Genomic DNA, 56,985 nt, shown 5'->3' on the forward strand with positions numbered 1-56,985 from the left:
CAATGCGGACTGATCAGCCTGGTAGGAACCGTTGTCGCACCCAGGGCGGGCAAGCCCTGGCGGGAAAGACCGAATGCCGGTGGTGAACGGCGTCGGTAAGCCGTGTGCGGGAGAACCGCACGCACGGTTTAACGGGCGGGACCTGGAAACGAGACAACACGGGCCATGGCCACCGTAGTGGGACAGCCTCGCGGGAAACCGCAGGAACATAAGGCTACGGGTCCTTCCGTCAGTGGATGTCATCGCGCCAGCTCCCGACCCTCCTCCTGTCCGTGGTTCTGGTGGGCACCGGACGGCCCGGAGAGGAGCGCTGGGCTGCCTCGCCGGGCCGGCGGCCGGATCAGATCTCCGGCCCGCTGACGTAGGTGAACCCGGCGACCGCCGTGGCCGAGCCACCCGCCGTCGTGACGGTGACGTCCGCGGCGCCCGCCGTGCCGGGCGGGGTGCGGACACTGATTTCGGTATCGGAAATGACGCCGAAATTCGCGGGCGTGCCGCCGAAGGTGACCGACGTCGTGGTGGAAAGGCTGGTGCCGGTAATCGAGACGACCGTGCCGCCCGCCGTTGTTCCGCTCGTCGGGGAAATGGTGGCGACGGTCGGGCTGTCGACGTAGTTGTAGGTGAGTCCGTCGACCGTGCCGCCGGGCGTGGTGACGGTCACCGAGACCGGGCCGGCCACGGCGGCCGCGGGGACGGCGACATCGAGGGAACCGTCGTTGACGACGGTGGGGGTCGCCGAGTTTGCGCCGAACGCGACAGCGGTCGCGCCGGACAGGTTGACCCCGGACAAGGTGACCGTGTTGCCACCCGCCACCGGCCCCGCGCTGCTGCTGATGCCGGCCTTGTACGGCGGTTGGACATAGTAGAACCGCAACGGGTTGCTGGTCCCTCCGACGGTGGTCACGGTCGTGTCCACGACACCGCTGCCGGCCGGGCTGATGACGGTGACCTGAGTCGGCGTGTTGCCGGTGATCGTGCCCAGGTTGGGTCCGAAGTGGACCGCCGTCGCGCCACCGAGATTGGTACCGGTGATCGTCACCAGGGTGCCGCCTGAAGTGGCTCCCTGGTTCGGGGTGATAGGCATGCGCGGACCTCCGTCCGATTGAACGAAAAAGGGAAAAGAACTGTTCGGCCCGGGTGTGCCGGCCACCGGCGGGCGTTCCTTCACTATATACGCGGAATTTGGCGGATATGGTGGGACGGTCCGAATGCCACAACCGGCCACGCGGGTGGCCGGTGCGCCCGGGCCGGGCGCCTACCGGGAGTTGAGCGAATTCGGCCATTGGTATTAACGACGCCGGATTTCGTAACTCTTTTTCCGGTCGCCGAAATGCGAAAATGATCCGCGAAAATCCGGGTGGGCCGAGGTGGTGACGGCCGGCTGGTTGGGTGGAGCGGTCAGTGTGCGCCGCGGACCGGAAAGGGCAACCCTCATGTCGACCGACGCGCTGAGTTTGCTCACCTCGCTGGTTCCCTCGGGGACCCGGGCGCCGGCTGCCCGCCGGAGCGGGGAATCGGCCGAGGAGGGCGACGTGCGCGCATCACCGTCGCGTGGAGTCGCTGTGCTGGCAGTCGTGCCTGAATGGGTGCTGCAGAGCCTCGTCGGTCACCTGAAAGGGGCTGTCGCGCGCGCCGTGAGTGAGCTGGACCGGCTCGACATCCGGCTGTGCCTGGACGTTCGCCGGGCGCCCGTCGCGTCCTCCTCCGCCGGGGGCGAGTCGCTCGAGTCGCTCGAACGTCGCATGCTCGATCTCCTGGCCGAGGTCAACCGCCTGCGCCGCGCCTGACCGTCACCGCAGCGCGGCGAGCAGCCGGCTGATGTCGGCTTCGGTGGTGTACGGGGCGATGCCCGCACGGACCGCGCCGGTGTCCCCCAGGCCGAGATGCCGCGAGCATTCCACGGCGTAGAAACTGCTCGCCGGGGCGTTGACGCCGCGGGAGGCGAGGTGCCGGTAGGTGGTTTCCGGGCTGACGCCGTCGACCGAGAACAGCACGGTCGGTGTGCGATGGCGGGTGGGGGAGCCGTGGCGGACGATCCCGGGTAGCTCGGCCAAGCCCTCGTCGAGCTGCCGGAGCAGGGTGTTTTCGTGGTTCTCCAGCACCCGCATCGACGTCAGCAGCCGGGTCCGGCGGGGGCCGGTTCCGGGCACGAGGCCGGCGAGGAAGTCGATGGCCGCGGTCGTGCCGGCGAGCAGTTCGTAGGGCAGGGTGCCGAGCTCGAAGCGCTCGGGCACGGCGTTGGTGGAAGGTAGCAGTTTGTCCGGGTGCAGGGTTTCCAGGAGCGCGGGCGAAGCGGCGACGAGCCCGAGATGTGGGCCGAGGAACTTGTAGGGCGAGCAGGCGAAGAAGTCCGCGCCCAGCTCCGTGACGTCGACCGCCGCGTGCGGGGTCAGGTGCACACCGTCCACATAGCACAGTGCGCCCGCGTCGTGGGCCGCTTCGGTGATCGCGGGGATGTCGGGCCTGGTGCCGAGCAGGTTCGAGGCCGCGGTGACCGCGACCAACCTGGTCCGTTCCGACAGCAGGCTCGTCACCTCGTCCACCGGCAGCTCACCGCGGACAGGGTCGAAGTCCGCCCAGCGCACGATCGCGCCCCGGGACCGCGCGGCCTGCACCCACGGCCGGATGTTGGCGTCGTGGTCGAGGCGGGTCACCACGATCTCGTCGCCGGGTCCCCAGTTCTTGGCCAGCGTCCGCGAGAAGTCATAGGTCAGCTGAGTCATGCTGCGGCCGAAGACGATCCCCGCCGGTTCGGCGCCCAGCAGGTCCGCCGCCGCCCGCCGGGCCCCGGCCACCACCGTGTCGGCCCGGCGCTCGGCCGCGGTGACGCTGCCCCGGTTCGCGATCGCGACCAGCAGGGTGGCGGCGACCGCCTCGCCCACCACGTCCGGGACCTGCGACCCACCGGGGCCGTCGAAATGCGCGGCGCCCTCCTCGAGTGCCGGGAAATGCTCGCGTACCGCGCTCACGTCATAGGCCACAAAGCCTTACTAGCACAGGGCGACCCGGTCTTCGCCCCGGGTCGGCGCGATCGCGGTCTGGACCACAAATCATCGGTAGTAACCAGCGCCTGCCCTCGATACGTTGAGCGGACCGCCGCCGCCTCTCGATCGGTTCAACTTGGGAGCTGGACATGTTCGGTCGGATATTCAGCCTGGCCGCCGCGTCCGCCGGGTCCGTGGCCCCGGCACCGGCGGACGCGGCGGTGCGAATCGGCACGGGCGCCGTGAAGTCGAAGCCGGTGGGCAAGGTGTTGCCGGGCTACTGGGAGAACTGGGACGGTGCCGGCGTTCGTCCGGGGCTGGGCCGGCTTCCGATCACCGACAGCCGCGTTCCGGCGCACGGACACAACGTGATCAACGTGATCAACGTGATCAACGCGGCCTTCCCGGTCATCCGCTCCGAGGGCACCGCCCGGTGGGAGAACGGGATGGACTCGGGCGTGAAGGTCGCCACGCCGGCCGAGACGCGCCAGGCCGAGGCCGCCGGCGTAACCATCCTGATGTCCATCGGTGGCGCGGCGGCGGGCATCGATCTCAGCCACCATGCGTGTTCCCTTCGACAAGCAGGTTCCCGGCCTGCCCGCGCATGCGGTACCGGGGGTGGCGGCGCCGACTCGCCCGCCATGGAAGTGGTGAACGAGTTCCTGCCCGCCGAGCTGGAAGCCGAAGACGAAGACGGCGAAGACGGCGAGGACGGGTTCGAGGACCAGGCTCCCCGGTGGCAGCCACCTCCGCCACGGCCGGTCCAGCCGCCACCTCGGTCGCGGCTTTCACGAGTCGTGCCGGGCGAAGCTCGAGCAGTTCGCCGGGCTCACCAGGAGTGAAAGCAGCGCGACACACGACATTTCGCTGAACACTCGTCCGCCCACGCCGACGGGAAACCCGGGCGCGCACGCCGGCAGCCGAAACCAACGGTCCTCCGGCACGCGACGTCCGGACGTAAGCGTGGTCAGGGGAGCAGACCTGCCGAAGCTGCCCGACTGGCCGTAGCACTCCGGAACGAAATGGACTAACTTCGCGATGTGACGATCTCGGCCGCCCAGGGAATTCGCTCGCCTTCCCCGCCGGGAACCGTCACGGTCGTCGCGTACGTGCTGCTGACCGGCAACCAGTGGGTGTCACGCTGGCTTGTCAGTGGCGACCTGCCCGAAGGGGGCCGGTGGCTGGTCGCTTCGCTGACCACCGTGCGGTGGCGGCTGACGCCGGAGCGTGGCAACGAGTGGGGCTTCTGGGCGGCGAACCTTCGCACCCTCTTCTTCGTCGGCCTGCTGATCTTCGGGCTGGCCCGGCTGGCGCGGTCGGCACGGGGCGGCGGGGTGCTCGCCCCCGTCGTCGGCACGTCGGTGCTCGGGGCGTGCGCGGCCACCCTGCTCGGCAACCTCGTGGCCGCCGTCTTCCTGGGCTGGCCGAGCTACGAGACCAGCTGGGAGTACTCCACCCCGCAGGGCGACGAATTCTCCGACCTCGTCCTGGCGCCGATGACCACCGCCGCGTTCTTCGGGCTGTTGTTCGGGCTGGTGCTGACTCCCGTCGTCGCACGGACGCGACCGCGGCGGGTGGCCCGCCGCGACCATGAACCGATGTCGTTCTGGTGAGGGGTGGGGTGGAAATGACATCCGGCGCCGCGGGCGCGACTTCCGATCAGGTCACGCGCTACCTGTGCGGGGCGGCGCGGATGGACGAGCGGTTCGCCGACCGGGTTCTGCACGGCCTGCTGGCCGGGGACCTGCGCGCGGTGGCCCCGTCCGTGGGCTTCGATCTGCGCCCGGTTCTGCTGCACTGCCTCGCGGCGCGCCGGCAGCGCTTTCTGCGTGACGTCGTGCTCACCGGTGCCGGCCTCGTCGCGCTCTTCGTCGCTCCCTTGTGGACTGTGCTGTCCCTGGGCCTGATCGCCGTGTTCGGCGGCACGATCACCCGCGCCGACCGGGGCACGCGGCCGCGGGCCGCCGCGATCGGGGCCGCCGTGGTGATGGTACTGATTCCCGTGCTGTTCGCGGTGTTCATCACTTCGGCCGCCTCGGCCGCCGACGAGGAGGCGGCGGGGTCGCCGGGCTGGCTGACCGGCCTGCCCTGGCTCGGTTTGCCGATCATCCTGCTGATGTACGGCGTGGTGGCGTGGGACCTGCTGAGCAACCGTCGGGTGCTGGTCCGGGACCTGGCGCGAACCAGGTTCCGGCCGGAAGCCGCACCCTCGCCGCGCGAGGAGTGGCTGACCCACGTACTGGCCACAATCGACCAAACCCAGCACGGGAACGCCACCGTGTACAGCGGGTTCAACCCGTTCCTCGGGCACGGCACGCCGCAGAAGGGCTGGGCGTTCGCGCTGCCGATGTGGCGCCGAGGGCGAGAGAACCCCGACGACACCGTCGACGTGGACGTGCCGGAACTGATCGAGCACGTGCGAAACCGGCTCCGCGCGATCGGACCGGCGGGAACGGAGGGCGAACTCAGCGACCGGCTCGACGATCTCCGGCTCTCCGACCGGGTGTTCGTCAACGGTGAGGCACTGGGTCTCCAGCCGCGTTTCCTGCCGTGCCGTGACCTGCCGCCGCGCCAGAACCTCGCGCCGGAGGAGATCCGGGAGATCGCCACCCAGCCGAGCGGGATCGCCCGCCACTACCTTTGCGCGGAAGTGCCGTCCTGGGGTGGGGAGGTGGTGGCGAGCACGTTCCTCCACTTCTCCACCGACGGCCGGTTGCTGTACCTGCAGTGCGACCGCGCGGTGCTCGGCCCGGTCTGGCGCCAGTACCACGACGTGGATCGCCTCACCGAGACCGCGGCGGCCGGGCAGATCGGCCGGTTGCTGATCAGGGCGGCCGGCAAGCTGGTCGGCACGGCGCTTCGCGCGCCGGCGGGCGTGTTCCGCACCGATCTGTGGGCCTGGAGTTATGGTCGGCGGCTGAGCCGGAACCGTCTGCTCGCCCAGGACGACCTCGGCTACGACTACGGCGCGCGGTTCAGTGTGCGGCAGGTCGCCGTGGACGCCCGGCCGCACAACTACTTCCAGGAAACCGACGCCGGCAAGCACCTGAAGATCGTCGAACGCCATGTGCTGAGCGCGGTGCTGGACTTCCTCGGCGAGCACGACGTGGACACCGCCGAGTTCGCCACCCGGCAGATGATGATCCTCAACCAGGGCATCATCCAGACCGGCGGCGTCAGCAACGTCGGCAACCAGGCGGTCGGCTCGGGCGCTACCGCGACCCAGCAGGGCGTGGTTCCGCCGCGACCCGGATCTCAGGAGACAGCGAATGCGTGACAACGCGGCGAACTACGGTATCCAGCAGTCGGGCGGCCAGAGCACGGTCGGCAACCAGGCCGTCGGGCCGGGTGCGAAGGCGGTCAGCGGCGACATCCAGCTCACCACGGGAACCGGTGACACCGAGGGCCGGGCCGAGCGGTTGCTCGCCCGGCTGGAGGAACTGCTGGATCACCACGACGCCGAACTTCCGGGTACCACCAAGGCGACCGCGGAGATCCTGCGGGAGGAGCTGACCCGGCCGGAGCCCGACCGTGGGGTGCTCGGCCGCCTGCTGGAACGGCTCACCACCCTGGTGAAGCCCATTCCGCCGCTGGTCACCACGGTCACCGAGCTGGCCAAGGCGATCAACGGCGCGATCAACTGAGCCGCCGCGGCTTTCGGGTTCGCGTAACACGGCGACCCGCCAGGCCGGAGAATCCGCCCGGGAAGACCCAGTCCGGTTAGGACGGTGGCGGCGTTCCACCCACTCCGCCATCGAAGCAAGCCGGCGGGCGTGATCCGTAGCGGTTGACCCCGGCCGGCCGATACTTACGGGGTAACTCCAGCAGAGGGGGAAGGACACCCGCGGATGGCCGGTAGTTTTCGGGGTACCCGCGCAGCCGGGTGGAACCTCACGGTGACTGTGCTTGTCCTGATCAGCCTGGTGGGCTGCACCCGGACGGCCGCGCCGACCGCGGCGAGCAAGGCGACGGCCCCGGATTCGGCGGTGAACGCTCCGGCGGTGCTCGTGTTCCGCCCCGTGCTGCAGTCCGTGCCCGCCACGCCCGGGACCCCTCCGAGCGCGGGACCGGCGGACGCCAAGGTTCTCCGGCAGAGTACCGACCCCGCGACCCAGCGGCAGGCACTGTCCATACTGGACTGCTCGACGAACGGTGCCGACCCGCTCGCCGCCCAGGACGATCCGGCGCTGCCGCTGGTCACCTGCGATCAGGCCGGCGAGACCAAGTACCTGCTGGGGCCGGCCTTCCTGACCGGCTCCGGCATCCGGTCGGCGTCGGCCTCGCCCGGCCAGGGCATGCCGGCGTGGCTGGTCAATGTGGAGTTCGACAGCGCGGGCGCCCGGACGTGGGCGAACTACACCACCCAGCACGTCGGGGAACAGGTGGCCTTCGTGCTCAACACCACCGTGCTGTCGGCGCCCTCCATCCAGGAAGCGATCACCGGTGGCAGCACGCAGATCAGTGGCAACTTCACCCAGCAGCAGGCGCGGGACCTGGCCGCCCGGCTCGTCGTGGCCGCACGGAACACCGCGGCGCCGACCACGACGGCAACCACACCGGCCGGCGGCGACGACCTCCACACCTGGCTGCGTCAGGCCGGTTTCCGCCTCGCCACGGCCACCCGCTACACCGACTCCCGCCTCGGCCGCCAGGTCACCGGCGAGGACTGGATCAAGGACGACCTGAGCCTGCCCGTCGTGCGGCTGACCGACGCTCCGCCCGGCGAGCCCGGCTACTTCGTCGTCGCTGACCTGGCCTTCGACCCCTTCCGGCCCTCCGCGGTCACGGTCACGTGCCGGCTGAACCGTCAGAACCGCGATCTGCCGGGCCTGCTGGACCAAGCCCGCATGCTGCGTGATTCGCTGACCGGCGGGTCCACGAGCGTGACCAGCCGTGACGGCGTTCTGACCTGTAGCACGGGCTGAATTCGACCGTTACAGGTCCGGTTCGGTGCCGTCGGGAAGTACGTTGGCACCGGCCGCCTGGACCTCGGCCGAGGCGTCGGAATTCCCGTCCAGCAGCGGATTGGTGTGGTCGAGGTGGGTGTGGATCCACCGGATGCCGGGGTGACGGCGGATCGCCGCGAGGCTGCCCGACGCCCGGCCACCGGCAGGTGACCCATCCTCGCCTGGGCCGCGTCGGCGTTCCCGCCCCCCGTGGCGCCCGACATTTCCTTACTCGGACAGAAGGTGCCGTCGGCGAGCACACAGTGCGCGCCGGTGACGAACTCGTCGAAACCGGCGGGCCAGGTTGCCAGGGCACGGCGCGTACACCAGTACGCCACCTGTCGAGGGGTCTTCGACCCGGAGGGCGAACGCCGAGTGCTGATCGCTCGACCGTTCGGCCGTCGCGTATTTGGGCTGTTCGCCGTGCACCGGCAGCAAAGCATGCCGTCCGGACCACCGAGTCGGAAAGCGCTTCCAGCAGGGTGCCATCGCCACTCCTGGTACTGGGAAACCATGGTACGCAACGGAAACTCCTCGCCGAGCGTCCTGCCGATCGCGCCGGGCGCCCACACCTGGAACCCGGCGCCCTCGCGGAGCAACAATCCGATCGTGTGGTCCAGTTCGGCGTCGGTCAGCACCGCGCCCCGCAGCGGGCTTTCCCGCAACCCGGGTCCCGGAGCCAGCCGCAGGCACCCGAGAACCTGGCGCCGGACGTTCGGCGAGACATTCAGCGGGTACCAGGTGTGACCGTCGGCACTGATCGCGGCCGCGGGCCGCCGGTCCTCGATTGTCCACAATCGAGGACCGCTGTTGCCGGTGGACTGAGTCGGACCATCGCCGAGGCCGTGGGCAGGGACTGGGCAGGGACCTCGGTGTGTCTGGCACCACGATCGACTCTCGTGCACTTCGGCGAGCCCGTCGGCCGGGAACAGTCGCGTCGCGGAAGGGAGGACTCGCGTGTCACGGGAGCCCGACTCGCGTGTCGCGGGGGCCCGACTCGCGTGTCGCGGGAGCCGGACTCGCGTGTCGCGGGGGCCCGACTCGCGTCGGTCGGCCCCCGGTTTCGGGCCGTCGACCGGCGATGACTCGCCTGCGGACGACCTGCCCGACCAGGACGAAGACGAGTGACGTCACCTCCTGACCGGCCTGGCGGATCGGCGCTTGGACCGCGCGATTCGGGGGAAGCCAGAGGGCAGCCCGGCAGCGACGGAGGTGAAGAAGATGGACACCAGGGAAGACAAGAACGTCGTGGATCTGTTGCTCGAGCAGCACACCCAGGTCAAGAACCTGTTCCGGGAGATTCCCCAGGCAACGGGAGACCGTAAGGAGGAACTGTTCGAGGACTTGGTGCGCTTGCTGGCGGTGCACGAAACCGCCGAAGAGATCGTCGTGCATCCCACGGCGCGCAGCAACATCGACGACGGCGAGCGTGTCGTCGAAAGCCGGTTGAACGAGGAACGCGAGGCCAAGGAGGTGCTCGCCGAACTGCACGACACGGGCGTGCGCAACCCCGATTTCGACCGCAAGCTGGCGGAATTCGAGGAGAGCGTCGTCGCCCACGCGAACCACGAGGAGCAGGAGGAGTTTTCGCAGTTGCGGGCGAAGCTGCCGGAGGACCGCCTGCGCCGGATGGCGGGAGCGGTCAAGGCTGCGGAGGCCACCGCGCCGACGCGCCCGCACCCACGGGCGACGGGAGAGTCGGCGATGGCGAACCTGCTCGCCGGGCCGCCCATCGCGGTCTTCGACCGGGTTCGCGACGCGGTACGTGACTGGACGAAGTCCAACAAGTGAGTGTCCGGCCCAGCGTGACTCCTGGCCGAAGGACTGCCGCGGTGAAAAACAGTCCCGCTGGGCCGTAACCCGTGCGGGGGTCAGGCGGCCTTGGGGGACTCCAGGCCGAGCAGGCCGAGCAGGCCGAGTAGCTCGCCGGCATGCAGTTCCGCGACCGGAGCCAGCAGGTCGGGGTGCCGCAGCAGGGCGGCGGCCTGCCGGTCGCGGTCGTCCGGCCGGGTCAGCCGGCGGAAGTCGAACGGCAGGCCGAAAGTGTGCTCCGAGGCCGCGAGCGCCGCTACCGCCGCGACGGCGAGGTCGGCGTCGGCGAGCAGGCACGCCGCCCAGCTCGCCACCACCTCGTCCACCCAGGTGCGCCACGCGGCCTCGTCTTCAGGCCGGCCGGCGATTTCCACGCTCGCCAGCCAGTCCAGGCGCGCGGAACCTCCCGGGCCCACGAGGGTGAGCAGGGACGCGTCGAGCGCGGTGGGGTAGCGGAGCCAGGCGGCGACCGTCGTGGCCTGCCGGACCTGGGCCTCGGCCAGAGTCGCGCTCAGCACCCCGCCGGACGGAGGGTAGGCGCGGAGCAGCCATTGCGCGGTGGCCGCGATGACGGCCGAAAGGTCGACGGGCACGGGACAACCTCACCGGATGTGGGACGGGCCTGCCCGGCTCTCCCCAGGGCAGTCCACCAAAGCTATCAGCCCGGACGTGCTCCGCCGTGGTGCCCTTGGTCACTTGCCGCCGCGTCGGCGAACGCGCGGGTCACCGGAGTGACGCCGTTCGGCATGCCCGTCGCCGCCCGGATTCCTACGCTGGGGATATGGGAGTGATCCGGGTGGGCACGGCGTCGTGGACCGACCGGACGCTGCTCGGGTCCGGCTGGTATCCCTCCGATGTGGACACACCCGAGAAGCGGCTGCGGTACTACGCGGAGCGGTTCCGGATCGTGGAAGTGGATTCCACCTACTACGGGCTGCCCGTCGAGCGGACAGCCGCGTTGTGGACGGGACGCACCCCGTCCGCGTTCACCTTCGACATCAAGGCGTTCAGCCTGTTCACCCAGCATCCCACCCGGGTCACCGCGTTGCCGGCGGAGCTGCGGCCGGACCGGGACAAGCTCGGCAAGGACACCGTCTACCTTCGCGAGGTGCCGCCCCCGGTGGTCGACCAGCTGTGGCGACGGTTCCTCACCGCGCTCGATCCGCTGTACTCCGTGGGCAAGCTGGGCTCGATCCTGCTGCAGTTCCCGCCGTGGTTCACGATCTCCCGCCGGAACAGGCAATACATCCTCGACTGCGCAAACCGGCTGCGGCCGCGGTACCGGCCGTGCGTGGAGTTCCGTCACAGCTCGTGGTTGAGCGAGGACAACCGGGAGGAGACACTGTCCTTCCTCGCCGGGCACGACCTGCCCCTGGTGTGCGTGGACATGCCGCAGGGCTTCCGTTCGTCGGTCCCGCCGGTGGTGACGGCGACCGCCGGGCTGTCCGTCCTGCGGTTCCACGGCCATTCCACGAAATGGGACAGCAAGAACATCCACGACCGGTTCGGCTATCTGTACCAGCCAGGGGAATTGCGCGAATGGGTGCCGCGCATTCAGTCCCTGGCCGAGAAGACCGAAGAGGTGCACGTTCTTCTCAACAACTGTTTCCGCGACTACGCCCAAACCAACGCGCAGCAGTTGGCGGGCCTGCTCGGCCTCTGACACAGACTGTGCAGGTTTTAAAGCCAGTACGCCGTCAACGGCGGCGTACCCGCCCAGCTTCACGCATCCGCGGGTGTCACGTCAGGGACATGGAATCTCTAACGCGAGTAGGCGGCCAGGAACTTGTCGCGGAAGGTGTTCATCGGCCAGACCGGGGCTTGCGGGCTGGGCCGGAGCCCTTCCGTCCAGCCCCAGGTGGAGATCCGGTCGAGCACGGCGGGATCGCGCGCGACGATCGTGATCGGCACGTCCTTGCTCGCGTTCTCGCCGGTGACGGCCTGGTTGGGCTGATGGTCGCCGAGGAAGACGAGCACGAGATTGTCGTCGCCGTAGTTCTCCACATAGGAGATCAGGGTGTTCAGCGAGTATTGGATGGATTCGCCGTACGCGGCGCGCACCGAGGCCGAGTCCTTCCACACTTCGTCGATCGACTTGCTTTGCGCGCGTATCGGGCCGTATACCGAGCCGTCCCCGAGGTCGTTCCAGCCGATCATCCTGGGCAGGGGCGCCCAGGGCCAGTGGCTGGAGACCAGGTCGACTTCCGCCATCATCGGGGCATGCGGTGCCGCGCGTTCGGCCTGCTGGAACTTGGACAGGATGAACTGGTCGGGCATGGGGGCGTAGGAAAAGAACGGGCCCTTGTAGCCCAGCGACGGGGCGTCGTAGTACCGGTCGAAGCCGTAGAACTTCTTGCCCTCCGGCCAGGGCGTGAAGTGGGCGGGCACGTCGTGGACGGTCTGCCAGCCGGCACGGTGGAAGGCGCTGCTGAGGGTGAGCCGGTCGCGGGTCATGAGGTTGTCGTAGCGCTGCTGGCTGTTCACCCACAGGCCGGACTGCAGCGTGGAGTGGGCCAGCCAGCTACCGCCGCCGGCCGTCGAGGAGGTGAGGAAGCCGCTGCGGGCGGAGTATCCGGCCGCGCGGAGGCGGCTCGTGCCGTCGTCCAGCAGCTTGTCGATCGCCGGTGCGATGTCCGAATCCTGGACGGCGACGCGCCCGTAACTTTCGACGAAGGTGAGGAGGACGTCCTTGCCGCGCAGGGCGGTCAGCAGCTGGTTCCCGGGCGTGTCGCGGTAGGCGTCGACGGCGGCCTCGGCCGCGAACGCCTGGTGATCCCGCAGCTCCGCGACCACCTGGCGGGTGTCGTTGTAGGCCTGGGCGCCGGCGCTGCGGGCGGCGATCGGCTGGCCGGGCGCAATCTCCACGCCGACCACCGCGCACACGAGCCAGACGACCCCGAGCACCGCCACCGCCCGGGTCGAGGCGGTCCGGTGCCCGGCCACGACCCGGGTCACGCGCAGGGCCGACAGCACCATGAGGACCACCACGCCGACGGCCAGGATCCCGATCCCGATCACCGCGGCGATCGCACCCGCCCGGCCCAGCTGACCGGCGAGCAGGTCGATCCCGGAGCTCAGGAAGGTCCAGTCGGACAGCAGGTCGAAGGGCCGCTCGAAGGCCTTGTAGAAGCCCATGTCGGCGACCTTCAGGATGGTCACCAGGCCGACGAGCACCCCACCGGCCACGGCCCCCCACCGGCTCACCCGGCGCGGGGCAACGAGGATGAGGACCATGGCGATCAGCGCCTCCACCGGGATGCGCAGGAACGCCACCGGCGTCAGGCGGTTGAGGTCGTTCGGCAGGATGAGGGCGGCCAGCAGGAGCAGCCACGCCAGAACCGTGATCGTCGGCCTGGTGAACCGGCGTATCCGGCTTGCGGTGCCTCCGGTCTCCTCCTCCGGCTGTTCAGTGGCCGGCGTGCGTTTCAAGCGCGTCAAGAACGAGACCACGAAAGGCCCTCCCGTGCGAAGCATGGCTGGTATGCCTGCAAGTCTCCGGCCCGTGCGGGGCGCACGGGCCGACGCCCACTCTGTACACGGGGGAAAGGCGCGGGAAGTTCAGTCGTGGGCCCCTGACCCCATATCGTCGAGCGACTCGTCGAGGGAGTCGGAGAGACGGTACAGCGCGTCCCGCAGCCGGGCGGCCTCGGCCTCGTCCAGCCCGGTCGCGCTGACCAACCGGCAGGGCACCTCCTCGGCCTGGTCCCGCAGGGCGGCACCCTTGCCGGTAAGGCGCACGAGCACGGAACGTTCGTCGTCGGTGCTGCGCTCGCGGCGGACCAGCCCGGCCGCGTCGAGCCGTTTCAGCAGTGGCGAGAGAGTGCCCGAGTCGAGCCGCAGCAGCTCACCGATCCGCTTCACCGAAAGCTCGCCGTGCTCCCACAGGGCCAGCAGTACCAGGTACTGGGGATAGGTCACGCCGAGGTCGGCGAGGAGCTTGCGGTAGACGCCGCCCATGGCGCGGCCGGCCGTCTGGATGGCGAGGCACAGCTGGTAGTCCAGGCGGAGGAGGTCGGGGCCGGTGGCGCTGGAGGCGGCCGTGGGGGAAGCGGACATATGACCAGTGTACGTCATTAGTTGTACACAACTCAGTTGTGCGCTATCGTTCGTGGTGTGAAGCCGGAACCCCCCGGCGAACGAGCAGAAGGAAGTGGACCGGAAAACATGGACGCCATCTACACCGCAGCCGCCACCGCCAACGGCCGTGAGGGCCGCACTGTCAGCTCGGACGGGCGGCTCGACCTTCGTCTCGCCTTCCCGCCCGCGCTCGGTGGCGACGGCAACGGCACCAACCCGGAGCAGCTGTTCGCCGCCGGCTACGCGGCCTGCTTCGCCAGCGCGCTCGGACTGGTCGGCCGCGAGTCGCGAGTGGACACCAAGGAGGTCTCGGTGACGGCCGAGGTGGGCATCGGCAAGGACGGGGAGGACGGGGGTTTCGCGCTCGCCGTGGTCCTTCGCGTCGAACTGCCCGATGCCCTGCGGGGCGAGACGGGCCGCACGCTCGTCGAAAAGGCGCACGCGGTCTGCCCGTACTCCAAGGCGACGCACGGGAACATTCCCGTCGAGCTCGTGGTGGAGTGACAGGGGAGTGACAGTAGTGAGAGGGGAGTGACAGTGGCGAGCCGGCGCGCGGGAGGTGCCGCAGGGCCGAGGCGCACCCGGCGGTGAGAACCGACATCTCTCGCGCGGCGGTTCTGCGGCGGCCGTTCACGTCGTAGTCGCCCGCTGGTCAGTCACCGATGGCAGGCTCTGCCGCACCTCAAGATCCTCCACCAGACAAGGAGCATCCTCATGCGGAGATGGCATCGTAGGGCGCTGGCCGTGGTCGCGGCCGGCGCACTGACCGGCGCCGCCGTGGAGGTCGGCCCGGCCGCGGCGTCGGCGCCGACCGGAGAAGACGGCTACACGTTCGCGGTCATCGGCGACATCCCCTACGGCGACGCGCAAATCGCCGCGTTCCCGAAGGTCGTCGCCCAGATCAACGCCGACCCGGCCGTCCAGTGGGTCGATCACCTCGGCGACATCAAAAGCGGCTCGACTGTTTGCAGTGACGAGTACTTCCAGCTGATCAAGGCCGACTTCGACCAGTTCGCCGACCCGCTGGTCTACACGGTCGGTGACAACGAGTGGACCGACTGCCACCGCCCCAACAACGGCGGCTACAACCCGCTGGAGCGGCTGGCGAAAATCCGGCAGGTGTTCTTCCCGCAGCCGGGACACACGCTGGGGCGGCAAGGCGCGCGGGTACTCTCGCAAGCCGGCCAGGGAATCCCCGAGGACGTCCGCTGGGAACGCGCCGGCGTCGCGTTCGCGGCCCTGCACATCGTCGGCAGCGACAACAGTCTCGCGCCGTGGACCGGCAACACCGCGCCGACCCCGGAGCAGACCGCCGAAGTACTCGGCCGCACCGCCGCGGTCATCCAGGAAATCCACGAGACGTTCGCCGGCGCCCGCGCCCGCCACGCCAAGGCCGTCGCCCTGCTGACGCAGGCCGACATGTTCGACCCGACGGTCCCCAGCCCGAAGTTCGCCGACTACTACGGGTTCCAGCCGATCGTCGCCGCGATCGCCCGGGAGTCGGCCGACTTCGGCGGCCCGGTCTATTTGTTCAACGGCGACAGCCACGTGTACAACAGCGACAACCCGCTGGCCGCCGGGTCGAAATGGCTGTCCCTCTACGGCATCGGCCAGCCGGTGCCGAACCTGTCCCGGATCACCGTCGACGGATCCACCACCGTGAACAACTATCTGCGGGTCACCGTCCACCAGCACGGTCCCCAGGTGCTGACCTGGACTCGCGTTCCCTTCACCTCGTGAACGCGGCGCCGGCCACCCCTTTCCGGGTGGCCGGCGCCTGCCGGGGTCAGCGACGTGCGGCCAGGACTTCCCAGGTCACGTTGTCCCCGTGCTGCTGGGTCCAGAACAGGCGCCACCCACCGAAGAACGGGGTGGGCACCTGCGCTCCGAGGATGCCCTGCGGCGTCGGATCGCCGTCGGACATGTGGATGCCGGTGGTCTCGTTGTCGCCGTCGTTCTGGAATCCACTGTAGACGGACAACGCGGAGTCGACCGTGGCCGAGGAGTCCCGTCCTTCCGCGAGGAACCGCACCGGCTGAGCGCCGTGCGCGTAGTCGGCCTCGAGGTCGAACAGGTACCCGGAGTCCAGCAGCCCGCGCTGGGTGTGCAGGGTGTCTCCGGCGTCCTCGACGAACGCGACGTGGTCGGCGTCGACGAAGGTGACGTTGTCGAGCCCGGTGTGTTCCTTGTCTCCGTTGTAGACCAGCGACAGGGTGCCGGTGTCGGCCCTGGGATCGGTCTGGGTCAGTTTGAGGACGCTGCCCCAGCCGCCGTAGCCGTTGTTGGCGGTGCTGGCGGCGTTGGTGTCGCCGGTCTCGTCGAAGTAGAACTCACGGAAGCCCGTGCCGGGCCGGAACTGGCCGTTCTCCGGGCGCTTGAACGGCGTGGCCTTCGCCGCCTTGGCCAGCGCGTTGGCGTCGAACGGTTTGCCGGACGCGTCGGTGGCGGTGTCGTGGAGGGTGACCCAGCGCGTGGTGAACGACAGGCCGTAGGTGTGCAGGTCCTTCTCGTCGTCGGTGAACGCGCCGCCGGTGGGGTGGGCGGCGTCGATCGGCTGGAAGACGATCGGCTGGCCGGTCCGGTGTGAGACCACCTGCAGCGCCTGCAGCTTGCCGTGCCGGAGATCGCCCTTGTCGGCGGGCACGAACCGGTAGACGAAGCTGTTCGGCAGTTTGGCCTTGTCTCCGCCGACGGTGGCGCCGCCGATGTCCTCGACCACCATGAGGTTTCCCGCCGAGTCGTTCTGAATGCCTTCGTAGCTCCCGCGGCCCAGCGCCGACGAGATGTCCTCGACCTGGGCGTTCGGGCCGGTGGTGGACTGCCACACGCCGCCGTCGGCGCCGTTTTCCGCGGTGAACAGCAACCGCTGCGCCCACGGATCCCAGGTCGAGCCGTCGAAGGTCGGTAACGGTGTGCCGTCGGTGGTGGCCGTGGCCAGGAGCGTGATCCGGTGCGCGGCGTCCGCGTCGAGGTTGATCCGGGTCAGGTAACCGGTTTTCCCGGCTTCGTGCCCCTGGAACAGGAAATGCGTCCCGTAGTCGTAGTTCGGGTCCGCGCCATGCTGCCCGTGCAGGACCAGATAGGTGTTCTTGTCCGGTTCTGTCTTGGACGCCTCGACCAGATGACCGGAACTCGGCAGGTCCCCGGGAGCGGGCAGCATGGGCCCGTCGCCGCGATAACCGTAGTACGGGATGTCCGCGGTCGGGTTCTCCAGCTTGACCGCGCCCTGGGCCACCGCCTGCTCGGCCAGCTCCGGGGACAACACGGTGGGGCTGCTGAAACCGGCGGCCTTGGCGTTGGCCGGCACATTCGTCAGCCGCGGGCCGCCCACGGGCCCGCCGTGCCCGTTCTCGCCCTGCGCCAGCGCGCTCACGGCGACCACGCCGGCCAGGGTCAGCGATCCCACCGTGCCCGCGATCGTCGCCGCGACGACCATTCGTCTCATGTTCCGCCAGCCTCTCGGAAAGTTGAAGTGACAAAGCAGGCAGATTCAAGGCCGGAAAGGACAACGGAGACCACGCCGGACGGTGACGGCCACGGGTACACAAACCCAACAAGGGATGTCGCTCAGCCCGGAACGGTGTTCTCGGAAGAATGCGCTCATTGGGGGCGAATCGGTCATTTCCCTCCAATGAGCCCGTTTCAGCGGCGGTGGACCTCCAGGGCGGTACGGACAGCGCTTTCCAGCGAGCCCTCGATCCAGGCGGGTTTCAGGCTGGTGTGCTCGCCGGCGAAGTGCACCCGGCCTTCGGCCGTGCGGATGACCGGGTGGTACTCGTGCAGCTGGCCCGGGGTGACGATGGCGGCCTCGCCGAGGGCGTAGCGGTTGCGGGTCCAGGACTGGGTGGCGCCGTGACCGGTGAACTCGTGGTGGACCTGCGGCCCGAACATGGCGGCCATGTTGTTCAGCGCGAAGGCGTAGCGTTCGTCGTCGGTCAGCGAGTCCCACCGCATGGCCTCGTCGGACCACGTGTAGGAGGCCAGCACCACTCCGCCCCGTGACCCCGGCACGTGCGAGGGGAAGTAGGTGAACCGGTTGGGGGTGTCGGAGACGCAGCCGCCGCCGGTGAACCCTTGCGGGCCCCGCTCCCAGAACCGGGTCCTGAATTCCAGCAGCACCTTGGTCGCCGAATCGTAGTGGAGCGCCATGACGGCGCGCCGTTTCGGATACGACAGCAGCGGCCGGAAATCACAGAACCGCAGGGCGGACGCGGGAATGGTGACAATCGCGTAGTCCGCGGCGAAGGTTTCCACGGGCTCGCCCGGACCGCCGGCACAGCCGTCTTCGGTGCCGGATTCGGCGGTGGTCTCGATCATCACCCCCTGGCCGGTCTGGGTCAGCGAAGTCATCCGCCGATTCCGCCGGATCAGGGGTTCGAGCGAACCGGTCAAGGCGTCGGTCAGCGACGCGGTTCCGCTTTCCAGTTCCCAGTACCGGGCGTTCGGCGTGATGATCGCGTGGTCCATCAAGGTGGGGAACAGCGAGTAGTGCAGCCGCGAGGTCAGGTTCTGCAGGGTGCCGGCCGCCTCGATGTCGGCCAGGCTCCAGCCGGCGGCCTCCACCAGGTACCGGTGCGTGGAATAGTCGTCGTAGGCGGTGATCAGCCTGGCCCACGCGGAGACCTGCTCTTCGATCGGCGCGGTCGTCGGGACGGTCACCGGGGCGAGGGCCTTGTCCTCGGCTTCGGTGGTCGTGATCGCCAGGTCGGAGGAGAACGTGGCGTTGACGGCGGCGGGGTCCGCGGCGTACTGCGCGCGGGTCAGCAGGCGGCCGTTCACCTGGATGAGGCTGCGCCCGGCCGCCGGGGGAGCGGTGAACGTGACCGGCTCCCCATTGGTCCAGACCTCACCGGAGAACGATCGGTACACCACGGGCGGCACCGGTCCGGCCGGCTCCGCGCCGGGCGCCACGTCGGCGTTGTAGAACAAGCGGCGCCGGAGGCCGAGTTTGTCGGCCAGTGCCAGCACCATCGGATGGAAGTCGGGCAGCCGCATCGCGCCCGCCTCGGCATGCAGGCTCTTGTCCGCGAAGATCCCCCGGAAGGTCTTGATCCGCCCGCCGGTGCGGTTCGCGTTCGCTTCCAGGATGGTCACGGTGTGCCCGGCGTCGGAGAGCAACCGGGCCGCGACCAGGCCGGCGATGCCGGCACCGACGACGAGGATCTTCTTCGGTGCCGGGGTTTTCGGCAGGCCGCTATCGATGAGGATGCGCAGGTACTCCAGTTTGAGATCGGTGTTCTGCTCGCCCACGAGCAGCAGTTCACGCGCGAGTTCCTGGCTGATGTCCGTAGTGGACGTGGCGGACGCCGCGGCGGGACTCGATCCCGTGAAAGCGGTTCCCGCGGCCAGCGCCGCGACACCGAGAAACCCGCGCCGGCCGAACGAATGTGTGCCCATGGCTGCCACAAGTACCAATGGGACCGTCCGGCCAACAACGGCGGTAAACCGTTTGCCCATGATTTAACTCGATCAGTGCGAATACCGCGCACGCAAAGTGGGGTTGCGCCGCCATTCGTGCGATGGTGGCCCCGATCGGTGCGGAGGGGCCGCGTGGCCTCCTCAGGTGTCTTGGGCTCGACCCGCTGGGCCGCCGCGCGGGCCGGGGTCGTGGATAGGATCGGTGTTGCGGGACGAGACGAGGTGGGCGGTCGCGGAGGCATGGCCCGGCTGCCTGCCGCGCCGTGGCACACGCGGGAACATCACCGGCGTGGGACGGTGTTCGCAGTCTTTCGCAGTCTGGAGAGTGCGGGCGCGGGCACAGAGCGCGTCCATGACGAGCAGGAGCAGGTATGAGCTTGACCATCGGCTACAAGGCGTCGGCGGAGCAGTTCGCGCCGCGGCAGTTGGTGGAGTACGCGGTGCGGGCGGAGGAGGTCGGCCTGGACAGTGTGGTCGTGTCGGATCACTTCCTGCCGTGGCGCCACCAGGGTGGGCATGCGCCGTTCGCGCTGTCGTGGATGGCGGCGGTGGGCGAGCGTACCAGCCGGGTGCGGATCGGCACCAGCGTGCTGACGCCGACGTTCCGGTACAACCCGGCGGTGATCGCGCAGGCCTTCGCCACCATGGCGCTGCTGTATGACAACCGCATCATGCTCGGGGTCGGCACCGGGGAGAACCTCAACGAGGTCGCGGTCTCGGGCCGGGAGTGGCCCGAGTTCAAGGAACGCTTCGCCCGCCTGCGGGAGGCCATCACGCTGATGCGCCGGTTGTGGACCGGTGAGGAGGTCAGCTTCGACGGGGAGTACTACAAGCTGGTCAACGCGGTGATCTACGACCGGCCGGAGCAGCCGGTGCCGATCTACGTCGCCGCGGGCGGCCCGCAGATGGCCAGGTACGCGGGCCGGGTGGGCGAGGGCATGATCTGCACCTCGGGCAAGGGCATGGATCTCTACACCGGGAAACTGCTGCCCGCCGTCACCGAAGGCGCCACGGCCGCCGAGCGTGACCCGGCCGGGGTGGACCGCATGATCGAGATCAAGTTGTCCTACGACAGGGACCCGGAGGCCGCGCTGGAGAACACCCGCTTCTGGGCACCACTGTCGCTGACCCCGGAGCAGAAGCACAGCGTCGGCTCCTCGGTGGAAATGGAACGGCTCGCCGACGAGTTGCCCATCGACCAGGTCGCCAAACGCTGGATCGTCGCCTCCGACCCCGAACAGGCGCTGGCCGGCATCACCCCCTACGTCGACGCCGGATTCACCCATTTCGTCTTCCACGGACCCGGCCAGGACCAGGAACGATTCCTCACCCAGTTCGCCGAAGACGTTCTGCCTTTGCTGCGCAAACTGGGCTGAGGTGCCGTGCCACCCCGGCGGCGTGTGGTCCCTGGTTCCGCCAGGAGTTCTGCGAGGGGCCGCCGACGACGGTGGCCTGTGACGCCGTGGTGGCGACGGTGATCGCCGTGACAGCGGCCAGACCTTGGTGGGGAGCGAGATTTTCAGGTCCCTAACGGTTCCGCCGGCCTCGTCCAGCGCGCGTGCCGGGGAGGGGCATGCCCGCGCACGCGGCCGCGTCGATGGCGCGGAGGCCCGCATCTCCGGCGGCGACCGGCCGCCGGAGATCGCGGACCACGGCGATCTTCCGCCGCACCTGGGGGCCGGTCAGCGGACGGTGGGCGAGCCCGGCGAACTCGATCAGCGACAACACGAGCCCCGGTACCGCGGAGACGCCGAGCCCGGCGGCGACGAGCCCGGCCACGGCGGCGATGTCGCGGGCCTGCACGACCCGGCCCGAGCCGTGCAGGGCGGCGTCCACCTGGGCGCGGATACTGCTCGCCGGATCGAAGGCGATGAACGGTTCCGTGCGAAGTTGTTCCCAGGCAAAGGTTTTCTCGGCGGCGAAGCGGTGTTCGCGCGGGAAGACGGCACAGAATTCGTCCGTGGCCAGCGGTTGTGTGTCGAGCCCGCGCGGGGGAGTGCGGACCACGGTCACCGCCAGGTCGGCTTCGCCGGCCCGGACCCGCCGCAGCACCTCGTCGGACAGAGCGTCTTCGATGGACATTCGACTTCGGGAAAGCGTGCCCGGTGGACCGCCGCCACCGGCGGGAGCAGGATCGCGGCCAGCGAAGGGAGCGTGGCGACCCGGACGTGACCACGGGTTCCGGCCAGCAACCCGGAGAAATGGTTCAGCCCGCCGCCGAAGGCCCCGACGATGTCCTGGGCGACGCGGACGAACTCGGCCCCTTCCGGGGCAGTACCAGCCGCCGCGTGGTCCGTTCGAGCAGGTTGACCCCGAGCATCCGTTCGGCCGTGCCCACCGTCCGGCTCAACGAGGTCCCCGGCGTCGGTCATGGCTGGCAGGCCTTTCCGGACTGGCCGCCCACCGACGCGCGGCAGGTCCGGCTGTCCCTGACCACGGACGGCCGCCTTTCGCCGGCGCCGGATGCGCCGGGCACGCGGGTCTTCGCCGTCAACACGGATCCGGCGCCCGCGCGGGCCGGCGAGAACCTGTCCTTCGACTCCGGCGTTCTGCCGCGTGAGCTCGTGCTGGCCGGGGGTCTCGAGGCGAACGTGCGGGTGTCGACCACCGCGAGCGACGGCAATGTGGCGGTCGTCGTGCAGGATGTCGCGGCGGACGGTACCGCGAGCCGGATCACCGCGGGCTGGCTGAAGACCAGCCACCGGTGCGGCCACGAGGCGCTCGCGCCGGTGCGGCCCGGCGTGGTCTACCCGGTGCCGGTGCACGGGTGGCCGACGCACTACCGCCTCGCCGCGGGGCACCGCCTCCGGATCGTGGGTCCGGCGACGACTACCCCGAGATCGACTCGGACGCGCCCGCGGGCACGGTGACCGTGCACACAGGCGCCTTCGGTTCCTCCCTTCAGCTCACCGTGTGCTGGGTCATCCGGCCGTCGCGGCTCTACGCCACCTGACCGCTTGACCAGGGTCACCGACGATGCCCGGAATCGGTCGCCGGGCGATGACCGCGACAGCCGGAAGGAGCCTATCTGTCTACTGTGGACACGAAGTTCGGGTGTCGGGATCCGCACCCCGCGGACCGCCCTCGTCCTCTCCGCGGCACCCGCCTCGTGCCCCTCCTGGTTCGCCTACCTGCACTTCTACCTGTCAACCCCGTCACGACGACCCACGAACTCGTCACGCGACTGTGACGCCTGACGCGGCCGCGTCACGGGCCTTCTGCTGCCCGGGAAGCGTTGCCGCGAAGGCTTTCTCGCTGAGCACGTGCTTTCCCGGGGCGTGCTGGGCGTTGGGCAGCGGGTTGCAGGTCAGTCCATGCGTCAGGGCGGCCTTCCGGGCTTATTGAATGTCCATAAAGGATCGTTTACCGAGGGGGGACTTGTGCGCCGCCGGGTGACCGTTCATGATCGTCAGGCCAGCGAAACAGGCGGAAAGGCCGAATATGTCCTCTACCCTCGATCCCGGCGTCGAGTACGTCGTACTCTGCGGACCCGGTCACGAGCGCGTCGGCTACGCGCCCAAGGCCGAGGTCCACCACGAGAAGACCCCGCTTCACCTGGCCTTTTCCTGCTATCTGTTCGACTCCGCCGGCCGCTTCCTGGTGACCAGGCGGGCTCGGACGAAGCTGACCTGGCCGGGTGTGCGCACGAATTCCTGCTGTGGCCACCCCGGCCCAGCGGAACCGATGGCGGAGGCGGTGGCGCGCCGGTTGGCCGACGAACTCGGCGTGTTCGCGGACCGGATCGACCTGACGCTCCCTGCTTTTCAATACCGCGCCACAATGGCCGACGGAACCCAGGAAAACGAGGTCTGCCCGGTTTACCGCGCGTTAATCGACGGTGACGTTACGCCCCGGCGGAATCCCGTAGAGGTCGACGAAGTTTCCTGGGTGGAGTGGCCGCGGTTCGTCGCCGAGGTCCTCGCCGACCCGGAGTCGGTCTCGCCGTGGTGCGCCCTCCAGGTTTCCGCGCTCGACCGGCTCGGCCACGACCCGTTGGCGTGGCCGGTCGCCGTTGACGCCGAACTGCCCCCGGCGGCCCGTGAACCGCTCGAGGTGGGCGGCGTTTGCGCCGGTCCGGTCGGTTCGCGTGGTGCGTCCGAACTGGAGGATGGGGGGTTGCCAAAACCACCGGAGGGGCATACGACATGATTTCCCCCGGCAAAAGCACCCGATTGGCGGGCGGTGGAGCGTTGTGACGAAAAAGACCAACCCGGGCGAAGGGCACCACAAGTCCATCAGGAAACGGTTGACCGGGACCGTTCTGATTCCCAGTATCGCGCTCCTCGTGATGTGGATCGGCGTTTCCGGCTACTTCGTTATCAACGGGGTGTATGTCCGGACGGTGGGCTCCAGCGTGCAGCAGGTGTCCATTCCCGCGGTGACCGCGCTGGGTTCCATCCAGCAGGAACGGCAGCTCAGCCTGATCTACCTGGAACGTCCCTCGGTGGGGTTGCGCGATCTGCAACTCCAGCAGCAGTCCATCGACCGGCCGCTGGGCGAGCTGCGGTCGGCCATCCAGCCGGTGCTCAAGCTGGTGCCGGACGAGATCGCGGCGAAGATGACCCAGCTGGGGAACAGCCTCGACCAGTTGCCGGTCATCCGCGCCGAGATCAACCTCAGAACCATTTCGAAGGCCCAGGTCAACGACTTCTACAACCATCTGATCGACACCGCGGCCGGCTTGTTCGACGCCCAGGCCCGGTTGGTCCCGGACGTCGCGGCCACCCAGGGCGCGATCGGGGCGACGGACATCTTCCGCTCCGCCGACCAGATGTCGAGGGCGGCGTCCATCGTCTCCAGCGCGTTCGCCGCGGGTTCGCTGACCCCGGCGGACCATCTCCAGTTCGCGCAGCTCGTCGGCTCGTACCGGGCCACCCTGGTCAAGCTGGCACCCTTCATGGAACCCGACGTCGCGGCCCATTACCAGAGCGTGGTGAACGGCGACGCGTGGAAACGGCTCAGCACCGCGGAAGACGCGCTCGTCTCGCACGGGTCGGGCACCTTCCGCGGGCAGGCCGACATCGGGGTCAGCGAGACCGACTGGCGCGCGCTGAGCGGACAGGTCTCCACCGCGTTGAACCAGTTGACCATCGAGCAGGCCGACCGGATTTCCGCGCTGGCGGTGTCCGACGGCAACGACAACCTGCGGAACGCGATCTTGGGCAGTGTGCTCGCCCTGATCGCCGCGATCGCGTCGATCATCGTCGCGGTCCGGGTTTCGCGGACCCTGGTCGACCGCGCCCTGGTGACCCGGCTCGAACGGCTGCGCAACGACTCGATCGAGCTGGCCCAGACCCGCCTGCCGAGCATCGTGCGGCGCCTGAAGGACGGCGAATCGGTCGACGTCACCGCGGAACTGCCCAGGCTGGACCATGGCAAGGACGAGATCGGCCAGGTCGCCGAGGCGTTCAACATAGCCCAGCTGACCGCGGTCAACGCGGCTGTCAGCGAGGCGAAGGCCCGCAACGGTGTGCACAACGTGTTCCTCGGCATCGCGCACCGCAACCAGGGCCTGGTGCACCGCCAGATCCAGATCCTCGACCGGATGGAAAGCCGCGAGGAGAACCCCACCCAGCTGAAGGGGCTGTTCCAGCTCGACCACCTGGCCACCCGGGCCCGGCGCACCACCGAGAATCTGATCATCCTGGGCGGCCGGCAACCCGGGCGGAGGTGGCGCAAGCCGGTCTGGCTGATGGACGTCCTGCGGGCCGCGATCTCCGAGACCGAGCACTACGCGCGGGTCGAGGTGGAGACCGTGCCGCAGGTCGCGATCGTCGGTTCGGCGGTCGCCGACACCATCCACCTGGTCGCCGAACTGGTGGACAACGCCACGTCGTTCTCCCCGCCCGGGTCCCCGGTGCACATGACGAGCACGATGGTGGCGCGCGGGGTCGTGGTCGACGTGGCCGACCAGGGTCTCGGCATGAAGGACGACGTCCGCGAGTGGGCCAACCGGATGATGTCCGAGCCACCGGAGTTCGACGCCATGGCGCTCAAGGCGGACACCAGCCTGGGCCTGTTCGTGGTGTCCCGGCTGGCCGCGCGGCTGGGCGTCCAGGTCATGTTCGACTCGTCCCGCTACGGCGGCACGCGCGCCACGATCCTGATCCCGACCGCGATCCTGGCGTCGGACGACTCGGTCCCCGATAATGCGGAACCGGAGTTCGGCGAACTCTCCCGGGGGCTTGCCGATGACCCCGCGAATGGTGCAGACGGGCGGGGGGAATCCGCGTCCGCCATCGACGGCAGTGGTGTCGTTGGTGCCGGGCAGTGCGAAACCAGTCCAGCGAAGCCGATCACAACGGGAATCGTGATGAGCCGCGAACCGGAGATATCGCGGGACGCCGAACCGTCCCGCGCAGACCCAACCGTGCAGACGTTTCCCGTGGCGCCGCCCCGACCGGGCGAGCCCGGGACGAAGCGCCCCAAACGCGCACTGCCCCAGCGTGAGCCCCAGCAGCACATCGTGGCCCGGCTCCGCGACGATCCGGACGCGGATCTCCGCCCCGAGGACTTCGCCGGCCGGACACGGAGCACGCTGTCGGCCTTCCACAAGGGCACGCGCCGGGGGCGGGACATGAACGGTCCTGAAGACATCACGAGCCACCACTGATTTCACAGGGGAGTCGAATCTCAGATGAACGAGCACGGGAATTCCACGATCGACCTGAACTGGCTGCTCGACGACATGGTGGACCGTGTCGTCGGGGCGCAGCACGCGGTCGTGCTCTCCTCCGACGGCCTGCTCATGGGCAAGTCCGGCTTGTTGGCCAAGGACGACTCCGACCAGCTGTCGGCGCTCGCGTCCAGCCTGCAGAGCCTGGCGAAGGGCGTCAGCCGCCACTTCAACCGCGGGCCGGTGCTGCAGAACCTGGTCGAGATGGCGGAGGGCTACCTGTTCGTGTCCGCCGCGGGCCAGGGTGCGTGCCTCGCGGTGCTCGCCGAGGAAACCGTGGATGTCGAACTGATCGCCTACGAGATGAGCCGGCTGGTGAAAAGAGTGGGTGACTACATGTCCTCGGCACCGCGTAGTGCCGCCAATATTCTCCCGACAAGGAACTGATCGTGCATCCAGACGAGTGGTATGACGAGGCGGCCGGGCCGTTGGTCCGGCCCTACGCGATCACTCGCGGACGGATCCCGTCGTCCGACGTGGCCCTTGACGTGGCGACCCAGGTGATGGCCCTGCGGGACACGCAGGATCCGATCGGGCTCACCCCGGAACACCGGACGATACTCCAGCTGTGCCAGCGGCCGCTTTCGGTCGCCGAGCTGGCGGCATATGTCAAGGTTCCGCTCGCCGTGGTCAAGGTCCTCTGTGGCGATCTCATCGAACGGGGGGATGTCATCGTCCGGTCGCCCACCCAGGCGACGCAGGCTCCGGATCGCGAACTACTTCAGGCGGTGCTCGATGGTCTCAACAAACTCTGACCCCAGGGGCGTGATCCCGACCCCGGTCAAGATCGTGGTGGCGGGCGGGTTCGGCGCCGGCAAGACCACCATGGTCGGCTCGGTGAGTGAGATTCCGCCACTGTCGACGGAGGAGGTGATGACGCAGGCGAGTGACGGCATCGACGACATCACCGGGGTCGAAAGCAAGACGACGACCACGGTCGCGCTGGATTTCGGCCGCATCACCATCTCCCCGCACACGGTGCTGTACCTGTTCGGCACGCCGGGCCAGGACCGGTTCTGGTTCATGTGGGACGAACTCGCCCGGGGCGCGATCGGCACCGTGGTCCTCGTCGACACCCGGCGGCTCGACAGCAGTTTCGCGGCGATCGACTTCTTCGAGCGCCGGAGAATCCCGTTCATCATCGCGGTCAACTGTTTCGAGGACGCGGACGACTACACCGAGGAAGAGGTGCGCAAGGCGCTGGCGCTCTCCGACGCGGTACCGTTGATGTTCTTCGACGCGCGGCAGCGGGAGGCCAGCAAGCTCGCGTTGATCAAGCTGGTCCGCTACGCCATGAGCAAACTGCCGGTACCCGAACCTGCCGCCGCCGGGTGACGCCGAACCCGCGACGACGTTGTCGCGGGTTTTCTAGATCTTCGCCAAACGCAGGTTGAAGTGGCGGAGGACCGGGGGAGCGTCGACGACGCGGTATCCCGGGACCTGCTCGGGGTTCTTGGCGATCGAAGCGAGCACGTCGGCGACGTACTCCAGATGGGCCTTGGTGTAGCCGCGGCGCGGCAGGGCCACCCGGACCAGTTCGAACGGGGCCGGCGTGACCAGGTTGTGGGCGGCGTCGAATTCGCCGAGGTAGAGGGAACCCAGTTCGACACAACGGATGCCGCCGGCCAGGTACAACTCGCAGGCCAGCGCGTGGCCCGGGAACCGGTGCGGCGGGATGTGCGGCAGGAGCCGGCCCGCGTTGAGGTAGAGCGCGTGAATGCCCGGTGGCTGCACGATGTCCACGCCCGCCTCGCCGACCATGCGGGCGAAGTCCGCGGCCTCGGCCTCGCGGGCACGCAGGTAGTGCGGGTTCAGGACCTCGTCCAGTCCCTGCGCGACCCTCTCCAGATCGTGTCCGGCCAAGCCGCCGTAGGTCCGGAAACCCTCGGTGGCGATGAGATTGACCTCGCAGCGCCGGGCGAGTTCCTGGTCGCGGAGCCCGATGAAGGCGCCCATCGGGGAAATCGCGTCCTTTTTCAAACTCGCCACGCAGCCGTCGGCGAGCGCGAACGCCCGCCGGGCGACTTCGGCCGGGCTGTGGTGCTGGTATCCGGGCTCACGTTGGACGACCAGCCAGGCGTTTTCGGCGAAGCGTGCGGCGTCGAGGAAGAACGGGACGCCGTGCCGCCGGCAGGTGTCGCGCACCGCGGTGAGGTTGGCCATGGACACCGGCTGCCCGCCACCGCCGTTGTTGGTGATCGTCATCAACACCATGCCGACCCGGTCGCCGTCCGGGCCCGACAAGGTCTTCTCCAGCGCGTCCAGGTCGATGTTGCCCTTGAACGGCTTCAGGCTGTCCAGGTCGGCGGCCTCGGGGCAGGGCAGGTCGCGGGCTTCGCAGCCGATGATTTCGACATTGGCCCGTGTCGTGTCGAAATGCGTGTTGGACAGGGAAATCTGACCCGGTTTCAGCAGAGTGGAAAAGAGAATCCGCTCAGCGGCACGGCCCTGATGCGCCGGAAGGGTGTGCGGATAGCCGGTCAGCCCGTCCACGGCGGCGCGAAAACGGTGGTATGAGTCGGATCCGGCATAGGAGCGGTCGGCCGCGGTGGCGGCGGCTTCCTGGGCCGCGGAAACCGCGCCCGTGCCCGAATCGGTCAGCAGATCGATGGTGACCATGTTGGCGGGCACGTCGAACATGTTGTAGGCGGCGAGTTCGAGCGCCCGTTCGCGCTCCGGTCTGGTGGTGATGGGAATTTCTCGCACGACCTGGATCCGGTACGGGGGAAAGGAACGCATGATGGTCTCTTTCGAGTGGGTTAGGTTGCCAACGGCACCGGTGTGACGGCGAAAGCCTCGGAGGAGAGGTAGACCGTGATCCCGGAGTCGAACCGGCCCGCCCGGAGTGAGACGTGGGGGATGAGCCCCACGTTGTCGGCCAGTTGACGCCGCGAGACGGCACGGATCGCGGCATCGAGGTCGGCTTCGTCGAGGCCACGGCTTCGCATGAGTTCCAGCACGCGGGTCCGCGCGACCTTGTCGTCGGACGTGTAGGAACGGATCGGCAGATAGAGGCTGTAGTTTCCTGGACTTCCCCCGCCGTCTTCCACGAATGAATAACTGGAAACCAGGGGGCGGCCGGTGAACGGGCCACTTCCGCCGATGACGGAACAGAATTCGGAGACCAGTGCGGGGTCGACGCCGGAAACCGCGCGAGCCGCGTGTTCCACGTCTTCCGGCATCGCCGAAAAATGCGATACGTATAGTTTCAGCCGGGCGGCCGGGCCGTCGTCGAGATCGAATGCGAAAAAGGAAAAACGGTCGAGTTCCCCACGGCGGAGCGCATGTTTTTCGACGGTATCGTACGCGTGCGCGATACCTAGTCTCCGTAACCCGCTCGCGACCAGTTCCCGCGCCCGGCCGACGCCTTGCACCTCGGGGTTGAAATACACTTTGACCCGCGGTGGGGAGTGCGGTCGGAATATCAGGGAGAACCAGAGCGAGAACTTTCCCTGTGGCTGTTGTGGAAGGAACAGATCCGCGACGGCGTGGTAGCGGTCCAGGGGCAGCCGGAACCGTTCGGCCAGGGTGGCGAGGAGTTGCTTCGCCGCCTCGGCGTTGGCTTCCGGGCTGGGTTTTCCGTTGATCGTCTCGCCGAGCACGCGGATCGCCCGGCCGCCGCTCGAGTCGAAGGCCAGGGAGAATTCGACCGGAGTGGCGTCGTCGGCGACATCGGACGGCCATAACGGACCGTCCGACAGTGGACGCGTTCCGGCCGGGCCGAGTAGTTCCTTCAGCAGCTGAAGTGGGGTATTGTCCGATTTTTCGAAGCCGGCGACTTCGCAGAGGTTTCGTAACTGTTCGCTGGTGTATCGATAAAGTGTCACATCGGCGACGTTCACACTCGCTCCGGCGGTCATTCGGGCTGTCGGCCGTTCACAGCGGGGGTTCGTTGGCAGACTGCCAACCAATCTAACGTGGTGCGCTCAGGGTAAGGTACCACTAACAGGGTGATGTTGATCACTATTCCCATCACGCTCCGAACTGAAATCGATTTAATTTGCCCAAACGGGCTTCCACTGTGATTTTCGACGCCCGCCCGCCCAATGGGTTTTGCGGTCGCGGCGGCGATCGCCGGGACGATTTTCACCGCGATCAGCCGCTTCCGTGTCGCGCACCGTCCGGATCCCGGGATCGTCGCTTCGGGGTCGCTGACGGTAATGGCGGTTTTGCGACGGAAGCCATCAATGTGTCCAGGTTGTCCGAAGTGTGCGTCCGGACTGGCGCACGCCGCCCCGGCACGAAGGGATCGACCGCGGCGCTCTGCGCGAGACCCCTGCGCCGGGCCACTTCCGCGCTCGCGTCCGGGCGGCGGGACGTGAGCGCGGAATACATCCGATGACTCACGCGTCTCGTGGTTGAACCTGTTCGGCACTTCCGGTAAATTTCGCGCGAAATGCCGCGAGTCGGGGCCGTGGTCTCCGAAATACATCGTATGTCTATCGGAAACACTGGGCGAAAGGAGGTCGAGGGATGGACGTGACATGCCGGACGGTGCTGGGTGGTGGGTTGGCCGGGCTGGCATGGGCGGCCGCGGCCACACCGCCCGGAGGGGACGACTTCCCCTGGCCGAGTTTCCTCGGCAGCGCCGACGCCAGGTGGCGAAGGATGCCGGCGACCTGGTACGAGGGCCCGTTACCCGGAAACGGGTACCTCGGCTCCGGGATCTACGCCGAGCCCGGCCGGAACGCGATCCGGTTCAACGTCCAGCACAGCCAGGTGCGGGACCACCGGCCCGAGTTCGGCTCGCTGTTCGGCCTCGCGAGGTTGCCGATCGGGTACTTCACCCTGGAGCCCGCCGGCGCGATCACCGGGATCGACTGGCGGCTGGACCTCTTCAACGCCGAACTGACCGGCACGATCACCACCGCGTCAGGCAGCCTCGTGTGCCGAAGTCGTCGCTGAGCCGGCCGCCCTGCCGAACCCGATGTGCTCGTAGGACGCCAACCGCTCGGGCACGGAACGCACGGCGAGATCGAGCCGTACGAGGTCCGGGCGCAGGAGCGGCATCACCGAAGTCTCGTTGCGGCCGCCGTGCACGCCCATGCTCAGCTCGCCGGCCGGTGAGGCGCCACCCTGGCCGGCCGGCATCCCGGGATGCGTCAGGAAGGTCCGTAGCCCGAACCGCTGTCGGAGTTCCCGGCTGGCCACCTGCAGCAGCGCGCTGTTGCCGCCGTGGTCGTTGAGGAACACCAGCCGCCGGACCGGGCTCGCCGCCAGCGAGTTACCGATGTCCGTCAGCGTCCGCATCACCGTGTCCCAGGACAGCCGTAGCGTGCCGGACGACCAGGCGTGTTCGTCGGATTTCGGGGTAGGCGGCGCGGGCAGCAGCCCGAAGCCCCCACCCGCTTCCGTCACCGTGGCGTCGGCGGCGGAAGCGATCGTGAAGTCGGTGGACAGCGGCAGACGCGGACCGTGCTCTTCGATCGCGCCCAAGGGCGGCACCGCGACCGAGTCCGCCGGCAGCCGCTCCGACCCTGGCCCGGTCAGCTCGATGAAGTTCGGCATGCGTTCCTCACGATGGCGGTAACTTCCCCGGGTTGAGCAGGCCGCGCGGGTCGTTGTCCTCGAGCACCGCGCGGACTCGGTCGATCCGGCGTTCCAGGATCCAGGTGTGCGGGCTGTGGATGGACACCCCCATCGCCTCCAGCCGCTCCATCCCGTCATGGACCTGCTCGGGCGACGAGTAGGACGCCATCAGCATGCCCACCACCTCGGTGCGCATCAGTTCGAGATGCAGTATGGTGCCCGGGTACACGGCCCGCACGGCATCGGGGTCGGACCACAACTTCTCGCCCGCCACCTCGAGGTGGAAGATGCCGGGATACTTCCTCTGCAGGTGGAAGGTCGAGTGGTTGAACGACAGCGCGCTCACCCGCTCGGAGTCCGCGCGCACGTCGAGCACCTCGCCGCCCTGGTCCGCGACGAGTCTTCGGACCTCGTCGACGGTCTCCGTACGCACGATCGCCCGCACGCTGAGCCGGTTCGGGTCCAGCGCGGGGTCCTCCGGCAGCGCGCCCACGATCACCGCCTCGTCCAGCGAAACGAGTCGGGGCGAGGGATCCACCGCACCCAGCGAGCGCAGGAAGCCGGTCGCCGAGTCGAAGTCGTCCCAGGCGGTGAACACGCCGGCCCAGTCGTAGGCCGGCGTCACCACGACGGTGGCTCGCGCGATGATTCCCGTTGTGCCGTAAGCGTGAATGTAGGGTACCGTCGCGTCGCCCTCGACATGCCGGAGTTCGCCGCTGCCGTCGCAGGCCACGATGTCGAGCGCGCGTACGAACCCGTCGGCGTTCGTCCCGTAAATCAGCGAACCGGTCCCGCCACTGCCCCCGGCCAGGAAGCCGCCGAGGGTGGATCCCTTGGTGGACGGGAAGATGGGCAGCTCCTGGCCGGTCCGGCGCAGTTCGTTGTCCAGGTCCCGCATCCGGGCCCCCGCTTCGGCGGTGACCGTGCCCTCGTCGACCGCCACGATCCGCTGGCACCTCGAGGTGTCCAGCACTATGCCGCCGTGCAACGGGATGGCCTGGCCGTAGTTGCCCAGGCCCGTCCCCCGGGGGGTGATCGGCACGCCCAGGTCGTAGGCGTGCTTCACGGCCACGGGGATCTGCTCGGCCGACCGCGGGGTCACCAGGAGGTCGGCCCGGCCCGCCGGCAGCTTCTCCTTGAGGATCGGCGACATGTGGGCCCAGTCCACCGACGCCCGAGCGAGCTTCACGGGGTCGGTGGAGACGGCGTCGGCCCCCAGATCGGCGCTGATCTTCTCGGCCAGCTCCGCGATGGGCAGGCTCGTGCTCCGGGTCATTGCGTTCGCACTGTCTTGTCGATGAATTCGCCGGTCGCGATGTCGGCCGCCTTCAGGCCGTCCTTCACCTTCGCGCCGGTCGAGGTCAGGATCGGCGCGAAGGTGTCGATGGCCGACTGCACCCGGGCGGGGTCCATCCCGCCGATCGGCCCGGTGGTGTCGTTCGCGACGATCTTGAGGTCTTTCATGGCCTTCACGGCGAAATCGGCGACGTCCGCGGAATAGGTCCAGCTGTCGTTGTACTTCCGGACGGTTTCCACGATGAGCTTGTTCGCCGCGGCCGGGTCGGCGATGTAGTTCGCCTGGGCCTTCTGCAGGATCGGAACCAGCTTCTTCAGGCAGGGCGAGAGCGTCGTCAGATCGGCGGTCCGCACGGAAAGCGCTTCCGGATAGACGTCGTAGCCGACGTCGACGAGCAGCTGGTACTTCACCGGCTTCTGCCAGGCCTGCACCTCGTGCTGGTAGATGTAGGGCTCGGCGGTGGCGAAGCCCTGCTGCGCGATGCCGGGGTTGGCCACGAACCGGGCCGGCGCGCCGTCGTAGCTCGTGTCGATCTGGCTCTGCTTGACCAGTCCCTTCTCGACCAGCATGGACGGATAGGGCGAGCCGGTCGACACGACGACCTTGGCGTCGGTCCTGCCGATGTCGCCGATGGTGTTCCAGTCGTGATGGGTCGCGGGATCCCACATCAGCATCTGCGGGCTCCTGTTCAGCGGCGACACGACCGCGGTGACCGGCTGCGTGGTGGACGCCGAGATAGCGCTGTCCGTGGTGATCGCACCCAGCGTGATTTCCTTGTCCACGTACATCTGGGAAGACACGTTCTGAAAGCCGATCGCCGACCCGCCCGCGCGGACCTCGATCTTCACGCCGGTGTTCATCCCGTCGATCACCAGCGGCCCGCTGACGCGCTTCTTGTCCGAGTCGATGGTGTAACCGGCGCCGACCAGCTCGTAGGCCCCGGCGTGCTCGGCCTCCGGCTCCCAGTCCATCTGGACCACCACGGTGGCCGGGCAGATCCCGGCGAGGTTCACCGTGTTCGTCGGCGGCGCCAGTGTGGTACTCGCGGGCGAAGTGGATTCCCCCGAATTACCGCAGGCCGCCAGTGAAACGGCTAACGTGGGCACGAGCAATCCCGCGTAGAGACGACCTTTGCGCATGGCTGCTCCCTGTCGTGCGGCCCCGCGCGGGCCGCGATAAGTCCTAAGACCGCTTCCCGACGACGAACTTGCCGAGCACGGTGAAGAACGCGAACACGACGATGCCGAACAGTGAGGCCAGGATGATAGCGGCGAACAGGTCGGTGGACTGCAACCGGGCGCGGTAGACGTCCAGCAGCGTCCCGATGCCGGGTTCGCCCTGTTTGAAGAAGAAGTCGCCGACGATCGCCCCGATCACCGACAGCCCGGACGAGGTCCGCAGCCCGGTGAAGATCGACGGCAGCGCGGCCGGCAGTTGCAGCTTGGTCAGCCGCTGCCATCGGGACGCGTTGTTCAGGGTGAACAACTCGTGCGCGCCCTGGGTCGCCGAATGCAGCCCGAAGAGCGTGTTGGCGATCATCGGGAACAACGCGATGATGACGCACACGATCACCCGGCTGGTGAAGCCGTAGTCGAACCACAGGCCGATCAGCGGCACGATCGCCAGGATCGGCACCGTCTGCAGCACGACGGCATAGGGGTAGATTGCGCGCTCGACCCAGCTCGCCTGGCTCATCAGGATCGCGGTCACGATGCCGAGCACCGAGGCGATCCCGAGGCCGGCGAGCGCGACCTCGGCGGTGAGCCCGAGCGCCGCCAGCATCGGTCGCAGGTGCGTCCAGTCGCCGAACGAGTCGGTGAGCACCTGCCCCGGCGGCGGCACCAGGAACCGGCGGTTCGGCGAAAGCAGCAGGTAGCTGACGGCGAGCCACAGAACGATGGCGACGACCATCGCCGCGAGTACGGGCACGACGGTCCGCAGGACCGGCCACAGTGGACCGTGCCGTCGCCGCCTCGGTGCGCCCGCGGCGCTGATCCGGAACAGCTCGCGCCTTGCCGGCGCGCTCACGACGAAGCCTCCTTCAGCGCGGCGGACACTTCACCGGCGATGCGCGCGAAATCGGCGTGGTAGCGGATTTCGGGGGAGCGCGGGAAGGGAAAGGGCACGTCGACCTCCCGCACGATCCGGCCGGGCCGGGCGGACATGACCGCGACCCGCGTGGACAGGTACACCGCTTCGGTCACCGAGTGCGTGATGAACAGCCCGGTGAAGCCCTGGGTGCGGAACAACCGCTGCAACTCGTCCTGCATGCGCAGCCGCGTGATCTCGTCGAGCGCGCCGAAGGGCTCGTCGAACAGGAAGATCTCCGGGTCGAGGGTGAGTGCCCTGGCCAGGGAAACCCGCATCCGCATGCCACCGGACAGCTGGCCCGGCAGCTGTTTTTCGAACCCGGCGAGCCCGACCAGTTCCAGTGCCTCGGCCGCCCGTTTCCGCCGCTCGGCCCTGGCCATGCCGTGCAGCTCCCCGGCCAGCTCGACGTTTTTCGCCGCGCTGCGCCATTCCAGCAGGGTCGGGTCCTGGAAGACGTACCCGATCTTGCCGGTGTCCGCGAAAATTTCCCCGCCGGTCGGCGCGGTCAGCCCGGAGGCCAGCCGCAGCAGCGTGCTCTTGCCGCAGCCGGAAGGCCCGACCACGCTGACGAAATCTCCCGGCGCGAGGTCGAGGTCCACTTCGGACAGTGCTATGGTGCCGTTGTCGAACGTCTTGGCGACAGCGGCGAAACGGAGGGTTCCGGTACCGACGGATGCCGTCACAGCGGCCTCGCGGCGAACGCGGACAGCGCGGTCTTCCGGTCGACAACGGTCCGGCTCACCAGGCGGCCCCCGTGGATGACCACCCGCGCGTCGCCCGGACCCGCCAGCACGTCGGCGAGCGAGTCCGCCCGCACCGCGACGAAGTTCGCAACCGAGCCGACGGCCGGACCGGACGGCGGCAGCCCGAGCACGGTCCGGCCGCCGGCGGTGACGGCGGCCAGTGCGGAGGCTTCGTCGAGGTGCCCGGCCGTGACCAGCAGGGAGGTCGTCTCGAACGGGTCGGCCCGGCCCATCGGGTTGAACGGGTCGCGCAGGTTGTCACCCCCGGCGGCCACGTCGATACCGGCGTCCAGCAACGCCCGCAGGGCGGGTATGCCGCGCGGTCTCGACCAGGAATGGTCCCGTCCCTGCAGGTAGAGGTTGGTGATCGGGAGGCTGACGATGCCCAGCCCGGCCGCGCGCACCTCGGCGATCACCTCGGCCAGCAACTCGGGTTCGAGCGAGCCGAGGCTGACGCAGTGGCTTGCCGTCACGCGCTGCTGGAGGCCACGGGCCCGCACCTGGCGGCAGAGTTCGCGGATGGACAGCACGTCGGCGCCCAGCTGTTCGTCGGTGTGCAGGTCCAGGGGGAGGCCGAACCGTTCGGCCAGATCGAGCAGCCGGCGCGTCTCCGCGGTCGGATCGGGGCACAGGTGCGGGCAGCCGCCGAGGACGTCCACGCCGAGCGCGACCGCGTCGGCGACCACCGAGTCCGGGGAATCCTCGCGGGTGAGCAGCACGACCTGCACATCCATCAGGTCGCGCACCTCGTCGCGCAGTCTGAGCAGGGCCGCGACACCGCGCAACGGTTCCTCGCCCGGTAGGACGTCCGCGTGGGTTCGGATGGTCGTGATGCCATGGGCCAGATAGTGTTCAAGCGCGCGTCCGGAGCGGGTGTAGACCTCTTTGCCGGTCATGGTGACGGCGTAGGCGAGCCAGCTGTCGATCGCCGTTTGCAGGTCGCCGTAGGCCTGCTGGACGCGGGACCAGCTCAACGCCTTGTCCAGATGTGCGTGTGGCTCGGTCGCCGCGCTGAGCAGCAGCCAGCCCGGCAGATGGAGGTCGCCGGGCGCGCCCGCGGGATCCACCGCGGTAACAATGCCGTTTTCGACCGTAATGTCGGCTGCCGTGCCGTCGGCGAGCGACATTCCGGTGATCCGGTGCAGGAGTTCCGGGATCATCACGCTCCCGAAAGTATCGCGAATGGCGTCGAAGCCGTGCCGCAGCACCGGGTTCGGCGAGCGGGACCGGCGTCGTGCGCCCGCCACGACCGCGGATCTTCCCGGCTTCGGTCAGTGGAAAAACGTTTCATAGTCGAACCGAGCGAGCCGGCGGAACCGTTCGTCACTATGACGGGCGAGGACCCCGTAGTCCGCCCGCCACCTCTCCGGTGCCGGTTCGTGCGCATCCGCGCCCGCCCGGTGGACCGCGATGTCCACTGTGTACAGTGCGGGCCCGGCATCGCCGCTGCGATGGTCGTGGTGGCGGTGTGCGTTCACGGCCACGAGCGGTAGGGTGGTGATCCGCCTTACCCCGGAAAGGATGGAGCCGATGCCCATGCCGGTGTCGAAGATGACTGCGAGGTCGTCACCGAGCATCAGGAGGCTGCTGACGTGGCCCGGTTCCGCGAAGACATGAACGTCGTCCCCCACTGTTCCGGTCGCGAACCACAGGGGGTGGATCCGGTAATGTCGACAACATCAACATCGACCCTGACGGCCGATTATTTCAGGGATGTGAACAGATGGACCAGGCGGCGGGGGAGCTCACTCCCCGGGAGCGCATGGGCCGGACGATCCGGACGATCCGACACCGGCGCAAGCTGACGCTGGTCCAGCTCGCCGCCAGCACCGGCCTGTCGCACTCGTTTCTCAGCCAGGTGGAGCGCGGGCTCGCGCAGCCGAGCATGACCTCGCTGCACCGGATCGCCGAGGCGTTGAACGCCACCCAGGACCTGCTGATCGCGGGCGCCAACGACGCCTTCGACGGCCCGGAGGTCGCGGTCCTGCGCGCCGGCGAAGGCGTGCCGATCCCGATGGTGGACACCAGCAAGGGCTCCGCCCGGCAACTGCCGTCCTCGCCCGGCTTCTTCCCGACCGAGTACACGTGGATCGACAAGGAGTTCGGCCAGTTCTTCGCCCACGCCGGCAACGAGTTCCTCTACCTTGCCGAAGGGATGATCGAGGTCGACCTCGGCAAGGCCACCTACGTGCTCGAGCCGGGTGACTGTGTGCGCTACCCCGGCCGGCTCCCGCACCGCTTCCGCGGGCTGGGACGGGACCGCACCCGGGTCCTGATGGTGCACACCGGTGTCAGCGCGCACCCGATCGGCACACCGCAGGAAGCACCCTAATTAGCGACCGCCTTTTTCCGGCTCAGGCGGGCCGGCGAACCACCGCGGGCGTCACGGACCGGTGGGAGAACCGCATGATGCCGTCGTCGACCCGGCCGTGCCGCAGTATCAGCAGGTCGCGTGCGTAGTTCGTGTCGAAGCGCCACGGGTACCGCGAACCGGCCTTCGGGAAGTCGTCGATGGCGCGCAGGACATATCCGGCGTTGAACTCGAGCAGGGGCCGCTCGGTGACATCGGCGTCGTCCCTGACCGGGACGCACTGGTCGTAGCCGTGGGCGTCCATCTGCCGGAGCAGCCGGATGACGTATTCGCTGACGAGGTCGGCCTTGAGGGTCCAGGAAGCGTTGGTGTAGCCCATGGTGAACGCGAAGTTGGGCACGCCGGAAAGCATCATTCCCTTGTAGACCAGGGTTTCCGGCGGTTTCACGTCGTGGCCGTCGACGGTGAGCCGGATGCCGCCGAGGGTCAGCAGGCGCAGCCCGGTCGCGGTGACCGCGATGTCCGCCTCGAGTTCCGGCCCGGATTTCAGGCGGATCCCGGTTTCGGTGAACTCCTCGATCTGGTCGGTGACGACGGACGCCCGTCCCCGCCGGATGGCGGTGAACAGATCGCCGTCGGGAACGAGGCACAACCGCTGATCCCAGGGCTGGTAGCGGGGCTTGAAATGGGTGTCCACGTCGTAGCCCGCGGGCAGCTGCCGGATCGCCGCCTTGCGGATCATCGATTTCACCACGTGCGGGCGCCGGCGGCTGAGCTGATACAGCAGCGTGCCCAGCGCGATGTTCTTCCACCGCACGATGGCACAGGCGCGCCGGGGTCCCAGGAAACGGCGCAGCGTGCCGCCGAGGGCGTCCTCGGCGGGCGACGACACGACGTAGGTGGGGGAGCGCTGGAGCATGGTCACGTGCGCGGCCCTGTCGGTCATGGCGGGGACGAGCGTCACGGCCGTCGCACCACTGCCGATCACGACGACCTTCTTGCCGGCGTAGTCGAGGTTTTCGGGCCAGTGCTGCGGGTGGATCACCGTGCCCCGGAACTTCGTCAGGCCGGGAAATTCCGGGGAGTACCCGGAATCGTAGTGGTAGTAGCCGCTGCAGACGTGGAGGAAGCCGGCGGTGAGCCGGACCGGCCGGCCGTTGTGGACGCACTCCACGGTCCAGCGTGTGTCCTGAGTGGACCATTCGGCGCGCACGACCCGGTGTCCGAAGCGGATCTTCCGGTTGATCCCGGCCTCGGCCGCGGTGTCGCGGAGGTATTCCAGGATGGCCGGTCCGCCGGCGATGGCCTTGGTCCTCGTCCACGGCCGGAACCGGTAGGCGAGGGTGTGCATGTCGGAATCCGACCGCACGCCGGGATAGCGGAACAGGTCCCAGGTCCCGCCGAGGGTTTCGCGTGCTTCGAGGATGGTGTAGGTGCGGTTCGGAAAGGCCGTCTGAAGGTGATGTGCCGCGCCGATGCCGGACAGCCCGGCGCCGACGATCAGCACGTCGACGTGCTCGGGAGTCATGAGTTCTCCTTTCCCCCTGCGCGTGGCCTGGTCTGGACCAGGGAGATCAGGCTGAAGTAGTGGGTCGGCGCGATCCGGGCCAGCGCGTCGAACAGGTAGGCGTCGGGGCCGACCAGGATGCGGGCCTTGCCACGTTCGACGCCGCGGTGGATGATCTCGGCGGCCTTGTCCGGCGAGGTCATGGTGATCGCCTCGAACTGGGCGGCCATCTGTTCCTTCGTGCGGCCGAGTCCTTCGGGGTCTTTGCGGATGCGGGCGTTGTGGACGATGTTGGTGGTGATACCGCCCGGGTGCACGGTCACCGCTCGCACACCGGTGCCGCGGAGTTCCTGCCGCAGGGCGTCGGTGAAGCCGCGGACGGCGAATTTGGCGGCGCAGTAGGCGCTCTGGTAGGGCATGCCGACCAGGCCGAACACGCTGGAGGTGTTGACGATGACGCCCTGGTCCTGTTCGGCGAGGAGGGGGAGGAAGGCGCGGGTGCCGTTGACCACGCCGTGGAAGTTGATGTCGTGCAGCCATTGGTCGTCCTCGGGGACCGCGTCGAGCACGGTCGAGGCCACCGCGACCCCGGCGTTGTTGAACACGGCGGCCAGCGAAGCGGGCAGCCATGAACGCACCTCGTCGGCGAACCGCAGCACCTCGGCCGCGTCACGGACGTCAAGCACGCGGGTGAGCACGGGACCGGACAGCGACGCCGCGGTCTTCTCCAGTCCGGCTTCGTCCACGTCGGCGATGGCCACGGGCGAGCCCAGCCCGGCCAGGCGAACCGCGAGGCCTCGGCCGATGCCCGAAGCGGCACCGGTGATCACCACCGGCCGGCCGGTGATACGAGGACGTGGTCGGGGCATCTTCGCTCCTTGCCGCCGGTGACTGGTGGTGGTACGGCAGTGTACCGCCCTCCGACGGTACGCTGCCGTACCATAGCCGGCAAGGAAGGCGGTGACGTGCGGCGTGACCACAGCGAAGACCAGGGGGCGCGGCCTGCCGGACCGGGCGGCGCGCGATGACGACCCGGGCGGGTTCCGGCGGCGGCTGCTCGACGCACTGGCCGAGTGCATCGCCGAGGACGGCTACCGCCGGACCACGGTCGCCGACGTCGTCCGCCGCGCCCGTACCTCGCGACGCACGTTCTACCAGTACTTTTCCGACAAAGAGGCCTGCTTCGTCGCCCTTCTCACCGACACGAACCAGGAGGTGATCCGGCACATCTCCGCCGCGGTGGATCCGAAGGCGCCCTGGGGAACCCAGATCAGGCAGGCGGTCGAGGCCTGGATCTCCGCCGCCAAATCCGCACCCGCCCTCACGGTGAGCTGGATCCGGGACGTGCCGGCTCTCGGCGAGGCCGCCCGCGGCCTGCAGCGCACCGTGATGGACGAGTTCGTCACCATGATCCAGACGCTCTCCGACACCGGCGAGCTGCGCGCCGCCGGGATCCATTCGCCGTCGCGATGCCTGGTGATCATCCTGCTCGGCGGCCTGCGCGAGTTGATGGCCACCACCGTCGAGGACGGCGGGAACATCGGCGACGTCACCGACCTCGCGGTCCAGGCCTCCATCGCCCTCCTCGCCCCTGACCCGGGTCAGGGGCGGGCTTTCGCCTAGGGCCTGTCGATCTCATCGGCGCTGAGGGCGCGGTCCACGAGGGCGTCGGCCGCGCCCAGGTAGCCGTCCGGGTCGAGCAATCGCTCCAGCGTGCCGGGATCGAACCGTGCCGCCACAGCGGGTTCCGCCGCCAGCACCTCGGCGAGCGGCACATCGCGGGTGGCCGCCTTGCTCGCCGCGGCCGAGACGATCCGTTTCGCCTCGGCCTTGCCCAGCTTCGGGGCCAACCGTGCGGACAGTCGCTCGGCGACGATCCCGCCGCGGGTGGCCATCAGGTTGGCTCGCATCCGCTCGGGGAACACGCGCAGGCCGGCCACGAGCTCCAGCGCGGTGTGCGCGGCGCCCCCGGCGAGGCGCAGGCACTCGCGCAGCGGCTGCCACTCGGCGTGCCACGCTCCGCCGGAGCGCTCGTCCTCGGCCAGCATGCAGTGCGCCAGGGTCGCGGCCAGCCCGGGTGCCTGGATCGCCGCCGACCGGATCATGGTGGCCAGGGCCGGGTTCTGCTTCTGCGGCATCGCCGACGAGACGCCTCGCCCGGCGGCCGTCGGCTCGGCCAGTTCGGCGACCTCGGTGCGGCACAGGGACTGGACATCGACGGCGATCTTGCCGAGCGCGCCGGTCAGCAGCGCGCACCACGCGCCGACGTCGGCGAACGGAAAGCGCAGCGCGTGCCACGGCACAACGGGCTCGGCAAGGCCCAGTTCCCGCGCGTACGCGGAGATGAGATCCCCGGCGTAGGTGGGCGGCACGGGCTGGTCGAGACCGAAGTACAGGGCGGCGTATTCCAAGTAGGCGGCCATCGTGCCCGCCGCGCCACCGAGCTGCACCGGAAGTCCGCGGCGGACGAGATGTTCGGCCCTGGCGTCCACCTCGCGGACGAGCTGCAGCCAGCCGGCCGCCTTCAGGCCGAACGTCGTGGGCACGGCGTGCTGGGTCAGCGTGCGGCCCGGCATCGCGGTCCGGCGGTGCCTCCTGGCCAGCGCCGTGAGCGCTCCGGCCAGCTCGGCGAGGTCGGCCCGCACGTGCCGCAGCACCTGGGCGGTCACCAGGCACGCGGCGGTGTCCAGCACGTCCTGGCTGGTGGAGCCGCGGTGCACGTACTCCGCGGCGTCCGGGTCCACGGCGGCCAGCCTGGCGGTGATCTCTTCCACCACCGCGACGACGGGATTGGCCGCACCCCTGGCGCGGACGGCGAGATCGGCGAGATCGAAACGCTCGTCGTCGACGATCTTGGTGATCGCGTTGGCGGCCGTGACGGGAACGGTGCCGAGGCCGGCCTGCGCACGGGCAAGCCCCGCCTCCGCCGCGCACATCCCGCGCAGCCAGGCCTCGTCGGAGGTCAGGTCCTCCACCGGGGTGCCCGCCCGTACCGGGGAAAGCAAGCCGTAGTCGCTCATGCCGGAATCCTCCTGAGTGGTTCGTGGTGGTCGGTGCGGCGCGCGCCCAGCGCCGCCCTGGCGATCGCGTCGGCGTCGCCGAGGGTCGCCGAGTCCGAGCACGGCCGGACCCCGACCGCGGTGGCCCAGTGCACCGATTCGGTCGGGACGCCGAGCGCGTAAAGGCCTTGCTTCGCGATGCCGTCGGCGGCGATGACCCGGCCGGGCCGCGGGGTGACGTCGAGGCCACCGGTCTCCAGGAAACCGCCGTCGGCGGCGGGCACGCGGTGTGGGCGGCACCGGCCGGACGCCAGAAGACGGCGCAGCAGTTCGTCGTCGGCGGTGCGGACGTCGGTCGCGGGCATGCGCGCGTCCACGACCACGCGTACCGGCACCGGAGTGCGCACCACATCCGACTCCGCGAGGAACGTGCCCGCCCCGGTGTCCATGCGCACGGAAGTGCCGGGACCGAGGACGGTCAGCACCCCCGCCGAGATCAGCGCGGCCATCTCCTCGATCCGCCGGGCGGGCGGCCCGATGGACAGGAACGTGTTGAGCGGGCTGAACCACCGCTCGAGATCGTCCCGGTGGGACCGGGCGTGCAGACCGCTGTGGTCGACCACGGCCCTGATCTCGTTACGCAGATCGCGGAGCACGTCGAGCGCGGCCTTGACCGGCCCGCGCACGTTGCCTTCGTTCGCCCGCGCCACGTCGTCGCGCAGGTGCCGCACCAGCCAGGTCTGGAAGTGCCCTGGCGAGCGGAACCGCAGGTGGTCGAAGGGGCGTTCCACCCGATCCCAGTTCCACCGCGACCGGCCGGGCACGCCGTAGGAGTCGAGAAGCGCCGTTTCGTCTTCGCCGTGTTCGCAGGCCCGGTAGCGGCGGGCGAACCGCGCGACCTCGTCGCTGGTGAAGCCGGCGGACAGCAGCGTCGTGTAGTAGACCGTTTCGACTTCTTTGGCGATCAGCGGCCACACCTCGGCACGGAAATCCACCGGCCGAATGCGCAGCGCGCGTGCGACCTGGGCCGACAACACCACCGGATGGTGGCGGCCCTGGGCCCCCTTCTGGTTCGCACCACGGGCGTGCAGGGGAATCCCGCGGCGTGACCCGGCGTACAGCGAGGGTTCGAGGCCGGACGGATGGTAGACAAGGACGTCGCCCTCGCGGGCGAATGTCCCGCCACGGCCGCTGGTGAGCGTCGCGAGGTGATCGAAGAAGTTCAGGCCGAGTCCCAGCAGGAGCACCGGTTCCCCGGGCCGCACCCGGGAAAGGTCGGTGTCCGCGGGGTTTCCCGGCGGCACATAGCGCAGGTCGTGGGCGGCCGCGAAGTCGGCGAACTCCCGCCGGCGTGCGTCCGGCCGGGTGGGCAGGTGTCCCTGGGCGAGGACGACCGCGTCCAGTTCCTCCAGCGCCTTCCCGTCGGCCAGCCGCACGGACCATCCGGCGCTGTCCTTCGTCACCTCCGTGGCGCGCTGCCGGTGCCGCTCCACCCGCATTCCGGCCGGTGCACGCCGGAGGACCTCGCCGAAGGCCCACTTGAGGTAGTGGCCGTAGAACGCCCGCGGCGCATAGGAATCCGGGCCGAGGCTCCTGGCCTGCGCCCGGATCGTGTCGTCGTCACCGCGGCTCGACGTGGAGGCGACCTGCCGGGACCACTCGTACAGGGACGGGCCGCGCCTGACCGGTCCGCGCATCCGCACGCTGTCGTCGGTGAAAACGGTTACCTGCGAACACACGGTGTTCATCAGGAAATGGCTGGGTTGCGCGGGATTCCACACCGCGCCTGGGCCGTGTTCGGCGGGATCGACCACGTGCACGACCAGCCTCCCGCCGCCGGGGGGCGAGAAGTTGGCGCAGAGCCGCTCCAGCACCGAGAGTCCTCTCGGCCCCATGCCAACCACGCAGATCCGATGTTCGTTCACAGAATGTGAACAATGCGCGCTGGCCTGTGTGTTGAAGGTGAGAAACCGGACGGACGGATCTGAACCGGCTCACCCCGCCTCGCGTGTTCCTCGCCAGTTTCGCGTCGGAGTGCACGTCATTTCAGAAAACGCGAGATCAGCCCCGGGCCGCCGTGATCGTCGACCGACAGCCGACGACGAGCGTCAAAGGCCCGGTCACCCGCACACGTGCTTTGCGCGAACACACGTGCTTCGAACAACACAGAGTGGAGATCCTGCGTGGACTACCGGTTGCACACCGCCGTTCACCACGGTGCCGTCGATCCCGAGCAGGTGTTCACCGAACTGTTCTCGACATCGGTGCGCGCCTTCTGGGTCGAGCGCCGATCGCGGTTCTCCTTCCTCGGTGACGACACCGGCCCGCTGACCGAGTTCTGCGGTTACGACGAAGGGACCGGTACCGTCACGGTGGAACGCGCGGGCTGCCCGGTGGCGCGCCTGCGCGAGGACGTCAACCGTTACCTGGGCCGCAGGCTGGCGCAGCGCCGGTGCGTACCACCGCACCTGCCGTTCGGCTTCGTCGGCGGCTGGGTCGGGTCTTCAGCGGGGGAGGGCTGGCTGTTCGCCGACCGCGTGGTCGTCGTGGACCGCGCGGGCAAGGCCGCCTACCTGTTGTGTCTCGCGGAAAACTCCGCGCCCGCGGCCGCCGATGCGGCCGAATGGCTCGAGGTCACGCGGTCGTTCCTGGCCGCGCTGCCGATGCACGAAACACAGGTGCCTTCCGCGCCGGTCCGCGATCGCTGGCTTCTGCGGGGTCAGGACGGCGACACCGTGGACCTGCTGTCGTGTCACTGAGCGGGGTCTGGGCGCCGTGCCCCGCGGAAGCACGGTTATCGCTTGGGCTGCCAGCCGAGTTCGGGACCGAGCTTGGTGGCCAGGTCGGAGAGGATCTGCACGTAGTCCTCGTGGTCGAAGGTGAACGGCAGCGCGAACGCGACTTCGTCGATCTCCCGGAACGCGGCGAGCGAGTAAAGCTGTTCGGCGATTTCCGCGGAGGTGCCCAGAAGGTCGGGTGCGAACATCATGCGCGCGGGTCCCTGGGGCGACGCCGTACGCGGCATGCGCTTCCGTACGTATTCGGCGTACTTGGCGCGCTGCTCCGATGAGGCGGAATCGGTCGGGATGACGACGAGTCCTTGGGAAACCCGGGCGCGGTCGCCCTCGGGATGGTGGGCGCGGAACATCCGGACATGCGAAAGCTGGATCTCGGCGAAGTCTTCCGATTCCTCGGCCTTCACCACGCTGCTGGTCAGGAAGTTCATCGCGTGCTCACCGGCCCACCGGGCCGAGCGCAGGCTTCCGCCGCCGTACCACATGCGCCGGCCCAGTCCTTCCGAGTGCGGCTGGACCCGGTCGGAGAACACTTCGAAGCCCTCGGCACCGCTGAAGTCGGTGGCCGGTTCGCCGCGCACGAAATCGAGCAGCCGCCGCACCCGCTCGTAGCTGAAGTCCTCGGCGCCGGCGGTGTCCGGGTAGAGCGCCTGCCTGACCTGGTCATAGTGCATGGGCGGGCCGACGCTGACACCGGGGTTGACGCGCCCCCCGGACAGGACGTCGACCGTGGCGAGGTCTTCGGCGAGCCGGAGCGGGTTTTCCCAGCCCAGCGGGATGACCGCGGTGCCCAGTTCGATGTGGCTGGTGCGCTGCGAGGCCGCGGCGAGGACGGCGACCGGGGACGAGATCCCGTACTGCAGGTGACGGTGCCGTACCCAGGCACTGTCGAAACCGAGCCGCTCGCCCAGCTCGATGACGTCCAGCGTCGATTCGTGGCCACGGCGAGGATCGGCGGCCTCGAACAGGCCGATGGTCAGAAACCCCAGTTTCCGCAACGGTTCCGACGGCAGCGGCACCGAGATCCTCCCGTTGGCACGAACCTGCTCGGTCCGCAGGCGCGGTAAAAGTTTAGTAGCCTCCTGTAGCCGTGAGGTTCTCGGGGTCCGTCGTCACGCGAGGCTGGTGCGTCAATTGGGTGTATTGGGAAAATAACCAACTGTTCGTAGGTGACGCGTTGTAACGGTTCAGACAACTTCGCGCCGAACCTGCCGCGATCGACCCAGGGTGTTGTCTACTTTGGCGATCTGGCTGAGTCAAGATCCGGTTACGTCACCTATCTGATACCTGAGAACGTTGCTCACGTAACACGGCACCAGCAGATTTCCCGTCCAAGTCCCCAACAAGGAGCCAGATGTCCAGAACGATCAAGTTGCTAGCCGTCGTCTCCGCGCTCGCCCTGGGTGCGAGCGCCTGCGGCGGCAGTTCCTCAGGTGGCGCGACCGGCGGCGCCAACGGCAAGACTCTCATCGTCGGCGTCGACCTGCCCATGCAGGGTGCGTCGAAGGACGCGTCCGAGTCCACGGTCAACGCGATGAAGCTCTACCTGGACCAGGTGGGCCACAAGGCAGGCAACTACACGGTCGACCTCAAGGTCTACGACGACTCGACGGCGGCCAAGGGCGCCTGGGACGACGCGACGTGCGCCAAGAACGCCCAGGACCACGTGGCCAACCCCGACGAGGTCGCGGTGATGGGCACCTACAACTCCGGGTGCGCCAAGATCGAGGTCCCGGTGCTGGACTCCGACCCCAGCGGGCCCATGTTGATGGTCTCGCACGCCAACACCAACCCCGGCCTGACCAAGCCCTGGGACCCGGGTGAGCCCGACAAGTACTACCCGGGCGGCAAGCGCAACTACGGCCGCGTCATCGCGACCGACGACTACCAGGGTTCGGCAGGCGCCCAGTTCGCCGCCAAGGATCTCGGCGTCAAGCGCTGCTACGTGCTCAACGACAACCAGACCTACGGCCAGGGTGTGGCCAAGGCGTTCGCCGACGAGGCGGCCAAGCAGGGCATCACCGTGCTCGGCAACCAGCCGTGGGACGCCAAGCAGCCGAACTACTCGGCGCTGTTCACCAGTATCAAGGCCAGCAACCCCGACTGCGTCTACCTCGGCGGCATCTTCGACAACAACGGTGGCCAGCTCGTCAAGGACAAGGTCAAGGTCCTCGGCGACAACAACGCGGTCAAGATGCTCGCTCCGGACGGCTTCACCGGCTACCCCGACCTCGACAACCTGCCCGAGGCTCAGGGCACGTACCTCACCTTCGCGGGCCTGTCCACCGAACAGCTCCGTCAGGCGGGTGGCGCCGGCGGTAAGCTGCTCGACGCCTACAAGGCCAAGTACGGCTCGGACCCGGCGACCAACTACGCGCTCTACGGCGTGCAGGCGCTGCAGATGATCCTCGAGGCGATCGCGAAGTCCGACGGCTCCCGCAAGGGCGTGCGTGACGCGGTGTTCGAGGGCAGTGGTGTGTCCGTCGCCGCGGACAAGGCCGCGGTCGGCAAGGCCATCACCATCGACCCGAAGACCGGCGATGCCAGCGTGAAGGACATTTCGGTGCTCAACCTCAAGGACAAGCAGGAGGCCTACCTCAAGGCCTGGCCATTGTCCTGAGTGGACTCTTCTCCGATGCCCCGGGGGCCGCGTGCGGTCCCCGGGGCATCCCGGTAGTGGCGCCGTCGCTCTTCTTTCCCAACCCCCGCAAGGATTCCCATGGCAGCAACAACCACTCTCGCCAGGCCGGCGCTGACCCGCCGCGACCTCGTGCAGCGGGCCGCCACCGTGGTCATCGTCGCCGGTGTCCTCGTCTGGCTCGGCCTCAACCTGACGCATGCCCCGGCACAGTTCTTCACCGCGGCCGCCGACGGGCTCAACATCGGCCTGCTGTACGCGCTCATCGCGCTCGGCTACACGATGGTCTACGGCATCATCGAGCTGATCAACTTCGCGCACGGCGACCTGTTCATGCTCGGCACCTTGTTCAGTGGACTGATGCTCACCACCGTGCTGCACCAGACCACCTCCGGCCCCGTGGCCTGGCTGCTGTTCATCGCGACGCTCGTCGTCACGATGGGCTTCTGCGGCTTCGTCAACGTCTCGATCGAGTTCCTGGCCTACCGGCGGCTGCGCCGGGCCCCCAAACTCGCTCCGCTGATCACCGCCGTGGGCATCAGCTTCATCCTTCAGTTCGTCGGCCTGAAGTGGAACGGCTCGACGCCCAAACAGTGGCCGAGCGTGCTGCCCGAGGGTGGGCTGAACCTCGCCGGTGTGCAGTTGAGCTACAGCTTCCTCGTCGTCGCCGGGGTGACCATCCCGCTGCTGCTGCTCATGCAATGGGTCGTCACCAGGACCCGGCAGGGCAAGGCGATGCGCGCCACCGCGCAGGACCAGGACGCCGCGCGGCTGATGGGCATCAACGTGAACCGGACCATCTCGTTCACGTTCATGCTCGGCGGCGCGATGGCCGGCGCGGCCGGTGTGATGTACCAGCAGGTGGTCGGCACCACCGCCTACAACCTGGGCTACCAGATGGGCCTGATCGCCTTCACCTCAGCGGTTCTCGGCGGGATCGGCAACATCACCGGCGCGGTGCTCGGTGGCGTGCTCATCGGCCTCATCCAGGGTTTCAACGATGGCCTGCCCTATGGGCTGGGACAGCAGTGGTCCCAGAGCGTAGTGTTCACCATCCTCATCCTGCTCATGGTTTTCCGGCCGGAGGGCCTGCTCGGCCGGCCGACGACGGAAAAGGTGTAGTCCAATGGCAACCGCAGCCCCAACCCCGGCGCGGCGGGTGTCGCGCCCGGCCATACCCCACCGGTTTCGCTGGCCGCTCGGCTTCGCCGTCGCGGCGCTGCTGGTGTTCCTCGCCTACTACTACCTGATCCCCAGCCTGGGTGCGGGCGCCCAGACGTTCTTCCGCACCTGGCTGCCGCTGACCTCGATCAACGAGGCGCTGGTCTGGGTGATCTGCGCGCTCGGGCTGAACATCGTGGTCGGCTACGCCGGCCTGCTCGACCTGGGTTTCGTGGCGTTCTGGGCCATCGGCGGGTACACCGCCGGCTGGCTGATGTCCAGCTTCTTCTACCAGGTCAAGATCGACTTCCTGGGGTCGGCGCTGCCGACCGTGCCCGGCATCCACCTCAGCTTCTGGCTGGTGCTCGTCATCGGCGGGGCCTTCTGCGCGTTGTGGGGCGTGATCATCGGCGCGCCGACGCTGCGGCTGAAGAGCGACTACCTCGCCCTGGTCACCCTGGGTTTCGGCGAAATCATCCCGCAGGTGTTCACCAACGGGGAGAACGTCTTCGGGTTCAACCTGTCGAACGGTACCAAGGGCATCACGCCGATCGACCCGATCAACATCGGTTCCACCAAGCTCGGCCCGTTCGACCTGGTCTGGAAGTACCTGATCTACATACTGATCGCGGCGCTGGTCATGTTCATCTCGCTCCGGATCCGCGAGGGCAGGCTGGGCCGGGCCTGGCTGGCCATCCGCGAGGACGAGCTGGCCGCGAGCATGATGGGCGTGCCGCTGATGCGCACGAAGCTGTCGGCCTACGCGGTCGGCGCGATCGCCGGCGGGCTCGCCGGGGTCGCCTTCGCCACGCACATCAGCGGCGTGCTGCCGGACCGGTTCAACTTCTCGATCTCGATCACCCTGCTGGCGATGGTCGTGCTCGGCGGCATGGGCAACGTCTGGGGCGTGACCCTGGGCGCGCTCATCCTCGCGTGGGTCAACTCGACGGGGTTGCCCCAGTTCGGCAACGCGTTCAACGCCCAGTTCGGCACGGACATCAACTTCCCGTCGTACAACTTCCTCCTGTTCGGCGGGGTGCTGGTGCTGATGATGCTGTTCCGGCGGGAGGGCCTGCTGCCGGAGTCGCGGACCAGGCTGGTGCTGCACGAACCCAGCCGCACGGACATGGAGGCACTCGGCGCCGACATGGAGGAGGCCGCGCCCGAGCTGGACGGCGAGAAGCTGGCGGCCACGGTCGGGCCGGACGAGAGTCGGTGAGGGACGTGACCACGATCGAACAGAACACGGCGCTGGCGCTGAGCGCCGAGCACATCACCGTGGCCTTCGGCGGGCTGGTGGCGGTCAACGACGTCAGCTTCACCATCCCCGAGGGCTCGGTGGTCAGCCTCATCGGCCCCAACGGCGCGGGCAAGACGACCTTCTTCAACGTGCTGACCGGTCTGTACCAGGCCACCAGCGGGCGGGTGTTCCTCGGTGACCGGGACATCAGCGGCCTGCCACCGCACCGTGTCGCCGCGCTGGGCTTGGCGCGAACCTTCCAGAACATCCGGTTGTTCGGCCTGATGACGGCGGAAGAGAACGTCAAGGTCGCGATGCACTCGCACCTGAAGTCCGGGGTGGTGCGAACGGTGCTGCGCACCCGGCGCCAGCGCCGGGAGGAGCGAGAGGCCCAGGAGGTCGCGCGGGAGCTGCTGGACTACGTCGGCATCGGGCAGACGGCCCAGGAGTACGCGCGCAACCTCTCCTACGGTGACCAGCGCCGGCTCGAGGTGGCGAGGGCACTCGCGCTCAAGCCGTCGATCCTGCTGCTCGACGAGCCGACCGCCGGCATGAACCCACAGGAGTCGGCCAGGTTCACCGAGTTCGTCCATCGGCTGCGCGCGGACAAGAACGTCTCGGTCCTGCTCATCGAGCACGACATGAGCGTCGTCATGCAGGTGTCCGACCGCATCACCGTGCTCGACCGCGGGGAGAAGATCGCCGAGGGCTCGGCGGCGGACATCCGCGCCGACCCGCGGGTCATCGAGGCCTACCTCGGCAAGGCCGGAAAGGACAAGCACTTATGACCAACGGGAACGGCGCCGCCGTGGGCGACGAGATGCTCGTCCTGGACGACATCCACGTCTACTACGGCAACATCGCCGCCGTGAAAGGGCTTTCACTGACCGTCCACGCCGGCGAGATCGTCACGCTGATCGGTTCCAACGGCGCGGGCAAGTCCACCACCCTGCGGACCATCTCGGGCCTGTTGCGGCCGCGGAAGGGCTCGGTCACCTTCGAGGGCAAGCGGCTCAACGGCGTTGCCGAGCACGAGATCGTCCGGCTCGGCATCGCCCACTCACCCGAGGGCAGGCGGATCTTCCCCAAGATGAGCGTCGGCGAGAACCTCGACCTCGGCGCGTTCCTCCGCAAGGACAAGGCGGGGATCGCCGAGGACAAGGAAAAGGTGCTCGACCTGTTCCCCCGCCTGCGCGAGCGGATCAGCCAGAAGGCGGGCACCATGTCCGGCGGCGAACAGCAGATGCTCGCCGTCGGCCGCGCCCTGATGGCCAGGCCGAAACTGCTGCTGCTCGACGAGCCGTCGATGGGGCTGGCCCCGGTGCTGGTCGACCTCATCTTCGAGACCATCGCGCGCATCCACGAGCAGGGCACCACGGTCCTGCTGGTGGAGCAGAACGCCCTCGCCGCCCTGGAGGTCGCCGACCGCGCCTACGTGCTCGAGTCGGGCTCGCTGAAACTCGCCGGGACGGCGGCGGAACTGGCCGAGGACGAGGAAGTGGTCAGCGCCTACCTCGGCGCGTGATATTTCGTCCGTTGTGGACTGTTCACGTGGCCGTCCACAACGGACTTTCTTTTCGGCGGTTGTCCTGCTCGGGACTGTTTGGTCGTGGAGTGCTCCGTCACCGTTGCCCGGCTCAGCCAAGATCCGCACTCCTCCCCGATCGGCAGCCTGAGCCGCCGTGTTCGCCCCTGCGTACCGAGTTGGCGCACGGCCTGGTAGAGGGCAGCCGCTAGCCCCGTTCTCCGCAGATGGACACGTTTCGGCTGGTCAGCGGGCTGCACCACGATGATCTCTTGGGTATCACCGCAGGTCAGCGGCTCAGGTGTGGAATACCCGGCTAGCAGCGGTACCCGACCGGGTTCGGGATGAGCGTGGTGCGGTCGGGGCAGACCGGGATGCCCTCGCGGTACGGGGCACTGGCCGCCATCGCGCGTTTGCCGCACCGCGCAACCAGCCCATCGGCCACCCGTCCGTGTCGTGCCACTGGTCGGCATCCGGCAAGACGACGTGCTGGAGGCGGACGCCGTCCCCGAGCGCGGTCACCATCCAGTGCCCTTCCTGGGCACGGGCTGTCGTCTTGCCGCTCACTCTGCTCGTCGCGCTGGACATCGCGCCTCCTGGGTAGCTCTCCGGATGAGCAATCAGTGTGCCTAGATGAGAAAACAACTGGTGTGGCTCACTCCGATGGTGGACACAGCCGTGCCGACAACTGGTCTTCGATGAGACAGAGGAGCAAACTCGATCACCTGGAGGTCTTGTGAAGATCACGTACATAGCCACCGAATCCGGCAAGACGGGGTGCCCATCGCTGTTCGCTACCGAACGGGGTACCTACCTCGTCCAAGGCTGGAAAAGCACCGACCCTGAAGCCCTCGCCGAACTGCGCAGACACGCGGCCTACCCGACCATGAAGACGTGATCGAGATCCCGGCCGTTCTCGCCAGGCACTTCCCGGTGGGCTGATGCCCGAACTGACGCCGCGAGCCGACTTCGAACGGCTCTTTGACACCTTCCGCTCGTCCGCCTGGCGGCTGGAGTGCCAGGGGGTCTACCGCGAACCCGAGGAAACCGAACCGCTGCGGCGCTTCCTGGTAGGCGAGCCAGACGACCTCGCGTGGTATGCCGACTGGCCGGAGTGGGTTCGCGGCGTCAGAGCATCCGGTCGCACGATCGGACGGGTACGGGTCCTCACCGATCCTCTCACCGACTACCTCCGCTTCGAACTGGAACGGCTCACCCCGCCCGCTCTCGCTGGCGGAGAGGACATCCGCATCCTGTCCGCAATCGAGTTCGCAGCGCTCGACGTACCGCAGGAGGACTTCTGGATCTTCGACGAGAAGATCGTGGGAATCCTGCACTTCGGCGACACGGGAGTTACCGGCGTCGAGATGGTGACCGGACCGGATAGGGTCGCGGAGTTCATCGAACGGAAACGCCGGACCATCGGCGCGTCCTGGACCTATCGCGACTGGACAACAGGAAGGCTATGACCGCTTTCGAGAAACGCCGCCGGGAGTTCGTTGACCAACTGCGCCACCGCCGAGAGCGCGCCGGACTGACCGGAATCGAACTGGCGGACGCTCTCGGCTGGACCAACTCCAAGGTGTCGAAGATCGAGCGCGGTCGGCAAACTCCCGCCGACGGCGATGTCGTCGCCTGGCTCGATGCCTTGGGCACGCCCGAAGACGAGATGGCCGCCCTGCGCGACCAGTTGCGGGACCTTCGCGTCGAGCAACTGTCCCTGGCGTCGGCAGGTCCGCGAAGGACACCGCCAGCGCCAACAACAAGACCTGACCGACGAGCAGGCCGCCACAACCATTCGCGCCGTCGATACGGCCGCTGTTCCCGGCCTGCTCCAAACTCCCGACTACGCCCGCCACGTTTTCGAGTCACAAGCCGCTCCGCTCGGCACGTCGACAAGCGACATTGACGACGCCGTGCGCGTCCGTATGCAGCGGCAGAACGTGCTTTACGCTCCGGGCAAGACGATTCAGATCCTGATGGCCGAGACCGCGTTGGTCAACCCGGTCCGTCCGGCCGGAATCATGGCCGGTCAGCTCGACCGGCTGACGGTGGCCGTTGGCCCGCCCAATGTCGAGTTCCGCATCCTGCCTGTCGGTCGCACCGTGCGGCACGTCCTCTGGCGCGGCTACTGGATCGTTGACGACGTGGTGCTGATCGAGACCGTTTCCGACGAACTGCGCATCCGTGACCCCGATCAGGTCGCCATCTACACCAGGCTCGCCGATCGGCTGTGGGACCAGGCCGACGAGGGCGACGACGCCCGGCGCATCCTCGCCGAGACCGCCGCCAGGCTGCGTGTGACATGAAGAATCCCCTCGGCCAACTTGTAACCGAGGGCTCGCAGCTGAGCAGCGCGTCCACGACCCACCCACCCGAACCGCCGCATAACCACACACCCGAGTAGAACACCCGGACGGAAAACCCCACCGCCCGGGGAATCCGGGGTGAACTGTTGCCGGTCCCAACCGGACAGTAGCCGCGGCGACATCTACGACGGTCACACCTACACCGGTCCCGGAACGCCTTCGCGGACCGGCACGCGGGCCGCGGTGGACGGCGAGCACGGCGGGCTGGGACTCAAAGTGGACGGTCACCAGTATGACCCGGCGGGCAGCTTCGCGTACGAGATGGAGCCGGACAGCGCCACGCTGACCCGCCGCTACGGTGAACTTCAGCGAAGGCTTTCGCTGGTGGCACAACGATGCGGCGTCTCGGCCGGGTTCTACACCCAGGCCACCGACGTCGAAAAGGCGGTAAACGGTTTCTTCACCTACGACCGGCAGGTGAAGAAGATGGACTTCGCGGCGGTGTGGGCGGCGAACGTCGCGCTCGTCAAGGGCGCGACGGGCGGACCGGTGCCCGGTCCGGTTGTCCCGCCTGGCACGCCGGGCCTCGACGGTGTTGCCGCGTAGCCGTTCGACGAGAACGCGGGCACGGTCGCGAAGGACGTCGCCGGGGGCACGACGCCTCGCTGATCGGCGGCGGGTCCTCGACGGCCGGGACCGCCGGTTCCGCCTTGGCCACCAACGGTTCCGGCCGGTTCACCGGACACCTCGGCGGCACTGGTGGACACCGGAAAGCAGCTACAGCGTGGCCGCGTGGGCGAAGTTCACCGACCAACGGTTTCCAGACGGTGGTCAGCCAGGACGGCGGCGACCACGGCGGATTCTACCTGGAGTACTCGGGTGCCGACCACAGGCTGGCGTTCAGTTTCGCCGGCACCAGGGTGCCGACCCCGGCGGCGCCCGGGGCGAACCGCTGGTACCACCTCGGCGGCGTCCGTGACGCGGCGTCGGGCGCGATGAAACTCCACGTTGGCGGCCGGCCGGTCGGGACGAGGAACGTGTGCCTCGGCGACGCGTCGGCCGGACACACGGTGATCGGGCGCGGCCAGTACGGCGGCAGTCCGGTCGACTTCGCCAACGGCGCGATCGATCGGTCCACGTCTACGACCGGGCCCTGTCCAACGCGGAAGTGGCCGCGCTCTGCGCCAGCGGAAGGTGATCAGCGCCGCGACTCCAGCGGCCGGTCGCCTTCTGCCTGCCTGCCCATCCGCGGCCACCGTGTCTGTGCGCCGGACGACCAGTTGCGGCTGGTTGCGGACGGTGCGCCCGGCGGGCGGGGGGACGCCGGGCCGGCCACCCGGAGCCGCTCAGGACCCCTGACCCACTGAAGCCGGGCCGCCCTCCGGGCGTTCGAGTAATATCAACCCGCCCTGATCAGGGGCTGCGCGGAAGACGTGTGTGGTGCGACGGAACCGGCGCCCCGTGCGCTTACCCGAGTAGCTCGTCGGCGAGGTGGCCGATACAGCCGGTGACCGCCGCCGAGGACCAAGGAGTTCATGGACGCTGATGACTTCAAGATCGATTCGCTGTTTCCCTCACGGCCCGTGACAGGGCCACGTGTGAACGGTGGGCACCGGCACCCGGACGAGGAGGAGGATCAGTGAGCCCGGAGGAAGACTTCGACTACTACGGCTCCGACCTGCCCGATCGGGACATCCAGCCGCTGTGGGAGGTGGGCCCGGCCAGTGCCGACCCGGTCCCGGACCGCGCCGCGCCCGTCGAAGATCGACCCGCGCCGGCCACGACCGGGTCCTGGACGTACGACACCGCTCCCGCCGAGGACGCCGGTGGAGCCGGCGCGATCGAGCGCGGGGGAGCGGCGGGGGAATCCGCCGAGCTGGTGACCGCCTTGTCCCGCCGCAACCAGAACCTGGTGGAACGGCAGCGGCTGCTGATCGAGCAGCTGGAGCGCGACATCGACGACCCGGACCAGCTGGCCGCCCTGTTCCAGCTCGACCGCCTTGCCACCCGGATGCGGCGCAACATCGACAACCTGATGGTGCTCGCCGGCACCGAGTCCGCCCGCCCGCTGGACAAACCGGCCGTCCTCGGCGACGTGCTGTGGGCGGCGGTGGCCGAGATCGAGCACTACGAGCGTGTGGTCATCGACCCCCCACCACGGGCCAGCATCGTCTGCTACGCGGCCAATGACCTGGTACGGCTGATCGCGGAACTGCTCGACAACGCCACCGCGTTCTCGGACCCGGAGGCCCGGGTGACGGTGGTGACCCGGATTTTCGAAGGCGGGGGTGGCGTGCAGATCGACATCGTCGATCAGGGCATGGGCATGACCGAGGCCGAGCTCGCCGACGCGAACCTCCGGCTGACCGACCCGGTGATGGGCGATCTCGCGGCCGCGCGCCCGCTGGGCCTGTTCATGGCCGGCAGGCTGGCCGCCCGGCACGGCATCGCGGTCACGCTGCACGGCGGCAGGGAGGTCGCCGGCCTGCGGGCGGGCGTGACCGTGCCGGCCGACCTGGTGATCGAACTCAAGGAGACGGTTCCGCTTTCCGCGCCGGTCCTTGACGAGCCGGCCAACGAGCCCGCCGCGAAGCCGCCTCCCGAGCGTGACGACACCCGTTATGATGCCTGGCTGGGCACGCTGACCGGTCTCGCCGAGGATCCGGAGCCGGCCGGTGACGCCGGCTGGGCGCAGGATTCCGGCTCGCTGGGATACGCCGAACGCGAACCGGAGGCCGAGGCGGCACCGCGGTGGCGCGAGCCGGAACCCGTGGAACCCGAGCCTGCCGAGGTTTCGCTCAGCGACTGGTGGGACGCCGAAAACCCGGTGGCTCCCGAGCCCTCGCTACCGGAACGTGTGGAGTCCACGCCGATCTTCGAGATGATTTCGGCGTGGTTCCGCGACGAGCCCGGCCAGCCTCCGGAGG

53 protein-coding genes and 3 pseudogenes (1 of these 56 only partly in view) are annotated in these 56,985 nt (G+C 68.7%); 33 read left to right on the forward strand and 23 right to left on the reverse strand.

The window, feature by feature from the left end; all coding sequences use genetic code 11:
* Positions 1-340 precede the first annotated feature (340 nt).
* Complete coding sequence (locus VJT49_RS06850; protein ID WP_324163858.1) at positions 341-1,084, reverse strand: IPT/TIG domain-containing protein; 744 nt, start codon at positions 1,082-1,084, stop codon at positions 341-343.
* Between the two features lie 478 nt (positions 1,085-1,562).
* On the opposite strand from VJT49_RS06850, the gene VJT49_RS06855 reads away from it, so the two are divergent.
* Complete coding sequence (locus tag VJT49_RS06855; protein ID WP_324163859.1) at positions 1,563-1,787, forward strand: hypothetical protein; 225 nt, start codon at positions 1,563-1,565, stop codon at positions 1,785-1,787.
* Positions 1,788-1,790: 3 nt separating this feature from the next.
* Here the strand turns inward: VJT49_RS06855 and VJT49_RS06860 are convergent, their stop codons facing one another.
* The gene (locus VJT49_RS06860; protein WP_324163860.1) at positions 1,791-2,981 is read right to left on the reverse strand and encodes a cysteine desulfurase-like protein; all 1,191 of its coding nucleotides are present in this window, start codon (positions 2,979-2,981) and stop codon (positions 1,791-1,793) included.
* A 152-nt stretch (positions 2,982-3,133) separates the two neighbouring features.
* On the opposite strand from VJT49_RS06860, the pseudogene VJT49_RS06865 reads away from it, so the two are divergent.
* The 5 genes and pseudogenes from VJT49_RS06865 to VJT49_RS06885 form a co-directional block, all read left to right on the forward strand.
* Positions 3,134-3,550: pseudogene (locus VJT49_RS06865) on the forward strand (chitinase); the annotation flags it as partial.
* Positions 3,551-4,024: 474 nt separating this feature from the next.
* On the forward strand, positions 4,025-4,597 hold the full coding sequence (locus VJT49_RS06870; RefSeq protein ID WP_324163861.1) for a hypothetical protein: 573 nt from the start codon (positions 4,025-4,027) through the stop codon (positions 4,595-4,597).
* Between the two features lie 14 nt (positions 4,598-4,611).
* A complete protein-coding gene (locus tag VJT49_RS06875; protein WP_324163862.1) occupies positions 4,612-6,261 on the forward strand; it encodes a hypothetical protein in 1,650 nt (549 codons plus the stop codon).
* A complete protein-coding gene (locus VJT49_RS06880) occupies positions 6,254-6,628 on the forward strand; it encodes a hypothetical protein (RefSeq protein WP_324163863.1) in 375 nt (124 codons plus the stop codon). The genes VJT49_RS06875 and VJT49_RS06880 overlap by 8 nt, the downstream gene beginning before the upstream one ends.
* Positions 6,629-6,880: 252 nt before the next feature.
* The gene (locus VJT49_RS06885; protein ID WP_324163864.1) at positions 6,881-7,909 is read left to right on the forward strand and encodes a SecDF P1 head subdomain-containing protein; all 1,029 of its coding nucleotides are present in this window, start codon (positions 6,881-6,883) and stop codon (positions 7,907-7,909) included.
* Here the strand turns inward: VJT49_RS06885 and VJT49_RS35100 are convergent.
* Positions 7,792-8,835, reverse strand: coding sequence for an MBL fold metallo-hydrolase (locus VJT49_RS35100; protein WP_414635851.1), 1,044 nt, complete (start codon positions 8,833-8,835; stop codon positions 7,792-7,794). The two genes, VJT49_RS06885 and VJT49_RS35100, sit on opposite strands and share 118 nt — an antisense overlap.
* A gap of 316 nt (positions 8,836-9,151) precedes the next feature.
* On the opposite strand from VJT49_RS35100, the gene VJT49_RS06895 reads away from it, so the two are divergent.
* The gene (locus tag VJT49_RS06895; protein ID WP_324163866.1) at positions 9,152-9,721 is read left to right on the forward strand and encodes a hemerythrin domain-containing protein; all 570 of its coding nucleotides are present in this window, start codon (positions 9,152-9,154) and stop codon (positions 9,719-9,721) included.
* An 80-nt stretch (positions 9,722-9,801) separates the two neighbouring features.
* On the opposite strand, the gene VJT49_RS06900 is transcribed toward VJT49_RS06895, so the two are convergent.
* Entirely contained in the window at positions 9,802-10,335 is a 534-nt protein-coding gene (locus tag VJT49_RS06900; RefSeq protein ID WP_324163867.1) for a hypothetical protein, read from the reverse strand.
* A gap of 188 nt (positions 10,336-10,523) precedes the next feature.
* Here VJT49_RS06900 and VJT49_RS06905 point away from each other — a divergent pair, with 188 nt between their 5' ends.
* Positions 10,524-11,405 carry a DUF72 domain-containing protein gene (locus VJT49_RS06905; RefSeq protein ID WP_324163868.1) on the forward strand — a complete coding sequence of 294 codons (882 nt, stop codon included), beginning with the start codon at positions 10,524-10,526 and terminating at the stop codon, positions 11,403-11,405.
* Positions 11,406-11,503: 98 nt separating this feature from the next.
* On the opposite strand, the gene VJT49_RS06910 is transcribed toward VJT49_RS06905, so the two are convergent.
* Together VJT49_RS06910 and VJT49_RS06915 are read right to left on the reverse strand one after the other, a co-directional pair.
* Positions 11,504-13,180, reverse strand: coding sequence for a sulfatase-like hydrolase/transferase (locus VJT49_RS06910; protein ID WP_324163869.1), 1,677 nt, complete (start codon positions 13,178-13,180; stop codon positions 11,504-11,506).
* A 120-nt stretch (positions 13,181-13,300) separates the two neighbouring features.
* Entirely contained in the window at positions 13,301-13,798 is a 498-nt protein-coding gene (locus tag VJT49_RS06915) for a MarR family transcriptional regulator (protein WP_324163870.1), read from the reverse strand.
* Positions 13,799-13,906: 108 nt separating this feature from the next.
* Between VJT49_RS06915 and VJT49_RS06920 the strand changes: the two genes are divergently transcribed.
* Positions 13,907-14,323: an organic hydroperoxide resistance protein gene (locus VJT49_RS06920; RefSeq protein ID WP_324163871.1), complete on the forward strand. Its 417-nt coding sequence runs from the start codon at positions 13,907-13,909 to the stop codon at positions 14,321-14,323.
* Positions 14,324-14,533: 210 nt separating this feature from the next.
* Positions 14,534-15,559 carry a metallophosphoesterase gene (locus tag VJT49_RS06925; protein ID WP_324163872.1) on the forward strand — a complete coding sequence of 342 codons (1,026 nt, stop codon included), beginning with the start codon at positions 14,534-14,536 and terminating at the stop codon, positions 15,557-15,559.
* Positions 15,560-15,605: 46 nt separating this feature from the next.
* Here the strand turns inward: VJT49_RS06925 and VJT49_RS06930 are convergent, their stop codons facing one another.
* Together VJT49_RS06930 and VJT49_RS06935 are read right to left on the reverse strand one after the other, a co-directional pair.
* On the reverse strand, positions 15,606-17,264 hold the full coding sequence (locus VJT49_RS06930) for an alkaline phosphatase PhoX (RefSeq protein WP_324163873.1): 1,659 nt from the start codon (positions 17,262-17,264) through the stop codon (positions 15,606-15,608).
* 197 nt (positions 17,265-17,461) lie between these two features.
* Positions 17,462-19,216: a flavin monoamine oxidase family protein gene (locus VJT49_RS06935; protein WP_324163874.1), complete on the reverse strand. Its 1,755-nt coding sequence runs from the start codon at positions 19,214-19,216 to the stop codon at positions 17,462-17,464.
* Between the two features lie 392 nt (positions 19,217-19,608).
* Here VJT49_RS06935 and fgd point away from each other — a divergent pair, with 392 nt between their 5' ends.
* The gene (gene fgd / locus VJT49_RS06940; protein ID WP_324163875.1) at positions 19,609-20,613 is read left to right on the forward strand and encodes a glucose-6-phosphate dehydrogenase (coenzyme-F420); all 1,005 of its coding nucleotides are present in this window, start codon (positions 19,609-19,611) and stop codon (positions 20,611-20,613) included.
* Positions 20,614-20,764: 151 nt separating this feature from the next.
* Here fgd and VJT49_RS06945 read toward each other — a convergent pair whose 3' ends face one another.
* On the reverse strand, positions 20,765-21,319 hold the full coding sequence (locus tag VJT49_RS06945) for a LysR substrate-binding domain-containing protein (RefSeq protein WP_324163876.1): 555 nt from the start codon (positions 21,317-21,319) through the stop codon (positions 20,765-20,767).
* 23 nt (positions 21,320-21,342) lie between these two features.
* Between VJT49_RS06945 and VJT49_RS06950 the strand changes: the two genes are divergently transcribed.
* From VJT49_RS06950 to VJT49_RS06975, 6 genes are all read left to right on the forward strand, one after another.
* Positions 21,343-22,107 carry a CocE/NonD family hydrolase C-terminal non-catalytic domain-containing protein gene (locus VJT49_RS06950; RefSeq protein ID WP_324163877.1) on the forward strand — a complete coding sequence of 255 codons (765 nt, stop codon included), beginning with the start codon at positions 21,343-21,345 and terminating at the stop codon, positions 22,105-22,107.
* A gap of 571 nt (positions 22,108-22,678) precedes the next feature.
* Positions 22,679-23,386: an isopentenyl-diphosphate Delta-isomerase gene (idi, locus tag VJT49_RS06955; RefSeq protein WP_324163878.1), complete on the forward strand. Its 708-nt coding sequence runs from the start codon at positions 22,679-22,681 to the stop codon at positions 23,384-23,386.
* A 43-nt stretch (positions 23,387-23,429) separates the two neighbouring features.
* A complete protein-coding gene (locus VJT49_RS06960) occupies positions 23,430-25,850 on the forward strand; it encodes a nitrate- and nitrite sensing domain-containing protein (protein WP_324163879.1) in 2,421 nt (806 codons plus the stop codon).
* Positions 25,851-25,874: 24 nt separating this feature from the next.
* Positions 25,875-26,300 (forward strand): roadblock/LC7 domain-containing protein, encoded by a 426-nt coding sequence (locus VJT49_RS06965; RefSeq protein ID WP_324163880.1) that lies wholly within the window; start codon positions 25,875-25,877, stop codon positions 26,298-26,300.
* A 2-nt stretch (positions 26,301-26,302) separates the two neighbouring features.
* A complete protein-coding gene (locus tag VJT49_RS06970; protein ID WP_414635852.1) occupies positions 26,303-26,668 on the forward strand; it encodes a DUF742 domain-containing protein in 366 nt (121 codons plus the stop codon).
* Entirely contained in the window at positions 26,649-27,248 is a 600-nt protein-coding gene (locus VJT49_RS06975) for a GTP-binding protein (protein WP_324163881.1), read from the forward strand. The genes VJT49_RS06970 and VJT49_RS06975 overlap by 20 nt, the downstream gene beginning before the upstream one ends.
* 33 nt (positions 27,249-27,281) lie before the next feature.
* Here the strand turns inward: VJT49_RS06975 and VJT49_RS06980 are convergent, their stop codons facing one another.
* Positions 27,282-28,652, reverse strand: a complete 1,371-nt coding sequence (locus tag VJT49_RS06980) for a tryptophanase (RefSeq protein ID WP_324163882.1) — start codon at positions 28,650-28,652, stop codon at positions 27,282-27,284.
* Between the two features lie 20 nt (positions 28,653-28,672).
* A complete protein-coding gene (locus VJT49_RS06985) occupies positions 28,673-29,755 on the reverse strand; it encodes a tryptophan dimethylallyltransferase family protein (protein WP_324163883.1) in 1,083 nt (360 codons plus the stop codon).
* A 631-nt stretch (positions 29,756-30,386) separates the two neighbouring features.
* On the opposite strand from VJT49_RS06985, the pseudogene VJT49_RS06990 reads away from it, so the two are divergent.
* Positions 30,387-30,809: pseudogene (locus tag VJT49_RS06990) on the forward strand (Tat pathway signal sequence domain protein); the annotation flags it as partial.
* On the opposite strand, the gene VJT49_RS06995 reads toward VJT49_RS06990, so the two are convergent.
* From VJT49_RS06995 to VJT49_RS07025, 7 genes are read right to left on the reverse strand one after another with little or no spacing between them, the layout of a single operon-like run.
* A complete protein-coding gene (locus VJT49_RS06995) occupies positions 30,786-31,421 on the reverse strand; it encodes a creatininase family protein (protein WP_324163884.1) in 636 nt (211 codons plus the stop codon). The pseudogene VJT49_RS06990 and the gene VJT49_RS06995 sit on opposite strands and share 24 nt — an antisense overlap.
* A gap of 7 nt (positions 31,422-31,428) precedes the next feature.
* Entirely contained in the window at positions 31,429-32,718 is a 1,290-nt protein-coding gene (locus VJT49_RS07000) for an FAD-binding oxidoreductase (protein WP_324163885.1), read from the reverse strand.
* The gene (locus VJT49_RS07005; RefSeq protein WP_324163886.1) at positions 32,715-33,878 is read right to left on the reverse strand and encodes an ABC transporter substrate-binding protein; all 1,164 of its coding nucleotides are present in this window, start codon (positions 33,876-33,878) and stop codon (positions 32,715-32,717) included. The genes VJT49_RS07000 and VJT49_RS07005 overlap by 4 nt, the downstream gene beginning before the upstream one ends.
* 43 nt (positions 33,879-33,921) lie before the next feature.
* Positions 33,922-34,767, reverse strand: coding sequence for an ABC transporter permease (locus tag VJT49_RS07010; protein WP_324163887.1), 846 nt, complete (start codon positions 34,765-34,767; stop codon positions 33,922-33,924).
* Complete coding sequence (locus VJT49_RS07015; RefSeq protein WP_324163888.1) at positions 34,764-35,513, reverse strand: ABC transporter ATP-binding protein; 750 nt, start codon at positions 35,511-35,513, stop codon at positions 34,764-34,766. The genes VJT49_RS07010 and VJT49_RS07015 overlap by 4 nt, the downstream gene beginning before the upstream one ends.
* On the reverse strand, positions 35,510-36,820 hold the full coding sequence (locus VJT49_RS07020; protein ID WP_324163889.1) for an amidohydrolase family protein: 1,311 nt from the start codon (positions 36,818-36,820) through the stop codon (positions 35,510-35,512). The genes VJT49_RS07015 and VJT49_RS07020 overlap by 4 nt, the downstream gene beginning before the upstream one ends.
* Before the next feature lie 24 nt (positions 36,821-36,844).
* Positions 36,845-37,204, reverse strand: coding sequence for a hypothetical protein (locus VJT49_RS07025; RefSeq protein ID WP_324163890.1), 360 nt, complete (start codon positions 37,202-37,204; stop codon positions 36,845-36,847).
* A 92-nt stretch (positions 37,205-37,296) separates the two neighbouring features.
* On the opposite strand from VJT49_RS07025, the gene VJT49_RS07030 reads away from it, so the two are divergent.
* A complete protein-coding gene (locus VJT49_RS07030; protein ID WP_324163891.1) occupies positions 37,297-37,905 on the forward strand; it encodes an XRE family transcriptional regulator in 609 nt (202 codons plus the stop codon).
* Between the two features lie 22 nt (positions 37,906-37,927).
* On the opposite strand, the gene VJT49_RS07035 is transcribed toward VJT49_RS07030, so the two are convergent.
* Entirely contained in the window at positions 37,928-39,412 is a 1,485-nt protein-coding gene (locus tag VJT49_RS07035) for an NAD(P)/FAD-dependent oxidoreductase (protein WP_324163892.1), read from the reverse strand.
* Positions 39,409-40,260: an SDR family NAD(P)-dependent oxidoreductase gene (locus tag VJT49_RS07040; protein WP_324163893.1), complete on the reverse strand. Its 852-nt coding sequence runs from the start codon at positions 40,258-40,260 to the stop codon at positions 39,409-39,411. Before VJT49_RS07040 ends, VJT49_RS07035 begins: the two co-directional genes overlap by 4 nt.
* Positions 40,261-40,363: 103 nt before the next feature.
* Here VJT49_RS07040 and VJT49_RS07045 point away from each other — a divergent pair, with 103 nt between their 5' ends.
* On the forward strand, positions 40,364-41,014 hold the full coding sequence (locus tag VJT49_RS07045) for a TetR/AcrR family transcriptional regulator (protein WP_414635853.1): 651 nt from the start codon (positions 40,364-40,366) through the stop codon (positions 41,012-41,014).
* On the opposite strand, the gene VJT49_RS07050 is transcribed toward VJT49_RS07045, so the two are convergent.
* Positions 41,011-42,411 carry an adenylosuccinate lyase family protein gene (locus VJT49_RS07050; RefSeq protein WP_324163894.1) on the reverse strand — a complete coding sequence of 467 codons (1,401 nt, stop codon included), beginning with the start codon at positions 42,409-42,411 and terminating at the stop codon, positions 41,011-41,013. The two genes, VJT49_RS07045 and VJT49_RS07050, sit on opposite strands and share 4 nt — an antisense overlap.
* Positions 42,408-44,285, reverse strand: a complete 1,878-nt coding sequence (locus tag VJT49_RS07055; protein ID WP_324163895.1) for an FAD/NAD(P)-binding protein — start codon at positions 44,283-44,285, stop codon at positions 42,408-42,410. Before VJT49_RS07055 ends, VJT49_RS07050 begins: the two co-directional genes overlap by 4 nt.
* Before the next feature lie 288 nt (positions 44,286-44,573).
* Between VJT49_RS07055 and VJT49_RS07060 the strand changes: the two genes are divergently transcribed.
* Entirely contained in the window at positions 44,574-45,149 is a 576-nt protein-coding gene (locus VJT49_RS07060) for a hypothetical protein (protein WP_324163896.1), read from the forward strand.
* A gap of 35 nt (positions 45,150-45,184) precedes the next feature.
* On the opposite strand, the gene VJT49_RS07065 is transcribed toward VJT49_RS07060, so the two are convergent.
* Positions 45,185-46,204, reverse strand: a complete 1,020-nt coding sequence (locus tag VJT49_RS07065) for an LLM class flavin-dependent oxidoreductase (protein WP_324163897.1) — start codon at positions 46,202-46,204, stop codon at positions 45,185-45,187.
* 335 nt (positions 46,205-46,539) lie between these two features.
* Here VJT49_RS07065 and VJT49_RS07070 point away from each other — a divergent pair, with 335 nt between their 5' ends.
* From VJT49_RS07070 to VJT49_RS07125, 12 genes and pseudogenes are all read left to right on the forward strand, one after another.
* Positions 46,540-47,805 (forward strand): branched-chain amino acid ABC transporter substrate-binding protein, encoded by a 1,266-nt coding sequence (locus tag VJT49_RS07070; protein WP_324163898.1) that lies wholly within the window; start codon positions 46,540-46,542, stop codon positions 47,803-47,805.
* Between the two features lie 99 nt (positions 47,806-47,904).
* The gene (locus VJT49_RS07075) at positions 47,905-48,945 is read left to right on the forward strand and encodes a branched-chain amino acid ABC transporter permease (RefSeq protein ID WP_324163899.1); all 1,041 of its coding nucleotides are present in this window, start codon (positions 47,905-47,907) and stop codon (positions 48,943-48,945) included.
* 4 nt (positions 48,946-48,949) lie between these two features.
* On the forward strand, positions 48,950-50,203 hold the full coding sequence (locus VJT49_RS07080) for a branched-chain amino acid ABC transporter permease (protein WP_324163900.1): 1,254 nt from the start codon (positions 48,950-48,952) through the stop codon (positions 50,201-50,203).
* 5 nt (positions 50,204-50,208) lie between these two features.
* The gene (locus VJT49_RS07085) at positions 50,209-51,012 is read left to right on the forward strand and encodes an ABC transporter ATP-binding protein (protein WP_324163901.1); all 804 of its coding nucleotides are present in this window, start codon (positions 50,209-50,211) and stop codon (positions 51,010-51,012) included.
* A 32-nt stretch (positions 51,013-51,044) separates the two neighbouring features.
* Positions 51,045-51,749: an ABC transporter ATP-binding protein gene (locus VJT49_RS07090; protein ID WP_324164015.1), complete on the forward strand. Its 705-nt coding sequence runs from the start codon at positions 51,045-51,047 to the stop codon at positions 51,747-51,749.
* A 736-nt stretch (positions 51,750-52,485) separates the two neighbouring features.
* Entirely contained in the window at positions 52,486-52,647 is a 162-nt protein-coding gene (locus VJT49_RS07095; RefSeq protein ID WP_324163902.1) for a hypothetical protein, read from the forward strand.
* Between the two features lie 43 nt (positions 52,648-52,690).
* The gene (locus VJT49_RS07100) at positions 52,691-53,218 is read left to right on the forward strand and encodes a DUF6879 family protein (RefSeq protein WP_324163903.1); all 528 of its coding nucleotides are present in this window, start codon (positions 52,691-52,693) and stop codon (positions 53,216-53,218) included.
* Positions 53,215-53,370: pseudogene (locus VJT49_RS35105) on the forward strand (helix-turn-helix domain-containing protein); the annotation flags it as partial. The gene VJT49_RS07100 and the pseudogene VJT49_RS35105, both read left to right, overlap by 4 nt.
* Before the next feature lie 22 nt (positions 53,371-53,392).
* Positions 53,393-54,058, forward strand: a complete 666-nt coding sequence (locus VJT49_RS07110) for a DUF5753 domain-containing protein (RefSeq protein WP_324163904.1) — start codon at positions 53,393-53,395, stop codon at positions 54,056-54,058.
* A 138-nt stretch (positions 54,059-54,196) separates the two neighbouring features.
* Positions 54,197-54,664: a hypothetical protein gene (locus tag VJT49_RS07115; protein WP_324163905.1), complete on the forward strand. Its 468-nt coding sequence runs from the start codon at positions 54,197-54,199 to the stop codon at positions 54,662-54,664.
* Positions 54,665-54,885: 221 nt separating this feature from the next.
* Positions 54,886-55,425, forward strand: a complete 540-nt coding sequence (locus VJT49_RS07120; protein WP_324163906.1) for a LamG-like jellyroll fold domain-containing protein — start codon at positions 54,886-54,888, stop codon at positions 55,423-55,425.
* A 272-nt stretch (positions 55,426-55,697) separates the two neighbouring features.
* A protein-coding gene (locus VJT49_RS07125) for a sensor histidine kinase (RefSeq protein ID WP_324163907.1) crosses the window boundary here: on the forward strand, positions 55,698-56,985 show its 5' portion. Its footprint extends 455 nt past the window's final position; the window shows 1,288 of its 1,743 coding nt (coding positions 1-1,288); it begins with the start codon at positions 55,698-55,700; its stop codon lies beyond the right edge, outside the window.

This window comes from Amycolatopsis sp., assembly GCF_035276945.1.
In the GTDB taxonomy this organism is placed as follows: Bacteria; Actinomycetota; Actinomycetes; order Mycobacteriales; family Pseudonocardiaceae; genus Amycolatopsis_E.

Excerpts from the sequence above, each read along its gene's own strand:
- VJT49_RS06850 (WP_324163858.1), bottom strand. The coding sequence starts at position 1,084 with ATGCCTATCACCCCGAACCAGGGAGCCACTTCAGGCGGCACCCTGGTG.
- VJT49_RS06875 (WP_324163862.1), top strand. The coding sequence starts at position 4,612 with ATGACATCCGGCGCCGCGGGCGCGACTTCCGATCAGGTCACGCGCTAC.
- VJT49_RS06880 (WP_324163863.1), top strand. The coding sequence starts at position 6,254 with ATGCGTGACAACGCGGCGAACTACGGTATCCAGCAGTCGGGCGGCCAG.
- VJT49_RS06895 (WP_324163866.1), top strand. The coding sequence starts at position 9,152 with ATGGACACCAGGGAAGACAAGAACGTCGTGGATCTGTTGCTCGAGCAG.
- VJT49_RS06905 (WP_324163868.1), top strand. The coding sequence starts at position 10,524 with ATGGGAGTGATCCGGGTGGGCACGGCGTCGTGGACCGACCGGACGCTG.
- VJT49_RS06915 (WP_324163870.1), bottom strand. The coding sequence starts at position 13,798 with ATGTCCGCTTCCCCCACGGCCGCCTCCAGCGCCACCGGCCCCGACCTC.
- VJT49_RS06920 (WP_324163871.1), top strand. The coding sequence starts at position 13,907 with ATGGACGCCATCTACACCGCAGCCGCCACCGCCAACGGCCGTGAGGGC.
- VJT49_RS06925 (WP_324163872.1), top strand. The coding sequence starts at position 14,534 with ATGCGGAGATGGCATCGTAGGGCGCTGGCCGTGGTCGCGGCCGGCGCA.
- VJT49_RS06930 (WP_324163873.1), bottom strand. The coding sequence starts at position 17,264 with ATGAGACGAATGGTCGTCGCGGCGACGATCGCGGGCACGGTGGGATCG.
- VJT49_RS06935 (WP_324163874.1), bottom strand. The coding sequence starts at position 19,216 with ATGGGCACACATTCGTTCGGCCGGCGCGGGTTTCTCGGTGTCGCGGCG.
- fgd (WP_324163875.1), top strand. The coding sequence starts at position 19,609 with ATGAGCTTGACCATCGGCTACAAGGCGTCGGCGGAGCAGTTCGCGCCG.
- VJT49_RS06945 (WP_324163876.1), bottom strand. The coding sequence starts at position 21,319 with ATGTCCATCGAAGACGCTCTGTCCGACGAGGTGCTGCGGCGGGTCCGG.
- idi (WP_324163878.1), top strand. The coding sequence starts at position 22,679 with ATGTCCTCTACCCTCGATCCCGGCGTCGAGTACGTCGTACTCTGCGGA.
- VJT49_RS06965 (WP_324163880.1), top strand. The coding sequence starts at position 25,875 with ATGAACGAGCACGGGAATTCCACGATCGACCTGAACTGGCTGCTCGAC.
- VJT49_RS06975 (WP_324163881.1), top strand. The coding sequence starts at position 26,649 with ATGGTCTCAACAAACTCTGACCCCAGGGGCGTGATCCCGACCCCGGTC.
- VJT49_RS06980 (WP_324163882.1), bottom strand. The coding sequence starts at position 28,652 with ATGCGTTCCTTTCCCCCGTACCGGATCCAGGTCGTGCGAGAAATTCCC.
- VJT49_RS06995 (WP_324163884.1), bottom strand. The coding sequence starts at position 31,421 with ATGCCGAACTTCATCGAGCTGACCGGGCCAGGGTCGGAGCGGCTGCCG.
- VJT49_RS07000 (WP_324163885.1), bottom strand. The coding sequence starts at position 32,718 with ATGACCCGGAGCACGAGCCTGCCCATCGCGGAGCTGGCCGAGAAGATC.
- VJT49_RS07005 (WP_324163886.1), bottom strand. The coding sequence starts at position 33,878 with ATGCGCAAAGGTCGTCTCTACGCGGGATTGCTCGTGCCCACGTTAGCC.
- VJT49_RS07030 (WP_324163891.1), top strand. The coding sequence starts at position 37,297 with ATGGACCAGGCGGCGGGGGAGCTCACTCCCCGGGAGCGCATGGGCCGG.
- VJT49_RS07035 (WP_324163892.1), bottom strand. The coding sequence starts at position 39,412 with ATGACTCCCGAGCACGTCGACGTGCTGATCGTCGGCGCCGGGCTGTCC.
- VJT49_RS07040 (WP_324163893.1), bottom strand. The coding sequence starts at position 40,260 with ATGCCCCGACCACGTCCTCGTATCACCGGCCGGCCGGTGGTGATCACC.
- VJT49_RS07050 (WP_324163894.1), bottom strand. The coding sequence starts at position 42,411 with ATGAGCGACTACGGCTTGCTTTCCCCGGTACGGGCGGGCACCCCGGTG.
- VJT49_RS07055 (WP_324163895.1), bottom strand. The coding sequence starts at position 44,285 with ATGGGGCCGAGAGGACTCTCGGTGCTGGAGCGGCTCTGCGCCAACTTC.
- VJT49_RS07070 (WP_324163898.1), top strand. The coding sequence starts at position 46,540 with ATGTCCAGAACGATCAAGTTGCTAGCCGTCGTCTCCGCGCTCGCCCTG.
- VJT49_RS07075 (WP_324163899.1), top strand. The coding sequence starts at position 47,905 with ATGGCAGCAACAACCACTCTCGCCAGGCCGGCGCTGACCCGCCGCGAC.
- VJT49_RS07080 (WP_324163900.1), top strand. The coding sequence starts at position 48,950 with ATGGCAACCGCAGCCCCAACCCCGGCGCGGCGGGTGTCGCGCCCGGCC.
- VJT49_RS07090 (WP_324164015.1), top strand. The coding sequence starts at position 51,045 with ATGCTCGTCCTGGACGACATCCACGTCTACTACGGCAACATCGCCGCC.
- VJT49_RS07100 (WP_324163903.1), top strand. The coding sequence starts at position 52,691 with ATGCCCGAACTGACGCCGCGAGCCGACTTCGAACGGCTCTTTGACACC.
- VJT49_RS07110 (WP_324163904.1), top strand. The coding sequence starts at position 53,393 with ATGCCTTGGGCACGCCCGAAGACGAGATGGCCGCCCTGCGCGACCAGT.